General features: G+C 66.9%; 62 protein-coding genes (2 of these 62 running past the window's edge). 35 read left to right on the top strand and 27 right to left on the bottom strand.

Going from position 1 to position 53,131, the window contains the following annotated elements; translation table 11 throughout:
* Together NMQ09_RS00890 and NMQ09_RS00885 are read left to right on the top strand one after the other, a co-directional pair.
* A protein-coding gene (locus NMQ09_RS00890) for a M48 family metallopeptidase (protein ID WP_255192583.1) crosses the window boundary here: on the top strand, positions 1-99 show its 3' portion. It extends 726 nt beyond the left edge of the window; only the last 99 of its 825 coding nucleotides appear in the window; its start codon lies off the left edge, out of view; it ends in the stop codon at positions 97-99.
* 56 nt (positions 100-155) lie between these two features.
* Positions 156-653 (top strand): LabA-like NYN domain-containing protein, encoded by a 498-nt coding sequence (locus NMQ09_RS00885; protein ID WP_255192582.1) that lies wholly within the window; start codon positions 156-158, stop codon positions 651-653.
* Here NMQ09_RS00885 and NMQ09_RS00880 read toward each other — a convergent pair.
* A complete protein-coding gene (locus NMQ09_RS00880; RefSeq protein WP_255192581.1) occupies positions 650-823 on the bottom strand; it encodes a hypothetical protein in 174 nt (57 codons plus the stop codon). The genes NMQ09_RS00885 and NMQ09_RS00880 overlap by 4 nt on opposite strands.
* 106 nt (positions 824-929) lie before the next feature.
* On the opposite strand from NMQ09_RS00880, the gene NMQ09_RS00875 reads away from it, so the two are divergent.
* Entirely contained in the window at positions 930-1,418 is a 489-nt protein-coding gene (locus NMQ09_RS00875) for a PUA domain-containing protein (protein ID WP_255192580.1), read from the top strand.
* 39 nt (positions 1,419-1,457) lie between these two features.
* Here the strand turns inward: NMQ09_RS00875 and NMQ09_RS00870 are convergent, their stop codons facing one another.
* Positions 1,458-2,363 carry a glycosyltransferase family 2 protein gene (locus NMQ09_RS00870; RefSeq protein ID WP_255192579.1) on the bottom strand — a complete coding sequence of 302 codons (906 nt, stop codon included), beginning with the start codon at positions 2,361-2,363 and terminating at the stop codon, positions 1,458-1,460.
* Positions 2,364-2,429: 66 nt separating this feature from the next.
* On the bottom strand, positions 2,430-3,137 hold the full coding sequence (locus NMQ09_RS00865; protein ID WP_255192578.1) for a class I SAM-dependent methyltransferase: 708 nt from the start codon (positions 3,135-3,137) through the stop codon (positions 2,430-2,432).
* 92 nt (positions 3,138-3,229) lie between these two features.
* Between NMQ09_RS00865 and NMQ09_RS00860 the strand changes: the two genes are divergently transcribed.
* The 5 genes from NMQ09_RS00860 to NMQ09_RS00840 all read left to right on the top strand — a co-directional run bounded on the left by NMQ09_RS00860 (position 3,230) and on the right by NMQ09_RS00840 (position 6,411).
* Positions 3,230-3,367, top strand: coding sequence for a hypothetical protein (locus tag NMQ09_RS00860; protein ID WP_255192577.1), 138 nt, complete (start codon positions 3,230-3,232; stop codon positions 3,365-3,367).
* Between the two features lie 337 nt (positions 3,368-3,704).
* Positions 3,705-3,980, top strand: coding sequence for a MarR family transcriptional regulator (locus NMQ09_RS00855; protein WP_255192576.1), 276 nt, complete (start codon positions 3,705-3,707; stop codon positions 3,978-3,980).
* Positions 3,981-4,046: 66 nt separating this feature from the next.
* Positions 4,047-4,829 carry an MBL fold metallo-hydrolase gene (locus tag NMQ09_RS00850; protein ID WP_255192575.1) on the top strand — a complete coding sequence of 261 codons (783 nt, stop codon included), beginning with the start codon at positions 4,047-4,049 and terminating at the stop codon, positions 4,827-4,829.
* Positions 4,830-4,865: 36 nt separating this feature from the next.
* Positions 4,866-5,561, top strand: coding sequence for a YkgJ family cysteine cluster protein (locus NMQ09_RS00845; protein WP_255192574.1), 696 nt, complete (start codon positions 4,866-4,868; stop codon positions 5,559-5,561).
* 79 nt (positions 5,562-5,640) lie between these two features.
* Entirely contained in the window at positions 5,641-6,411 is a 771-nt protein-coding gene (locus NMQ09_RS00840; RefSeq protein WP_255192573.1) for a geranylgeranylglyceryl/heptaprenylglyceryl phosphate synthase, read from the top strand.
* A 120-nt stretch (positions 6,412-6,531) separates the two neighbouring features.
* Here NMQ09_RS00840 and NMQ09_RS00835 read toward each other — a convergent pair whose 3' ends face one another.
* Positions 6,532-6,948 (bottom strand): TRAM domain-containing protein, encoded by a 417-nt coding sequence (locus tag NMQ09_RS00835; RefSeq protein ID WP_255192572.1) that lies wholly within the window; start codon positions 6,946-6,948, stop codon positions 6,532-6,534.
* Between the two features lie 141 nt (positions 6,949-7,089).
* The gene (locus NMQ09_RS00830; protein WP_255192571.1) at positions 7,090-8,844 is read right to left on the bottom strand and encodes a radical SAM protein; all 1,755 of its coding nucleotides are present in this window, start codon (positions 8,842-8,844) and stop codon (positions 7,090-7,092) included.
* A 126-nt stretch (positions 8,845-8,970) separates the two neighbouring features.
* On the opposite strand from NMQ09_RS00830, the gene NMQ09_RS00825 reads away from it, so the two are divergent.
* A complete protein-coding gene (locus NMQ09_RS00825; RefSeq protein ID WP_255192570.1) occupies positions 8,971-9,321 on the top strand; it encodes a nuclear transport factor 2 family protein in 351 nt (116 codons plus the stop codon).
* A gap of 46 nt (positions 9,322-9,367) precedes the next feature.
* Complete coding sequence (locus tag NMQ09_RS00820) at positions 9,368-9,763, top strand: pyridoxamine 5'-phosphate oxidase family protein (RefSeq protein WP_255192569.1); 396 nt, start codon at positions 9,368-9,370, stop codon at positions 9,761-9,763.
* 2 nt (positions 9,764-9,765) lie between these two features.
* On the opposite strand, the gene NMQ09_RS00815 is transcribed toward NMQ09_RS00820, so the two are convergent.
* A complete protein-coding gene (locus NMQ09_RS00815; RefSeq protein ID WP_255194622.1) occupies positions 9,766-10,806 on the bottom strand; it encodes a deoxyhypusine synthase in 1,041 nt (346 codons plus the stop codon).
* 518 nt (positions 10,807-11,324) lie between these two features.
* On the opposite strand from NMQ09_RS00815, the gene NMQ09_RS00810 reads away from it, so the two are divergent.
* On the top strand, positions 11,325-12,347 hold the full coding sequence (locus NMQ09_RS00810) for an LLM class flavin-dependent oxidoreductase (protein ID WP_255192568.1): 1,023 nt from the start codon (positions 11,325-11,327) through the stop codon (positions 12,345-12,347).
* 43 nt (positions 12,348-12,390) lie between these two features.
* On the opposite strand, the gene NMQ09_RS00805 is transcribed toward NMQ09_RS00810, so the two are convergent.
* The 5 genes from NMQ09_RS00805 to NMQ09_RS00785 form a co-directional block, all read right to left on the bottom strand.
* The gene (locus NMQ09_RS00805; RefSeq protein ID WP_255192567.1) at positions 12,391-13,125 is read right to left on the bottom strand and encodes an MBL fold metallo-hydrolase; all 735 of its coding nucleotides are present in this window, start codon (positions 13,123-13,125) and stop codon (positions 12,391-12,393) included.
* A 22-nt stretch (positions 13,126-13,147) separates the two neighbouring features.
* Positions 13,148-13,915, bottom strand: a complete 768-nt coding sequence (locus NMQ09_RS00800) for a Nif3-like dinuclear metal center hexameric protein (RefSeq protein ID WP_255192566.1) — start codon at positions 13,913-13,915, stop codon at positions 13,148-13,150.
* 138 nt (positions 13,916-14,053) lie between these two features.
* Positions 14,054-14,548, bottom strand: a complete 495-nt coding sequence (locus NMQ09_RS00795; protein ID WP_255192565.1) for a universal stress protein — start codon at positions 14,546-14,548, stop codon at positions 14,054-14,056.
* A gap of 90 nt (positions 14,549-14,638) precedes the next feature.
* Positions 14,639-15,454 (bottom strand): agmatinase, encoded by an 816-nt coding sequence (gene speB, locus NMQ09_RS00790; RefSeq protein ID WP_255192564.1) that lies wholly within the window; start codon positions 15,452-15,454, stop codon positions 14,639-14,641.
* Positions 15,454-15,828: a translation initiation factor IF-5A gene (locus NMQ09_RS00785; protein ID WP_255192563.1), complete on the bottom strand. Its 375-nt coding sequence runs from the start codon at positions 15,826-15,828 to the stop codon at positions 15,454-15,456. The genes speB and NMQ09_RS00785 overlap by 1 nt, the downstream gene beginning before the upstream one ends.
* Before the next feature lie 110 nt (positions 15,829-15,938).
* On the opposite strand from NMQ09_RS00785, the gene NMQ09_RS00780 reads away from it, so the two are divergent.
* A complete protein-coding gene (locus NMQ09_RS00780) occupies positions 15,939-16,499 on the top strand; it encodes a hypothetical protein (protein WP_255192562.1) in 561 nt (186 codons plus the stop codon).
* Between the two features lie 231 nt (positions 16,500-16,730).
* Here the strand turns inward: NMQ09_RS00780 and NMQ09_RS00775 are convergent, their stop codons facing one another.
* Complete coding sequence (locus tag NMQ09_RS00775; RefSeq protein ID WP_255192561.1) at positions 16,731-17,525, bottom strand: DNA polymerase sliding clamp; 795 nt, start codon at positions 17,523-17,525, stop codon at positions 16,731-16,733.
* 117 nt (positions 17,526-17,642) lie between these two features.
* Between NMQ09_RS00775 and NMQ09_RS00770 the strand changes: the two genes are divergently transcribed.
* Positions 17,643-18,203, top strand: a complete 561-nt coding sequence (locus tag NMQ09_RS00770; RefSeq protein WP_255192560.1) for a DUF8102 family protein — start codon at positions 17,643-17,645, stop codon at positions 18,201-18,203.
* Here NMQ09_RS00770 and NMQ09_RS00765 read toward each other — a convergent pair whose 3' ends face one another.
* Positions 18,204-19,316: an aminotransferase class I/II-fold pyridoxal phosphate-dependent enzyme gene (locus NMQ09_RS00765; RefSeq protein WP_255192559.1), complete on the bottom strand. Its 1,113-nt coding sequence runs from the start codon at positions 19,314-19,316 to the stop codon at positions 18,204-18,206. It abuts the gene before it with no gap.
* A gap of 216 nt (positions 19,317-19,532) precedes the next feature.
* Between NMQ09_RS00765 and NMQ09_RS00760 the strand changes: the two genes are divergently transcribed.
* Both NMQ09_RS00760 and NMQ09_RS00755 read left to right on the top strand, forming a co-directional pair.
* Complete coding sequence (locus tag NMQ09_RS00760; protein ID WP_255192558.1) at positions 19,533-20,312, top strand: endonuclease/exonuclease/phosphatase family protein; 780 nt, start codon at positions 19,533-19,535, stop codon at positions 20,310-20,312.
* An 85-nt stretch (positions 20,313-20,397) separates the two neighbouring features.
* On the top strand, positions 20,398-21,051 hold the full coding sequence (locus tag NMQ09_RS00755; RefSeq protein ID WP_255192557.1) for a phospholipase D family protein: 654 nt from the start codon (positions 20,398-20,400) through the stop codon (positions 21,049-21,051).
* A 118-nt stretch (positions 21,052-21,169) separates the two neighbouring features.
* Here the strand turns inward: NMQ09_RS00755 and NMQ09_RS00750 are convergent, their stop codons facing one another.
* From NMQ09_RS00750 to NMQ09_RS00740, 3 genes are all read right to left on the bottom strand, one after another.
* Complete coding sequence (locus NMQ09_RS00750; protein ID WP_255192556.1) at positions 21,170-22,228, bottom strand: hypothetical protein; 1,059 nt, start codon at positions 22,226-22,228, stop codon at positions 21,170-21,172.
* A 420-nt stretch (positions 22,229-22,648) separates the two neighbouring features.
* On the bottom strand, positions 22,649-24,256 hold the full coding sequence (locus tag NMQ09_RS00745; RefSeq protein WP_255194621.1) for an ABC1 kinase family protein: 1,608 nt from the start codon (positions 24,254-24,256) through the stop codon (positions 22,649-22,651).
* A gap of 76 nt (positions 24,257-24,332) precedes the next feature.
* The gene (locus tag NMQ09_RS00740) at positions 24,333-24,695 is read right to left on the bottom strand and encodes an Hsp20/alpha crystallin family protein (RefSeq protein WP_255192555.1); all 363 of its coding nucleotides are present in this window, start codon (positions 24,693-24,695) and stop codon (positions 24,333-24,335) included.
* Between the two features lie 98 nt (positions 24,696-24,793).
* Between NMQ09_RS00740 and NMQ09_RS00735 the strand changes: the two genes are divergently transcribed.
* A complete protein-coding gene (locus NMQ09_RS00735) occupies positions 24,794-26,032 on the top strand; it encodes a molybdopterin molybdotransferase MoeA (RefSeq protein ID WP_255192554.1) in 1,239 nt (412 codons plus the stop codon).
* On the opposite strand, the gene NMQ09_RS00730 is transcribed toward NMQ09_RS00735, so the two are convergent.
* The 3 genes from NMQ09_RS00730 to NMQ09_RS00720 all read right to left on the bottom strand — a co-directional run bounded on the left by NMQ09_RS00730 (position 26,033) and on the right by NMQ09_RS00720 (position 27,626).
* Positions 26,033-26,251: a hypothetical protein gene (locus NMQ09_RS00730; RefSeq protein WP_255192553.1), complete on the bottom strand. Its 219-nt coding sequence runs from the start codon at positions 26,249-26,251 to the stop codon at positions 26,033-26,035.
* A 65-nt stretch (positions 26,252-26,316) separates the two neighbouring features.
* The gene (locus NMQ09_RS00725) at positions 26,317-26,988 is read right to left on the bottom strand and encodes a metal-dependent hydrolase (protein ID WP_255192552.1); all 672 of its coding nucleotides are present in this window, start codon (positions 26,986-26,988) and stop codon (positions 26,317-26,319) included.
* On the bottom strand, positions 26,988-27,626 hold the full coding sequence (locus NMQ09_RS00720; protein WP_255192551.1) for a metal-dependent hydrolase: 639 nt from the start codon (positions 27,624-27,626) through the stop codon (positions 26,988-26,990). The genes NMQ09_RS00725 and NMQ09_RS00720 overlap by 1 nt, the downstream gene beginning before the upstream one ends.
* Before the next feature lie 137 nt (positions 27,627-27,763).
* Between NMQ09_RS00720 and NMQ09_RS00715 the strand changes: the two genes are divergently transcribed.
* The 3 genes from NMQ09_RS00715 (at position 27,764) to NMQ09_RS00705 (ending at position 31,724) form a co-directional block, all read left to right on the top strand.
* Positions 27,764-29,638, top strand: a complete 1,875-nt coding sequence (locus NMQ09_RS00715; protein WP_255192550.1) for a molybdopterin biosynthesis protein — start codon at positions 27,764-27,766, stop codon at positions 29,636-29,638.
* Positions 29,639-29,732: 94 nt separating this feature from the next.
* Positions 29,733-30,386 (top strand): helix-turn-helix domain-containing protein, encoded by a 654-nt coding sequence (locus NMQ09_RS00710; protein WP_255192549.1) that lies wholly within the window; start codon positions 29,733-29,735, stop codon positions 30,384-30,386.
* Positions 30,387-30,545: 159 nt separating this feature from the next.
* Positions 30,546-31,724 carry a PQQ-dependent sugar dehydrogenase gene (locus tag NMQ09_RS00705; protein ID WP_255192548.1) on the top strand — a complete coding sequence of 393 codons (1,179 nt, stop codon included), beginning with the start codon at positions 30,546-30,548 and terminating at the stop codon, positions 31,722-31,724.
* 48 nt (positions 31,725-31,772) lie between these two features.
* Here NMQ09_RS00705 and purB read toward each other — a convergent pair whose 3' ends face one another.
* Positions 31,773-33,161, bottom strand: a complete 1,389-nt coding sequence (purB, locus tag NMQ09_RS00700) for an adenylosuccinate lyase (RefSeq protein ID WP_255192547.1) — start codon at positions 33,159-33,161, stop codon at positions 31,773-31,775.
* A 166-nt stretch (positions 33,162-33,327) separates the two neighbouring features.
* Between purB and purH the strand changes: the two genes are divergently transcribed.
* A complete protein-coding gene (gene purH, locus NMQ09_RS00695; protein ID WP_255192546.1) occupies positions 33,328-34,953 on the top strand; it encodes a bifunctional phosphoribosylaminoimidazolecarboxamide formyltransferase/IMP cyclohydrolase in 1,626 nt (541 codons plus the stop codon).
* A 127-nt stretch (positions 34,954-35,080) separates the two neighbouring features.
* On the opposite strand, the gene NMQ09_RS00690 is transcribed toward purH, so the two are convergent.
* On the bottom strand, positions 35,081-35,992 hold the full coding sequence (locus NMQ09_RS00690) for a DUF8054 domain-containing protein (RefSeq protein WP_255192545.1): 912 nt from the start codon (positions 35,990-35,992) through the stop codon (positions 35,081-35,083).
* A gap of 143 nt (positions 35,993-36,135) precedes the next feature.
* Positions 36,136-37,209, bottom strand: a complete 1,074-nt coding sequence (gene carA / locus NMQ09_RS00685) for a glutamine-hydrolyzing carbamoyl-phosphate synthase small subunit (RefSeq protein ID WP_255192544.1) — start codon at positions 37,207-37,209, stop codon at positions 36,136-36,138.
* Between the two features lie 102 nt (positions 37,210-37,311).
* Here carA and NMQ09_RS00680 point away from each other — a divergent pair, with 102 nt between their 5' ends.
* From NMQ09_RS00680 to NMQ09_RS00640, 9 genes are all read left to right on the top strand, one after another.
* Entirely contained in the window at positions 37,312-37,725 is a 414-nt protein-coding gene (locus NMQ09_RS00680; RefSeq protein WP_255192543.1) for an Lrp/AsnC family transcriptional regulator, read from the top strand.
* 172 nt (positions 37,726-37,897) lie between these two features.
* Positions 37,898-38,182, top strand: coding sequence for an AbrB/MazE/SpoVT family DNA-binding domain-containing protein (locus NMQ09_RS00675; RefSeq protein WP_255192542.1), 285 nt, complete (start codon positions 37,898-37,900; stop codon positions 38,180-38,182).
* Positions 38,175-38,642: a hypothetical protein gene (locus tag NMQ09_RS00670; protein WP_255192541.1), complete on the top strand. Its 468-nt coding sequence runs from the start codon at positions 38,175-38,177 to the stop codon at positions 38,640-38,642. Before NMQ09_RS00675 ends, NMQ09_RS00670 begins: the two co-directional genes overlap by 8 nt.
* 69 nt (positions 38,643-38,711) lie before the next feature.
* On the top strand, positions 38,712-39,206 hold the full coding sequence (locus tag NMQ09_RS00665) for an ATP-grasp domain-containing protein (protein ID WP_255192540.1): 495 nt from the start codon (positions 38,712-38,714) through the stop codon (positions 39,204-39,206).
* A gap of 237 nt (positions 39,207-39,443) precedes the next feature.
* Positions 39,444-39,626 (top strand): hypothetical protein, encoded by a 183-nt coding sequence (locus tag NMQ09_RS00660; protein ID WP_255192539.1) that lies wholly within the window; start codon positions 39,444-39,446, stop codon positions 39,624-39,626.
* A gap of 5 nt (positions 39,627-39,631) precedes the next feature.
* Positions 39,632-40,471 (top strand): aldo/keto reductase, encoded by an 840-nt coding sequence (locus NMQ09_RS00655; protein WP_255192538.1) that lies wholly within the window; start codon positions 39,632-39,634, stop codon positions 40,469-40,471.
* A gap of 56 nt (positions 40,472-40,527) precedes the next feature.
* The gene (locus NMQ09_RS00650) at positions 40,528-40,737 is read left to right on the top strand and encodes a YgaP family membrane protein (protein ID WP_255192537.1); all 210 of its coding nucleotides are present in this window, start codon (positions 40,528-40,530) and stop codon (positions 40,735-40,737) included.
* A 136-nt stretch (positions 40,738-40,873) separates the two neighbouring features.
* Positions 40,874-41,590, top strand: a complete 717-nt coding sequence (locus tag NMQ09_RS00645; protein WP_255192536.1) for a class I SAM-dependent methyltransferase — start codon at positions 40,874-40,876, stop codon at positions 41,588-41,590.
* A gap of 64 nt (positions 41,591-41,654) precedes the next feature.
* Positions 41,655-42,371 carry an alpha/beta hydrolase family protein gene (locus tag NMQ09_RS00640; RefSeq protein WP_255192535.1) on the top strand — a complete coding sequence of 239 codons (717 nt, stop codon included), beginning with the start codon at positions 41,655-41,657 and terminating at the stop codon, positions 42,369-42,371.
* Between the two features lie 32 nt (positions 42,372-42,403).
* Here NMQ09_RS00640 and NMQ09_RS00635 read toward each other — a convergent pair whose 3' ends face one another.
* Positions 42,404-44,440, bottom strand: coding sequence for a cation:proton antiporter (locus tag NMQ09_RS00635; RefSeq protein ID WP_255192534.1), 2,037 nt, complete (start codon positions 44,438-44,440; stop codon positions 42,404-42,406).
* Positions 44,441-44,641: 201 nt separating this feature from the next.
* Here NMQ09_RS00635 and NMQ09_RS00630 point away from each other — a divergent pair, with 201 nt between their 5' ends.
* The 3 genes from NMQ09_RS00630 (at position 44,642) to NMQ09_RS00620 (ending at position 46,262) form a co-directional block, all read left to right on the top strand.
* Positions 44,642-45,058 carry a universal stress protein gene (locus NMQ09_RS00630; protein ID WP_255192533.1) on the top strand — a complete coding sequence of 139 codons (417 nt, stop codon included), beginning with the start codon at positions 44,642-44,644 and terminating at the stop codon, positions 45,056-45,058.
* 208 nt (positions 45,059-45,266) lie between these two features.
* Positions 45,267-45,830, top strand: a complete 564-nt coding sequence (locus tag NMQ09_RS00625) for an NUDIX hydrolase (RefSeq protein WP_255192532.1) — start codon at positions 45,267-45,269, stop codon at positions 45,828-45,830.
* Between the two features lie 126 nt (positions 45,831-45,956).
* Complete coding sequence (locus NMQ09_RS00620; protein WP_255192531.1) at positions 45,957-46,262, top strand: DUF7853 family protein; 306 nt, start codon at positions 45,957-45,959, stop codon at positions 46,260-46,262.
* A gap of 40 nt (positions 46,263-46,302) precedes the next feature.
* On the opposite strand, the gene NMQ09_RS00615 is transcribed toward NMQ09_RS00620, so the two are convergent.
* The gene (locus NMQ09_RS00615; RefSeq protein ID WP_255192530.1) at positions 46,303-47,001 is read right to left on the bottom strand and encodes a 5-formyltetrahydrofolate cyclo-ligase; all 699 of its coding nucleotides are present in this window, start codon (positions 46,999-47,001) and stop codon (positions 46,303-46,305) included.
* 39 nt (positions 47,002-47,040) lie between these two features.
* On the bottom strand, positions 47,041-47,559 hold the full coding sequence (locus NMQ09_RS00610) for a MogA/MoaB family molybdenum cofactor biosynthesis protein (protein WP_255192529.1): 519 nt from the start codon (positions 47,557-47,559) through the stop codon (positions 47,041-47,043).
* Between the two features lie 263 nt (positions 47,560-47,822).
* Between NMQ09_RS00610 and NMQ09_RS00605 the strand changes: the two genes are divergently transcribed.
* From NMQ09_RS00605 to NMQ09_RS00595, 3 genes are all read left to right on the top strand, one after another.
* Entirely contained in the window at positions 47,823-48,848 is a 1,026-nt protein-coding gene (locus NMQ09_RS00605) for a zinc-binding dehydrogenase (RefSeq protein WP_255192528.1), read from the top strand.
* A 98-nt stretch (positions 48,849-48,946) separates the two neighbouring features.
* Positions 48,947-50,188, top strand: a complete 1,242-nt coding sequence (locus tag NMQ09_RS00600) for an MFS transporter (RefSeq protein WP_255192527.1) — start codon at positions 48,947-48,949, stop codon at positions 50,186-50,188.
* Positions 50,189-50,505: 317 nt separating this feature from the next.
* Positions 50,506-52,035, top strand: coding sequence for an outer membrane protein assembly factor BamB family protein (locus NMQ09_RS00595; protein ID WP_255192526.1), 1,530 nt, complete (start codon positions 50,506-50,508; stop codon positions 52,033-52,035).
* Between the two features lie 100 nt (positions 52,036-52,135).
* On the opposite strand, the gene NMQ09_RS00590 is transcribed toward NMQ09_RS00595, so the two are convergent.
* The gene (locus tag NMQ09_RS00590) at positions 52,136-52,777 is read right to left on the bottom strand and encodes a hypothetical protein (RefSeq protein WP_255192525.1); all 642 of its coding nucleotides are present in this window, start codon (positions 52,775-52,777) and stop codon (positions 52,136-52,138) included.
* Positions 52,778-52,944: 167 nt separating this feature from the next.
* A protein-coding gene (locus tag NMQ09_RS00585) for a PKD domain-containing protein (RefSeq protein WP_255192524.1) crosses the window boundary here: on the bottom strand, positions 52,945-53,131 show its 3' end. Its footprint extends 1,730 nt past the window's final position; only the last 187 of its 1,917 coding nucleotides appear in the window; the start codon falls outside the window, past its right edge — the gene reads right to left on this strand; it ends in the stop codon at positions 52,945-52,947.

Here is a 53,131-nt window from a genome sequence, read left to right as displayed (position 1 = left end):
AGCGCGCTCTGTATCTTCAACGCCGAACGCGGGCTGCTCGCGTCGCTCTTTGCGACCCACCCGCCGACGGAAAAGCGCATCGAGCGCCTTCGCTACTGATCGCGGTCACTGACGGCGAGGGAAGCGGTTTTGACGGTGGCTCTCCCACGGATTTTATGGAGAACGTCCACCCCGGTCAGCGCGTCGCCGTCCTCGTCGACGCTCAGAACCTGTATCACACCGCCCAGAGCATCCACAGCCGAAACATCGACTACACCGCGTTGCTCGAGGAAGCCGTGAACGACCGACAGCTCACGCGGGCCATCGCGTACGTCATCCGCGCCGACTCGCCCGACGAGGAGAGCTTCTTCGAGGCGCTCGTCGACATCGGCTTCGAGACGAAGATCAAGGACATCAAGCGATTTTCCGACGGAACGAAGAAGGCCGACTGGGACGTCGGAATGAGCTTAGACGCCGTCACGCTGGCGAACCACGTCGACACCATCGTTCTCTGCACCGGCGACGGTGACTTCTCCCGGCTCTGTTCGCACTTGCGTCACGAGGGCGTCCGCGTCGAGGTGATGGCCTTCGAGGCGTCGACCGCCGACGAACTCATCGCCGAGGCGGAGGCGTTCGTCGACCTCGGCGAGCGACACGAGACGTTCTTGCTCTAGATCGCCGTCTGTCGAACGGCGCCGACCAGCAACGCACCGCCAGCGAGAGCCACGGTCGCGAGCGCGAGCGCCGAGACGAGCAGACTCGAGTTCAACACCGACGAGCTGGCGAACGTCATCGCGCCGACCGTGAGGAGTGTGCAGCCGAGAGCGACCTGCGTGAGGTCCATGTATCGTCCGCTACCGACTTCATCGATATAGTTCTCTCCATTCAACCCGGCTCCACGACGCCTCGAGGTCGAAGCGCTTTCGACTCGTGGCCGCTAACGCCGGGCAATGAGTGAACCTGCCGACGCGACCCGGGCGCTCTCCGGGCTTCGAACCATCGCGGACTACCAGTTCGGAGCGGGCGCGGGCGACGCGCTGTTTCCACCCGGGGAGTCGCTCACGATCAAGCGGACCTCCTCGGGTCGACCCCAGCAGATCCACGCCGACGACGGCCGCCTCGTCTCGTTCGGGACCGACGGCCGGTTCACCCTCGGGCTCGAGGGTGGCCGGCGACTCCATGCGACGCTCGAGCACCCCGCCTACCGCGTGATCGTCGACGACGAGAGCGAGCCGTTCGTCCGTGACGGCAAGAACGTCTTCGCGAAGTTCGTCGTCGACGTCGGCGACGAGGTCAGACCGGGTGACGAGGTCGTGGTCGTCCACGAAGACGGCGCCGTCCTGGCGGTCGGGCGGGCGGAACTCGGGGCCGCCGCGATCCGTGACTTCGAGAGCGGGATGGCCGTGGCCGTTCGCGAGGGGGTGCCCAATTCGGCGTGACGCGATCGGGGACGGCGTGACAACCGGATACGGTCGTCTTCACCGCCGGTCGTAGACGTGGACCGCCCGGTCGTGACGCGAGGAGAGGCCGGCGGGATTGCCACGGGATGGCCGGCTAACGTATCGGACGTACAGCCCGCCTTTCAGTCCCCTGAGCGTGTTACTCGCGACCGCCACACCGTTGGTGAACCAGTCGGTCGGTTTCACGTCGCCGCCGAGGACCGCTCGAGCGTTGTAGACGCCGTCGCGGAGGGCGCTGCCGAGCGGGCGAGCGAACACGGTCGGCCGAAGGCCGTAGTTCTTCGCGAGCCGGTAGCCGAGCGCTCGGTAGCGGTCACCGCAGGGATCTGCCTCGTGCGGATCGGTCCCGCCGTCGGCTTCGACGTCGCTTCTGACGCGCATCTCTTCGTTCCAGGCGATGGGGACGTCGAGGCCAGCCAGGCGGTGTGCACAGTCGCGTGCACCGCCGACGGCGAGCGTCTCGTCGAAGCCGTCGAGTTCGTGCAGGATGGTTCGGTCGAACGCGACGTTGTCACTGTGAAAGCGAGTGACGGGCCGGTCGGTGACGGCTCGAGGCGGGTTCCGGTCGCCGGTCCCGCCGTCGTCGAGGGGGCCGGTGACGACGTCGGCGCCGCGTTCGATGGCGCGCTCGACGGCGTCGTACCACGACGGGGAAACGACGTACGCGTCACCGACGAACGCGACGACGTCGCCCGTGGCGACCTCGATCCCTGCGTTTCGTGCGACGTTCGGATTTCGTTCCGAGATCTCGACGAGGACGTCGACGTCGTCGCGGTTCCTGACGGCGCCGGTCGTCCCGTCGGAGGACGGGCCGTTGACGACGACGCGTTCGACGCGCTCGGGAAGCGCCGTCGACAGCGCGTCGAGACAGGAGAGCAACCGCTCTCGGTCGTTGAGGGTCGGGACGACCACCGAGAGCTCCATACCGGGGGTACCGACGCCGAACGGTAAAATACACTGGGATTCTTCCCAGGCGGTAGGTCGGGCCGATCACCGCACGCGCGTGTTCCAGTAGGACACCGACGCGAGGTGATCGGTCACGGGAGCGCGACCGACGGCCCGATCGATCGATCGAATCGGCTCCGCGAGGGCGTTCGGAATCGATCGATAGACGCCGTAGGGAACGAGGAAGTCGTCCTCGACGTCGACCAGCGTCAGGTCGGTCTTCGCCAGCAATACCGCGACCTCGCTCTTCGAGTAGAGTCGCGACCCCATCGGGAGCGCCCAGTTGTAGACGCTCCGCGCCGAAAAGCGGTTGAACGTGTCGAAGACGATCTGTTCTCGAGAGACGCGTCGCATCTCGTTCAAGAACGCCTCGGGGTCGTCTGCGAGGTGGAAAAACCGCATCGCGACGACCGTATCGAAGTGGTCGTCGGGAAACGGCAGCCGACCTGCGTCGCCCCGGAGGAACTCGAGTCGGTCGGAGACGCCCGCCCGCTGTGCTTTCTCCCGTCCCCGTTGCAACATCGCAGCCGAGATATCGAGTCCGACGACGTCCGCGCCACGGTCGGCGAGCATGACGGTGAACCGCCCGGTACCACAGGCGATCTCGAGGACGCTCCGATCCTCGAGGGGCGTGATCGCCTCGAGGACCGCCGTTTTCTCCCGGCGGTCGATCAGCTGGCCGCCCCGGGAGAATCGTTTGTCGTCGTACTCCTCGGCGATGTCGTCGGCCTGGTACCACTCCTGTCCTTTCACACTGGGCGCAACTACTCGGCCGCTGGGATAAAACGGTACTGGACTCGGCTGACGAGTGGGGGTTTTTGCCCATTGGTGTCATACATCATTCTATGCCCACCTGTGATCGATGTGATGCAACGCTTACGGCGGAGGAACTGGTCCGACACCAGTCAGCGGAGCTGTTGCTCGTTCACTGTCCAGAGTGCCAGGGACTGATGGGAACCTACCGCGACCCAGGCCGTCGCTGAGTCCGCTCGGTTCCATGTGGGCTCAGCTATAGTAACAACTGAAACGGGTTACACACTGCTCGCAGCGGAACGGCCAGTACTGGCCGCTGAGTCGCGAGCAGGTGTGCAATGACGTTCAGTGGCTACTATAGCGGGCGATCGTTCGTGACGGCCAGTTCGGGATCGAATCGGCCGACCGCCCAACCTCCCATTTTCTCGTCGCGGAGTCCGAACAGTATTGCGCACGGCTCTGCCCGTGGTGTATATAGACAATTATACTCACTAGACAAACTGGATTGTAGGTATCCCCATATAGGGAAAGTTTACCAGTAACCTATCCGCTGAGATACTCACGAGCATGAGTACCACTGACGACCGTGCCGCTGCTGCCGAGGAGAGGCTCTCCGAGGCCGAATACCGCAACCGTCTCCGTGATCTTCCGCCGAGCGCCAAGCTCGTCGCGAAAGTTCTCGAGTCCGACTCTCCCCTCTCCCAGGGCCAGCTCGCCGAGGAATCGCTCCTTCCGGACCGAACCGTCCGCTACGCGCTGAACCGGCTCGAGGACGTCGGCCTCATCGGCTCCCGGTACAGCTTCCGCGACGCCCGAAAACAGGTCTACTACCTGAAACGCTGAGACACCGTCGACTCCGACGACGGTCCCCGTCGACACGTATTTTTTCTTCACCCACCGACGACTGCCATGGACGTTTCCAGGTGGTCGCTCGAGACCGACACGCGCGCGCCGGACGGGCAGACCAACGCGTACGTGCTCGGGACCGACCCCGTGGCGCTCGTCGACCCTGCCGCCCGGACACCGGAACTCGACCGACTGGTTCGTGACCGGGCGGTCGACGCGATTCTCCTGACCCACACGCACGCCGACCACGTCGGGGCCGTTGCTCACTACGCAGCCGAGACGGGGGCGACGGTCTGGGCTTGCCGGGGACACGTCGGCCGGTTTCGCGACGCGACCGGCGTCGAACCCGATCGAACGTTCTCGAGCGACACGACGATCCCTCTCGGCGACGACCGCCTCCACGTCCTCGGCGCCCCCGGTCACGCGCCCGATCACGTGGCGATCCGCGCTGGATCGAACGGACCGATCTGCTGTGGCGACTGCGTCGTCGCCGAGGGCAGCGTCGTCGTCGGCGCGCCCGAGGGCGACCTGCGCGCGTACCTGACGACGCTCCGCCGGCTGTGGGCGATCGACCCGCCGCGACTGCTCCCCGGCCACGGCCCCGTCGTCGAGCAGCCGCGCGAGACGCTCGAGCGACTGCTCGAGCACCGCCTCGAGCGCGAGCGTCGGGTGCTCGCGGCCGTCGAAGAGGGTACACAAACGGTCGAGGCGGTGCTCGACGCCGCCTACGAGAAGGAGCTGACCGGGGTTCGCGACCTCGCGCGTGCGACCGTCGTCGCCCACCTCGAGAAACTCGCCGTCGAAGGCGCGCTCCGACTCGACGGCGACCGCGTCCGACCCCGGTAGCGGCGGACTTTTCCGCGTCGGCGCGTACGAACGGGTGTGAACTCCCTCGAGGACGAACTCGAGCGTGCCCGCGACCTCGACGTCGACGAGGTAGCCGACGCGATCGAGTCGATCGGCTTTTCGTGCACCCGCTGTGGGGCGTGCTGTACGCGCGAGGGCGAGGACGACCACACGGCGACGGTGTTCCCGGACGAGGTCAGGAACCTCGCCGACGCGACCGACCGCGAGTGGCGCGACGTCGCCCGGCCGATGCCCTACGGGCTCTCCAAGACCGACGATGGCGACCTCGAGGGCGAGACGTTCGAGTGGGCGCTTGCGACCGATTCGTGTGGCGACTGCGTCTTCTACGAGGAGGACGACGACGGGACCGGTGCCTGCGTCGCCCACGCCGACCGGCCGCTCATCTGTCGAACCTACCCGTTCAGTCTCGACCTCTCGGGGACGAGCCAGCCGATGGGCGAGGCCGTCGACAGCGTTGCGCTCCCGGCACACCGGGAAGGCGACGAAGGTGGGATCGTCCAGATTCACGAGTGCGAGGGACTTGGCCGCGACATCGCCCGCGCGGACGCCGAGGAACTGGCGGCGACGCTGAAAGCACGGGCGATCAGGGAACTCGAGGAAGCCATCGCCCTCCGGGACGCCTACGAACACGCCGCGCCCGGCCCCGGCGAGGTCGTCGTCCACGACTCCGAAGGGGCGAAACGGGCCGACGGGACGTCGCTCGAGGAGTGAGCTCTGGCAGTCCGTTCGGTCCCGTTCGATCGGCACCGGTACCGACAGGAAATTGAGGTGGGTCCCCGAAGGGGTCCGCATGGACGTCGACTGGGACGCGATCACGCACGTAACGAAGGTCGATCCGGCGAAGCCGCTCCCGGCCGACCTCGACGTACTCGCGGGCACCGACCTGGTACTCGTTGGCGGCTCCGACGACGTCACCGAGGAGAACACGCTCGAGGCGGTCGAGGCCGTCAGATCGGCGATCCCGAACGTCCCTGTCTTCCAGGAGCCGTACGACGCGGCCCACGTCTCCCGGGAGACGATCGACCGCGTCGACGCGGTCGCCGTCCCCGCGGTCTACAACGGCGACCGGGAGCACTTCGTCGGCAAGCACGTCGACCTCTTCACCGAACTCGGACGGCAACCCGACGCGTTCGTCGGCTCGAGCGTCCCCCTCGTCGGGGACCTGCTCGCCTCGAAGGGTACAGAACTGGTCTCGGAAATCGCGGGCAAACTGCTCGGCGAGGGCTACGTCGTCCAGCACCTCGAGTCGGCGGCGGCCGCCGTCTCGGGCGTCGAGGAGACGTACACCCCGGCGCAGGTCGCCGGCGCGGCGCTCGCGACGGAGACGTTCTACGGCTTCCCGATTTTTTACGTCGAGTACTCGGGAACCTACGGCGGCCCCGAAGACGTCGAAGCGGCGGCGCGGTACCTCGAGGAGACGACGCTGTGCTACGGCGGCGGCATCGACAGCCGAGAGCAGGCGAGTGAGATCCTCGAGGCGGGCGCGGACGCCATCGTCGTCGGCGACTGTTTCCACGACGACCCGGATGCGTACCTCGAGACGATCTCGGCCTGCGAGTGAGACGGCACCGGCTCCCGATTCCCCAGCGCGAGCGAAAGCGCGGGCGTTTTTGCTCGAGCTTTTTCGCCAGGGCCTCGCGCCGCCGGTGGCGCTCGAGGACCCGGTTAAAAGCGGTCGTCCCTAGAAGGTTTCTTCGATGATCTCGCCGACGGCGAAGTTGGACTTGACCTCGCTGACTTCGATCTTGACGCGTTCGCCGACCTCGGCGCCGGGAACGATGATGACGTAGCCCCGTTCGACGCGCGCGATGCCGTCGCCCTGCTTGCCGATGTCTTCGATCTCGACGTAGCGCGTCTCGCCGACCTCGACCGGTGGCTGTGGCTCCGACGGCGCACTGGTTCGTCGAGACGTCGTGCTCGAACTCGTGCTGACGTCGCTGTCTGCGCTCTCACGCGAGATGAGCGCGACGCGGTAGACCTCGTCCGGATCGATGTCGCCGGTTTCGACCTCTTGGCGCGGTACTTCGATGACGTACCGGTCGTCCTCGACCGAGACGTCCGTGCTGAACAGACACAGGAGTTTGTCAGATATCTCCACAGTTAGACCCTCTATGTGTTGTCTGAAGCCCATCCATATTAGAACTACCGGCAAGTACCAGATTTCGCCCGTCACAGCGGCGAAAGACGGCGGTTCGACGTGCCGGGAACCGATGCACCGACGAGCGTGGTGCCGTCGCCGTCAGTCCGCCCCCTCCGGCTGGCTCGCCGTCGCGAACCGCGAGAGGTCGACGGCTGCGTCGAGCCCCGCCTCCGCGACCGACTCGTAGGGCCGGTTCACGACGACGTCACCGGCACGGCGGTTCCCGACGCCGGGGACGGCCGTCAGTTCGTCCATCGAGGCCGCGTTCAGATCGAGCGGGTAGGGAACGCCGGTGACCGATCGATAGCCGTGGTCGACGACCGCGACGTCGATCGTCTCCCCGAGCGGCCGTTCGCCAGGAATGCCGACCAGCAGCGGATAGGTGCCGAGCTGGCGGCCGAAGGTCTTCCCGTCCTGGTGGTACTCGAGGTGGACGTCCGGCAGCACGGTCCCCGCCGGGGCGACGCGCTCGAGCATCGGATTGTCGATCTCCTCGCGGACCTGTCGTTTGTAGGATTTGAACAGCTTCTTGTGCGCTCTGGCGATCGACGCGCCGGTGTCTGACATCTCTGTGCCGGCGAACGCCATCACCTGCCGGATGTTCACCCGCCGGACCATGAGCCCCTCGTCGTAGACCCGCCGGAGAAAGTCGAGGTTGTGCTCGTAGGTCTCCTCGCGTTCGCCCTTCAACCCGTGGACGAGGTTGATCCCGGGCAGGAGTTTGGGCAGGCGGCTCGGACCGTCTGCGCCCTCGCTCGCGGCTGCGCCGCTCGAGCGTTCGGCGGGCCTCGGATCCCTCGGCCCGCCCGGCCGCCAGCCACCCTCTTCGTTGACGATTCGGACCGCCTCGAGACACTCCTCGGCGGTGACGTTCAGCGAATTCGCCTCCATCACGACCGGATCGGCCGACTCGAGGCCGAACGCCGCCGTGTCGCCGGGGGTATTGTGCTCGGCGATGATCCGGATCCCCTCCCGTGACTCCTCGGGCCAGTTCACGATCGTGATCGGGTTCATGTTGTCGAGGTGGAGCGTCTCGAGGTCGGGCGCCACCTCGCGAATCCCGCCGTACAGCTCCCGGAGAGCGTCGGGGTTGGGAGCCTCGCCGTCGCCGCCGTAGGCGAGGATGTCCGCCTGGCGGCCGAGCCGGAAGTGTTTCACGCCGTGGTTCGAGAGGGCGTTTACTTCGGCGACGACGGTCTCGGGCGGCCGGAAGTTCGGGTTGCCGTACAGGGGCTCGGTACAGAACGAACAGCGGTAGGCACAGCCCCGGGAGGTCTCGAGTTCCGCGATGAGGTACTCTGGGTGGTTCGGGTGCTGCTCGACGACGAACGCACCCTGTTCGGCCCACCGGGTGACGTCGTCGACGTCGCGCATTCGATTGGAAAATCCCTCGAGGCCGCTCTCGACCAGGTCGTAGGCGGCGGCTTCGACGTCACCCTTCGCGACGAAGTCGAAGTCCAGGTCCTGGCGTTCGGTCTCGATCGCCCCCTCGTTGGCCTCGCCGACGCCGAACTTTACGGGGCCGCCCATCAGGCTCGTCCCGTTCGCGGTCCAGGCGAGCCGTTTCACCTCGTCGGGCTCGGCGGGCGTCCCGCCGACGTACTTGCCGGGGACGGTCATCCCCCCGATGTAGATCAGCAGGTCGGCTTCGTCGACGTCCCGCCAGCGGTCCGGTTCGTCGCGCAGGCCGTCGATCGTGTGGTAGGTGATCCGCTCGGGCGGAACGCCCGCGTCCACGAGCGCGCCGGCCGTGTAGCGCGGGTAGGTCGAGACGTACGGCGGGACCCCGAAGTGTGCCGGCTCGTCGACGTAGCCGTCGACGATGGTCACGTCGAGTGTCTCGGGGTCAGTCATGGCTCGAGGTAGCCACTCGAGGCGTAAAACGGTGACTACCCGGCGGTGCGGGCACCCAAATCCCCCTCGAGTGTCATCACCCCAACATTCATCGTTCCCGGCGGTGAATTCGTGCCCTGGGATATCATGTCATCGACCGAAGCCGTGCTGGAACACCACCTGGATGCGTTCACCGAACAGGACCTCGAGGCGGTCATGGAAGACTACGTCGAGGACTCGATCGTCGTCACCAACATGGGCACCTTCCGCGGCCTCGAGGAGATCGAGGGGCTGTTCGAGAACCTCTTCGCGGAGTTCTCCCAGGAGGGCTCGTCGATCACGATGGACGAACAGCTCGTCGAGGGCGAGTTCGGCTACATCGTCTGGCACGCCGAGACGCCCGACAACGTCTACGAGTTCGCCACCGACACCTTCCACATCCCCGACGACGCGATTTCCTTCCAGACGTTCGCCGGGAAGCTCTCGTCGAAGGAGTGATCGAATCGGTGACAGCGTTTTCACGGCGGCCGTGGTAGCTGGGCCGATGCGCTCCGTTCCACCGGAAGCCGAACGGCTCCTCGAGTCCGAACCGCTCATGGCCCACCTTGCGACCAGCGTCGACGATCGGCCCCACGTCGCGCCGGTGTGGTACCGCTACGACGACGGCGTCGTCGAGGTCGCCACGACGGGACGCAAGCTCGAGAACGTCAGGGCGAATCCGCGGGTCGCGCTCTCGGTCCAGAAGGACGAGGGCGGAGACGCCCGCTGGACCGTGACGCTGCTCGGGTCGGCAGCGATCGTCGAGGACGAGGATGAGTCGCGGCGGGCGATCCGCCGGCTCAACGCGAAGTACGACGCGAGCGAGGACGCCTACGAGGGGAATACGCTCGTCAGGATTCACGTCGGCTCGACGACGTACCGAACCTACGACGAAGCGTGAGATCAGGCGTCGCCTTCGACGCGTTCTCGTGCGGCCGCCACCACGAGCGGCAGGGTGATCGTCGCGTCGCCGACGACCGACGCGCTTTCGGCGTCGGGCTCGAGTTTGCCCCACGAGCGCGCCTCCGAGAGGGTCGCCCCGGAGAGGCCGCCCGTGTTCGGCGGATCCATCGTGAGCTGGACGGCGTAGTCGTACGCCCGCGGGGTGACGAGCATCGTCTGGAGGACGTAGTTCTTGGGGACGCCGCCGCCGACGACGAACGCGCCGGCCTCGTCGGCCGCGAACGCGAGGTCCGTGATCGTCGTCAGGTCCCCGAGGGCGTCGAGGGAGAAGGCCGTCGTCTGGGAGTACATCCACGCCTGCAGGCCGAGCACCGAGTCCTGGACGGCCGGACAGTAGATCGGCACGTCGGCCTCGTAGGCCGCAGCGGCGATTCCTGGGTCCTCCGCGACGTCGTCTCGCTCGTTCACCTCGGCGTTCGCCCGGCCGAGTTCTGCGGTCAACCGCGAGATCGGAATCGATCCCTCCTCCTCACACTCGGCCTCGAGGACCGGGAAGACCTCCTCGCGGAGGTGGCCCTCGAACGTCGCGAAGTACTCCTGGGGGAGGTAGACGTTGTAGATGCGGTCGACGCCCTCCTCGCGGAGGGTCTCGTCGTGTTCGCGCTCGGTCTTGCCCTCGACGTGTGCACAGCCGTGGTGGTGTTTCCCGCCGATGGCTTCGATCGAGTCGTGGGTGAGGTTCGCGCCCGTCGTCACGAGCGCGTCGATATAGCCGTCCCGGATCAGGTCCGAGACGATCCGACGCATCCCGGTTGGGGCCATCGCGCCCGCGAGACCGAAGAAGACGGTGACGTCGTCGTCGAACATCGCTTCCGTGACCGAGACGGCCTCGTGGAGGCCCGCCGCACCGACGCCCGCCTTGCCGTACTCGTCCGCGAGGTCGCCGACGGTCATCCCGCCGTGGACCGCCGTGTGCCCGACCGGATCGTGCGTAAACGTCTCGCGTTCCGGTTCGTGGCCGTGGTCGTGATCGTCGCTCATGCCCTCGAGTGCGTGAGCCACGGCTTTGAACGCCGCGGTTCCCTCGAGGCCCGGACCCCCGATGATTCCCAGGGCGTCGAACCCTCGGCAGTCGTGGTTATAGTAACCGTTGAACGTCATTGCACACCCGGTCACGACCATTGGCGGTCAGCCTCGTCGACAAGGTCGAGGCTGACCGCTCGGCTGTGACCGGGTGTAACTCGTTTCAACGAATACTATAGTTTGCGCGGTGCTTCCTCGGAGAACCGGTCGAACCCACCATGAAAGGGGCTGGCGCTCTCGGGGAAGGCGCGCGACGTAAGCACCGCAGCCTGCGAGGAGCGTGGTTCGAAAGGCGCTTCGCGCCTTTCGTCATCACGAAAGATCTCCGATCTTTCGAACGACAGCGAGCGCACCGACCCGAGAGCGCCAGGGGCTTTCGTGGTGTTCTCCATCGCCATTGATAACTCGGAGTAGTATCGAAACACCACCCCTTCGGCTACCCGAACCGTTATCCCTCGCCTGCGCCGAACGCGAGCATGCAGCTCTCCGTCGTGGACCTCTCCCCCGTTCCGGACGACGGCACCGCCACGGACGCGTTCGCGAACACCCTCGAGGCCGCCCGGCAGGCCGAGCGACTCGGCTACGAACGGTTCTGGGTGGCCGAACACCACGGCATGGCGGACACCATCGCCGGGACGACCCCCGAGGTGTTGCTCGGCTCCCTCGCCGCCGAGACGGAGTCGATCCGGCTGGGATCGGGTGCGGTGTTGCTCAACCACTACAGCCCGTTCAAGGTCGCCGAGGCGTTCGGCGTTCTCGACGCGCTCGCGCCCGGGCGGATCGACGCGGGCCTCGGCCGGGCGAACGGCTCGCCGGCGGCCGACCAGGCGCTCGAGACGGACCGGTACGTGGAGAATCCCGACGAGGACCACGCGGCGAAGCTCGAGGCCGTCGTCAGCCACCTGTACGACGACTACCCCGACGGCCACCCCTACGCCGACCTCGAGCTCGCGCGGTCGGGTCGTGAGCCGCCCGTCCCGTGGGTGCTCGGCTCGAGCCCCTCGAGTGCGGCAATCGCCGGCGAACTCGGCTTCCCGTACTGCTTCGCCGCGTTCATCCGCCCGCAGTTCGCCACCCACTCGTTCGCGGCGTACCGATCGCACTTCCAGCCGTCGTCGCTTCCCGGCGGCGTCGACGAGCCGCGAGGGATCGTCGCGGTGAACGCCGTCTGTGCCGAGACCGACGAGGCGGCCGCCCGGCTCCGCGCCGTGGCCGAGGCGGTGTACGAACGGATGCAACGCGGCGTCGTCGGCACGCGACCGACGCTCGAGGAGGCCATCGACGAACTCGGCGGCGTGCCCGACCCGACGCCCGCGACGCTCGACGCGGATGAGTGGCCGCGCTCGATTTCGGGCAGTCCGGAGACGCTCGCCGGACTCCTCGAGCAGCTCGCAAACCGCGTCGGCGTCGACGAGGTGATGATCCAGCACAGCGTCGCCGACCACGACGACGCGCTCCGGTCGCACGAACTCATGGCCGACGGCGTCGGCCTGACGTAGCGTCGCCCGCTGGCGCTGGCTCCCGAGAGCGTCGGCGAACGAGTTACAGCGTAACCAGTTCCCCGTCGTCGGGTACGGCAACGCCCTCCGTCGCCGCCCGCAGTTCCTCGCGCGTGAGCAGACAGTGGTTGATCGCCTCCACGTGGACGACGACTACCGTGGCGTCGGTGGCGTCGCGGACGGCCCTGACGTCCGAGACGCCCATCGTGATCGGCTCGCCGTGAGTGAACCGTGCTTCACCACCGTTGAGGACGACGAGGTCGGGCTCGAACCGCTCGAGCGTCCGTTCGACCCCGTCGTACCAGACCGTGTCACCGGCGAGGTACAGCGTCGTCCCGGCGTCGAAGACGAACCCGGAGACCGGCCCCATCTCCTCGGCCAGCTGTCCGCGTCCGTGCCGGGCGGGCGTCCGGTGAATCGTCACGCCGCCGAACGACTGCTCGTCGTCGACGGGTCGCACGTCGGTGAAGCCATCCTCGAGGAAGGCGTCCGCCTCTTCGGGCTGGCAGAACAGGGGGACGTCGGCCTCGAGCGTCTCTTTCGCCGCCTCGTCGAAGTGATCGAAGTGCCGGTGGGTGACGACCACGGCGTCGTGGGACAGGTCGACGTCGGGCATCGCCACGAGCGGGTTCTCTCGGTCGTTCGGCGTCTCCGAAACCGGCGGCAGCTCGCCCGGGGAGGCAAAGAGCGGATCGACGAGGAACGTGGTCTCACCGACGGTCACGAGGACGGTGGCGTTCCGGACGAGGCGAAGGCTGACGGTGGAATCGGTCGACATACTCGAACTCGGACCCGACACGCTATAGCCCGGTCGGAACGTCGAGGGACGTCGTCTCGAGGCCCCACTCCTCGACCAGCCCCTGTAGCGCCCGGACGCCGAACGTCTCGGTGGCGTAGTGGCCGGCGAGGAACACGTGGATGCCGGCCTCCTTCGCCTCGTGGTAGGCCTTCCCCTTGCCCTCGCCCGTCACGAGGGCGTCCGCACCGGCCGCGACCGCCTCGTCCAGCCAGTCGGTGCCGCTGCCGGTGACGATCGCCACCTCCTCGATCTCCTCGGGGCCAAAGTCGAGGACCTGCACCGGCTGGCCGCCCGTGTCGAGGTCGGCCTCGAGTCGCTCGCGCAGTTCCGCGGGCGTGTACGGCTCGGTTGCCGTTCCGCGCTGGCCAATGTACTCGGGGCCGAGTTCGCCGAACGGCGTGCGATCCTCGAGGCCGAGGACGTCCGCGACGCCCGCCGCGTTGCCCAGTTCCTGGTGGCCGTCGAGCGGGAGGTGAGAGACGTACAGCGCGAGGTCGTTCGAAAAGAGCGGCTCGAGGCGGTCGTACGTCCGCCCGGTGACGCGCTCGATGCCGCCCCAGGAGAGGCCGTGGTGGACGACGAGGACGTCCGCGTCCGCGTCGGCGGCCCGCTTGAACGTCTCGCGGACGCCGTCGACGGCGAACGCGACGTGCTCGACGGTCCCCTCGTCGGGGCCGACCTGCAGCCCGTTGGCGCTCGCGTCGAGGTCGGCGTAGTCGTCCGTTCGCAACTGCGCGTCCAGTCGGTCGACGAACTCCGTGAGTCGCATACCTGTAGGTGCGGACTCGAGGGGCTTGTATTCGCCCTTCTCGGTCGCCGCCGACTTCACCCGAACTTGAGGAACTCTGGCACTCGGCCGAACTCGAGGCGACTCACCCGCACTCGAGGCTCGCCTGGACGGCTGCGTTCAGGCGGGTTCCTCGGCCGCCGCCAGTCCCTCGGTCGGCTCGGTGTCCGCGTCGACGACCAGGACGGGAATCGTCGTGGTCCGGGCGACGCGTTCCGTGACGCTTCCCAGCAACGCCCGTCGCACACCCTGTCGGCCCTGGGAAGTCATCACGACGAGGTCGACGTCCTCCTCCTCGGCGAACCGGACGATGGCCTCGTGGGGAACGCCGGCCTCGATCACTGGGTCGATCGTGACTCCTTCGGCCTCGGTGTGTTCACGAATTCGGTCGATCGCGCCCGCGGCCTCCTCGTGGAGCTCGCGCATCTCGCCGAACTGGCCGGTCTCGATGCGGTCGACCTGTTCGGACCCCAGCGTCTGACTGATCGCCTCGGTGTCGACGACGTACATGACGTGAAGCGTCGCGTCGAACGTCGACGCGAGCCGCGCGGCGTACGGGGCTGCCTTCTCCGCTGCCTCGCTGCCGTCGGTCGGGACGAGGATCTCGCCGAACATGTGCTAACATACCACTTCCTGCTAAAAATCGTTGTCCTCCCCGGTGGCCGGGTGACCCCGTCCGTCGATGGCGTCGCTTCTGTGGCGACGTTACCGTGCGTCGGCGTGCGAGAAGACGAACTCGCGAAGCAGCTTCCCGGCGAGGGAAGCGGCCTGGCCGTCGTCGCGGTCGTTCACCTCGACCACGTCGAAGCCGGTCGCGTGGGGGGCCACCTCACGAACGACGTCGCGCATCTCGCGGGGCTCGAGGCCGAACGGCTCCATCGTCCCCGTCCCCGGCGCGTAGGCCGGATCGGCGCCGTCGATGTCGACGCTCAGGTAGCCCTCGCGGTCCTCGAGTCGATCCCCGAACGAGAAGTCCGCGACCTCCTCGGGCGGGACGACGGTGACGTCGGCCTCGGCCGCACGCTCCCACTCTTCCTCGCTGCCGGTTCGGGCACCCAGGACGATCGCCTCCTCGACGCTCTCTTCCTCGAGAATCCGTCGGGTCACGCAGGCGTGGCTCTGTGGGTTGCCGTCGTAGGCGTCGCGGAGATCGAGGTGGGCGTCCAGACAGACGAACACCTCGGGCTCGACTGCGCGCACACCGGCGGCGGAGATCGTATGTTCGCCACCGATCGCGAGGGGAACGGCGTCGTCCCAGACGACGTCACGCAGGGTGCCCTCGAGGAACTCGAGGTAGGCGGTGACGTCGTCCCAGGCGTAGACGTCGCCCTCGTCGTGGACGCCCAGCTCGGTGAAGTACTGGCCGGTCCGGACGTCGTAGTCGTCGAACGTCTCCGCAAAGGTCCGAATGCGTCGGGGGCCAAAGCGGGTCCCCGGCTCGAAGGTCGTCGATGCGTCCAGGGGCGCACCGACGACCACGAAGTTCGCGTCCTCACGATCGGCGGTCGCCCCGGGGAACATCAGACGATCTTTCGCTGGCCTTCCATCTCGAGGTACTCGATGTTGTCGTCGGGTTCGACGTCGACGTCCTCGGGGATGCGCATCGTGAGGGTTTCGTAGGTTTCGAGGTCCATCACCTGCATGTCGTCGCCGCTGACGGAGACGACCTGGCCCTGTTTGCGCTCGATGATCGGGACCCAGATCTTCGCGTCGACGGGCTGGGAAAGCGAGCGTTTCTTGTCGTCGAAGACGCCACGGGCCTCGATGCGGGCTTTGGCGCTGCCGTGTTTCCCGGGCTTCGCCGTCGAGTAGGCGTTGATCTTGCAGGCCGCGTCGTCGATAACCACGTAGCCACCTTCCTGGAGGTCGCGAACTTCTTTCTGCTGTTTCGCCATAGGGCGGGGTAAACAACCGAACTTGATAAACCGTTTGGATCGGCATAGCGAGTCCGTCCGGCCCGCTTTGAGGAGGAAACGCCTTCTTGCTCTGTGCCCAACGCGGCGACATGAACGAGGTGGTGGTCGTCGCCGTCGCCGTCGTCCTCGTGACCGGCGTGGCGATCGTGATCCGTCGTCGTGGCCGTGACCGTCGCCGGGGGCACTCGAACCCGACTTTCGTCTGCCGCCTCGACGACCGCCTCGCCGAGACGCACACCGAACGCCGGACCCACCTCGAGCGACCGCCGACGGTGCGCGAACTGGCCGTCGTCGACCGGGTCGAGGGCGACCCCGTCTACGTGCCGGTCGTCCGCGTCGACCTCGGGACGGCCGACACGCCGGGGCTGGAACTGGTCTTCGAGTACGTCGCGAGCGTGCTCGAGGCGATCCACCCCGAACTCGCGGACGAGCGCGTTCGCCACTACGACCTCCAGTTCACGTTCGGCCCCGGCGGCCTGCTCGTCTCGGGCGAGTGTCGCCGGGTGTCGGTCCCGCCGGAACTGGCCGACCGGCTCGTGAGCGAGCCTCGCTATCGTCCACGCGACCTCCACCGGGACGTGAAGCGAGGCGACGACGGGGGCGAGGAGGCGCCGGTGCTGTGGGGCGACTGCCGGTCGGACGGCTCCTGAGCGGCTGACGGGCGAGAAACCGGCTCGAGTTCCGCGGTCGGCAACCCGAAGCCGATCCGGAAGTCGTCGGGGTGGCCGAAACACTCCCTGGGCGCGAGGGCAATGCTCGCTTCTTCGCTCGAGGCCGTCGAACTCGCGGCCGTTCTCGAATCCCTCCGGGACGACTGAGACGCCGGAGATGGAGGTGGTCCTCGAGGTCCGGTGGCAGCGATTCCCGACAGTTCGTTGCGGTCAGTTCGTTGCGATCCGTGGCGCGACGAGGAACTCGACGGCCCCCTCCCCGTCGACGATGTCGTACCGGATCGACAGCGGTTGCTCGACTCCCAGGCGGAGTTCGAATGCGGCGTCTCGCGGGGCCGCCCGCGCGATCGGTTCGAGGTAGTCGATCGAGAACAGCGACCGCGCCTCTCCGGGATCGAGCTCGAGGAGGTCCTCGTCGGGTAGTTCGAGCGAGACGTCGTCGGTGTCGCCCTCGGCAGAGACGGCGAAGGCGGCGGGGTCGGGCTCGACTGCGAGTTCGGCGTGATCGGCGACCATCCCGGCTGCCCGGATCGAGCGAGCGACGTCAGCGCCCTCGGCGACTGCCCGCGCCGTTCCGTCGAAGTTGCCGATCCCTTCCGGCGGCGACCGGAGCACGTCCGGGTCGAGCAGGGCGAGGTCGTAGGCGAGGCCACCGATCCGAATGTGCAGGCGACGCGTCTCGGAATCGAGCGCGAGTCGAACCGTCCCGCCCGAGTCGGCCATCCCGACGACGTCGCCGAACCGAGCCGCGTCGATCCCGACGTGAACCTCGGTCGCGTCGAACGCCTCGAACGCCGCCCGGCCGAGGTCGACCTCGACGCAGGCGACCGTCGCTGGATCGATCCCCGTCAGGCGAATCCCCGCCTCGTCGATCTGCAAGTGACACTCATCGAACAGCGCGAGCACCGGCTCGAGGGCCGACCGAAGAACGTTCGCCTCGACCGTCGCCTGAACCCCCGTCACGTCCCGGCCGGCCTCGCCGACCGTGGAAGTCGCTTCACTCATGTCTCGGTCGTCGTATCAGAGACAGGAGCTATAAGTATTGTTGAGCGTATCCGATACATAATCTGAAACAGGGTATCTATATATGAGCTAAAACCAAAGCATAACCTGATACCGAGTATGTCTGCTGGAGAACGCGAACGCGGCATCCTGAGTGAGGCGGATCGAACGTACCTGCGCGGCGAGACCGAGTACGCGAGCGTCCAGTCGGAGCGAAACGCGCGGGCCCGGATTCGAGACCGGGTGTACGAGGGGGTCAGGGACTTCGAACTGCTGGTCGAGGGGCTACCCGCGGCGGATCGGAAACTCGTCTTCGAGAAGCGCGTCGCGCAATTGGACGGCGCCGAGGCGTTCGACGCCCTGGTGTCGGCCGTGGCCTTCCTCTACCTGGCGGTCGGCGACACCGACCTCGAGTTCGAGCGGGTGCTGCACGAGGCCGTCAACGTCGCCGAGGCCCGGTCGGACCGCGCGGCGACCGTCGACCTCGATCTGACCTACCACTCGCTGTCCGTCGAGGAGTTGCGACACAAACTGAAACGCGGCGAGGAGCTCTCGCTCACCGAGATTGCCTATCTGCACCGCAGCGACGACGTCGGGACGGACGAACTGGCGCGGTACTTCGAGGACGAAGCGGCGGAACTCGACGACGGCCGCATCCAGTCGAAGGTGACGGACTTCTGATCAGCCGAGCACCCGGCCCACGCGCTCGAGTCCCTCCTCGAGTTCGTCGGTCGGCAAGCCGAAGCCGATCCGGAAGTAGTCGGGGTGGCCGAAACACTCCCCGGGGGCGAGGACGACGCTCGCCTCCTCGACGACGGTCCGACAGAACTCGCGGCCGTTCTCGAACCCCTCCGGGACGGTGACGAAGCCGTTGACGCCGACGGGGTCGTGCCACTCGAGGTCGTGTTCTTCGAGGAACGTCTCGACTCGGTCGTGGTGGTCTGCGGCGAGCGCGCGATTGGCCGCCAGGATGTCTGCCTCCTGCTCGCCGAGGGCCTGTTTCGCGACGTGCTGGTCGATCAGTCCGGGCGAGATCGTCGTGTAATCCTTCCAGTTCCAGGCCGCGTCGACCACCTCGCGGTCGCCGACGAGCCAGCCAAAGCGGAGGCCGGCGAGCCCGTAGGCCTTCGTGAGGCTCGTCGTCGACAGCCCGTAGGGGCCCATGCTCGCGACCGGCGGGAGCGGCTCCTCGGCGAGCAGCCGGTACACCTCGTCACAGAGCAGGTAGGCGTCGTTGTCGGCGGCGAGGTCGTACAGCGCCTCGACCCGGTCCAGGGGATGGTAGCGTCCCGTCGGGTTGTTCGGGTTGTTGAGGACGACCAGCCGCGTCTCGGGGCGGATCGCGTCGGCGACGGCGTCGACGTCGAGGCTCCACGTACCCGGCTCGAGTGGAACGCGCGTCACCTCGCCGATCGCCTCCGGAACCGAGTACAGCGCCTGGTAGGTGGGAGTGACGACGACTGCGTGCGCGTTCGACGACGCGGAACGGGGCGGCGAGGCGGCGTCGCAGTCGGGCGAGTCCGGGTCGGAGAGCAGCGCGAGGAACGCGAGGAAGTTCGCCTCCTGGGTCCCGCAGGTGAACAGCACCTCGTCGGCGTCGCGACCGTAGCGTTCGGCGACGTCGGCGCGAAACGCCGGGTCGCCGTTGGTCGGGATCACGTACCCCAGGTCGCCGGGGTCCGTGTCGAATCGGCTCGCGGGCAGGCTCCGAATGCCGCTCTCGGCGAGCATAATGTCCGCCTCGTGTTCGTACTCGGCGAACCACCGCTCGAGCTCGAAGGGGTCGATCTGCATACGCGGCCGGACGGTTCGGGGGGAGGAGAAGCCATCGGCTCGAGCGGGCGCTCGTCGTGCACGGCCCAGAATCATCGTCCGACCCGTCGGCGACTGGCACGCTATCACCGAACACACCGTCGCGGACGCCTGACTGCCTGTGGCGGAGAAATGTTTATCCCCGCCGACTACCGAGTTCGGGCGAACGCGCGTCGGTTGGTCGACGCTCGAGGTCCCATGAAGATCCTCTCCTGTAACGCCGGCTACCTGCTCGGCTACCAGAACGTCCTCGGGGGGTACGTCCCGCCGCCGGTCAGCTCGGTGCTCGGCAACGCCGAGGTCGAACGGCAGGCGCTCGAGCGACTCGTCTCGGTCATCGAGCGCGAGCGCCCCGACGTGGTGTCGCTGCTCGAGGTCGACCTCGGCTCTCACCGCACGGCCACCGACGGACAGTTCCGGACGCTTCTCGAGACGCTTCAGGAGCGGGGGCTGTCCTACGGGGGTGACGTCGCCAACAAGTACGGCGACGGCGGGATCGTTTCGTCGCTGCCGTTTTTCGGCCACCTCGGAAACGCCGTGCTCTCGCGGTCGGATCGGCCGACGACCAGACACTACTTATCGGCCGGCCGGAAACGGCTCGTCCTCGAGGTCGAACTCGCGGCCGACGTGGTCCTGTTCATGGTCCACCTCTCGCTCGGTTCCCGGAGCCGGGCGCGTCAGCTCCGCGAACTGGCCGACCTGGTCATCGACCGTGCCCGTGGCCGGGACGTGGTCGTGACCGGCGATTTCAACACGTTCGACGAGACCGGTGCGCTTGGTGCGTTCGCCGACCGGGCGGCCCTCGAACTGCGGGTCCCCGGCGAGACGATTCCGGCCCGGCCGCTCGACGACCTGTTCGTCAGCTCGCGCAGTATCGACCTCTTTCTCTGTTCGCCGTCGATTTCCGTCGAGCGCTGTGACGTCCTCGACGTCCAGCTCTCAGATCACCGTCCGATCGTGCTCGAGGCGGGCCGCTGATCGGCTCGCGAACTCGAGTGGCCGAACCGAAATCGTGTGAACGAAACAGAGAATTGAGTAGCCAGGAGTGTGTGTACCCAACCGAATGAAGACCGAGCTCGAGCCGACCGTCGAGTTGCTGGGCACGGACGACTCCGACCGCCGGTTTCAGGAGGCCCTGTCCGACCTGTTCGCCAGGGACGGAACGGTCTACCTCGTCAGCGGCTACTTCACGTACCTTGGCTACCGCGCGATCCGCAACGACATCGTCTCCTTTCTCGAGCGTTCGCGGGACAACGAGCTGGTGGCGATCGTCGGTCCCGCCTCCGACCAGTTCTCCGCCAGAATCGCCTACGACCTCTGGAAGCTCGACGATCACGATCAGGTGCGGCTGTACAAGCAACCGCGCGGGCTCCACGCGAAGCTCTACCTGCGCGACGGGCCAGAACCCAGGTGTATCATCGGCTCCGGCAACATCACGCAGGTCGCCTTCGAGTACAACGTGGAGCTGAACGTCGACATGCGGCGAGAGTGCAGCGACCACCCGGACATCCGGCAGTTCCTCGAGTGGGTCGACGAGCTCGTCGCAACGTCGACGCCGCTCCGGCGCCGGGACATCTTCGGCCCCGTCCAGGTCGGGAGCTCCTTCGTCAACTGGTCGAACAAGGCGCGATTGCTCCCGGTTCGCAACGTGGCGCTCAGGGTTATCCCGGTCCTGTTGCTCCTCATGTTGCTCGCGGCCATGTTCAGGCTCGTTTGAGTCTCCGTCCCGGCCAGAACGTCGAACCGACTCGAGCGGCCGGACGAGCGCCAGACGGACCTTGACGAGGTCGGCGCCGGAGGCGACGACCGGGCGGCATCGACCGACGGCTGACGCCTCATCCCCACCGGAAGCCGACCGGCTCCGCCGCCGGCTCGAGCGGGCTCTCCGGCAGCGCTTCCCCCGGGTCGGGGTCGTTGTACTGTCGCGGCGCGACGTCGTTCGGTCCGTCCGGGTAGTACAGCGACGCCAGCAGCTGGAGCTGTCCCCGGCCGACGTCGAGTTCGAACTGGCCGCCGCCGTACAGTCGGATGCCGTGCTCCTCGCAGTACCGAAGCGTCTCGAGCAGCGACGCCAGCGAGCCAAAACGCGAGGGTTTGATATTGAGCCACGAGGGCTCCCACGGCAGAGCCTCGACGTCGCCGAGCCCGTGGATCGGCGCGTCCCAGGCGACCCGCTCGCGGACGTCGGGGTCGTCGAACAGCGGTCGTGTCTCGTCGGTCAGCGCGGGATCCTCGATCACCGCCCCGGGGAACGCCTCGAGCACGCGTTCGTAGAGCTCGGGATCGGCGGGGACGTCGACCTCGGTGCCCTCGTACTGCCCCTTCAGGTCGAGGATTCGGACCGCGCCGGTCGCCGCGAGGTCGTCGATCAGCGCCGCACTCCACTCCGGCGTCGGGTCGAGTTTGAACTCGAGGCCCGGGACGCGCTCACACAGCGCCTCGACGCGGTCGGCCGTCGGCGGGTCGCCGAGGCGGGTGCTGGCGACGAAGCGGACCGGCTCGGGTGACCGGCCGAGCGCCGTCGCGAGATCGGTCCCCGCCTGCCGGAGCGCGAGGTCGAGTGCCGCGCTCTCGAGCGCCCACCGGCGATAGTTCCGGGAGGCGTGCTGGTCGGGGTCGCCGGCCGGAAAGAGCTCGAGGTCGCCGACCCGTTCGGAGAACGAGGCGAGGGTGTGTTCGCCCTCGAGTTCCCCTTCGGGCAGCCCGGTTTCGGCGAGGGCGTCGTGTTCGTCGGCGTCGTAGGTGACGTCTTCACCCAGTCCGGTCTCGCCGTCGCCGGCGAGCGAGACGAGCGTCGTCACTCGAGTGAAGTCGCTCGAGGTTTCGCGTTCGCGTCGCTCGAGGCTCACTGCATCGACGGTGACGGGCAGCTCGAGCAGTTGATCGATTGCCATGCAGGCCGTTCGACGGGCTGCGGTAAAACGGTTCACCGGCGAGCTCGGGTCCGTGTCATCGGGTGGTTGTCCGAGAAGCGACGCTATTCGCCGGTCTCCAGTCGAGAGTGTGGCTATTCGACCGATTGCCGGTCGAGAACGACGCGATTCGACGGGTGGCGGTCGAGAACGACGCTGCTCGCACGAAACACGAATGCATCCGCCCATCCTCGCGCGAGCCTCGCCTCGACGGCGAGGCCACGCGCTCGAGGATGGGGCCGCCACGCCTCCCCGGCGGCGCTGGGATGTGTGTCGCGCCTCGGTACCCCTCGGCGCGACGCACGGGTGCGCCGCCGCGACCACGTGGTGTGGTGAGTCGGTCGGAGTGGCGTGGTCGGTCGTCGACTCGAGGGACGGTCGTGAGTCACCCGGCGGGCGGCGTCACTCTTCGCGCCGGCGCTGGCGGAGGTTCTGGCGGGTGAACTGTGGTTTCGCCTGGAGCGATCGCGGTTTGCGGAACGATCGGTAGAGCAAGAGCGTGATGGCCGCGGAGAATATCGCGGCGACGATCGACGCTTCGGGAGCCTCGAGCGCGTAGAGGACGCCCATCGAGAACAGCCCCATCGTGAGCAACAGGCCGTAGACGAGCCGTTTGGCGAGTTTGTCGAAGTTGCCCCGGGAGTCCTCGACGTCGACGCGAACGTAGAGGTCGTCGCGGTCGGCCCGGTCGAGGAGGCGTTCGGCTTTCGGCGGGACGCGGACGATCGACGACGCCGAGTGGCGAAGCTGGTCGCCGGAGGCCTCGAGGTAGCGGCGGATCGACTCCTCGCGGTAGCCTTCCTCGGTGAGGTAGCTGGTGGCCGTCGAGATGAAGTCGAAGTCGGGATCGAGGGTGACACAGACGCCTTCGACGACCGTCGCCACGCGGAGGACGAGCGCGAGGTTTTTGGGCAGCCGGAGGGGGAACTCGTAGATGGAGTCTTCGACCTGGCCGACGATCTGCTGGACGCGGTACTGTTCGATGTCCTCGCCGCGGGCGTCCTGGATCGCGAGCTCCATCACCTCGGCCATCATGCCCCGGTCGGCGTCCGGACTGAGGGTTCCGATCGCGATCAGCGCGTCGAGGATCGCGTCGATGTCCTGGTTCGCGACGGCGATGTAGAACTCGACGATCTTCTCCTGGACGTACTCGTCGACCCGGCCGCTCATCCCGAAGTCGTAGAAGACGATCCGGCCGTCGTCGGTCACCGCGAGGTTACCGGGGTGGGGGTCGGCGTGGAACACCCCGTCGTCGACGATCATCTGCATGTACGACCGCTGGAGGTTCTCGGCCAGGCGTCCGCGGTCGATCCCCTTCGCCTCGAGCGTCTCGACGTCGGTGATCTTCGTCCCGCCGACGTACTCCATCGTGAGCACGCGTGCGCTCGAGTGGGAGTCGATCACCGACGGGATGCGGTACCGGTCGTCGTCGGTGAAGTTCGCCCGGATCTCCTCGAGCATCGTCGCCTCGCGCTCGTAGTCCATCTCCTCGCGGATCGTCTTCGCGAACTCGTCGGCGAGGTTCTCGAGGGAGAACGCCCGCGCGTCGTCGACGAAGTAGAGCAAGAGCGGCATCGACCACCGGATCACCCGGAGGTCGGCCTCGACCAGCTCCTCGACGCTCGGTCGGCGGACCTTGACGGCGACCTCGGTCCCGTCGTCGAGCCGGCCCCGGTAGACCTGGCCGAGGCTCGCGCCGCTGATCGCCTCGGTGTCGAACTCGGCGAACCGCTCCTCGACGGGACCCAGTTCACCCTCGAGGACGACCTTCGCGTCGGCCCACGCCGCCGGAGGCACCCGGTCTTGCAGCGCCGAGAGCACGTCGATGTACGCCGGCGGGAGGACGTCCGGCCGGGTCGAGAGCAGCTGGCCGAGTTTGATGAACGTCGGCCCGAGGGTCAACAGCGACTCGAGCAACACCTCGGCACGCTGGCGGTGGGTCTCGGCGGTAACCCGTCGGGGACGACCGAACAGGAAGAACCGTCGCCTGTCACGGGCGTAGGCGAGCAGGATCGGCAGGAAGTGCCACGCGACGACGACGAACCGTCGGTACGCGCGGAGTGACGCCAGGATCGGTCACCTCGCGCTAGGACTCCTCGCCGACGACGTCGATAGTCATCTCCGCCGACGCCTCGCGTTTGGGCAGACGCAACTCGAGGACCCCCCGGCTGACCGACGCCTCCGCGCCCCGTTCGGTCGCGTCGCTCGGCAGCGGCAGGTCGGCGTCGACGAACATCGAGCGGTTCTCCTCGAGGTAGCGGTAGTCGCCGGGGACGTCTTTCTCCCGCTGGGCCTCGATGGTGATGCGGCCGCCGTCGACCGTGACGTCGAGCGTCTTCGCCGAGACGCCCGGTACGTCGAGCACGAGCAGGTACGCCTCGTCGCTCTCGAGTAAGTCGAAGAACACCGCGTCCGAAAGGTCCCGCAGGGCGTCGCGGAGCGCTGACATGGCTCGAAGTTAGTACGCCGATACGAAAAAGCCCGCGGTCGCGGTGGCCTCGACGACCGTCCCGCACGCTTTTCCCGTCCGCCCACGCCAGCTACCGTATGGAAGGAGCCGACCGCAACCGAACGGAGGCGGGGTTCAGGGAACGAACGCGCGTCGCCGACGCCCACGAGATCCTTCGCGAGGCGGTGGCCGGACTCGAGGGGCCGGCGACCGAGCGCGTGGCGCTCACCGACGCCGACGGCCGGGTACTCGCCGAAACGGTGACGGCGGCGCGAAACGTCCCCCACTACGATCGGGCGGCGATGGACGGCTACGCCGTCCGGGCGGCCGACACCTTCGGCGCGAGCGCTCGCTCGCCGGCCGTCGTTCGGATCGGAGCCGGACGCGTCGATCCCGAGACAGCCGTCCGCGTCCACACCGGCAGCGAGGTCCCCGAGGGAGCCGACGCGGTCGTGATGATCGAACACGTCGAGGAGCTCGAGGCGATGGGCGAACTCGAGGTCGAAGACGCCGTCGCCGAGGGCGAGAACGTCGCCCCCGCGGGCGAGGACGTCGAGGAAGGCCAGCCCCTCTACGAGCCGGGTCACCGGCTTCGCCCCTCGGACCTCGGGTTGCTCCGCTCGACCGGCCGCGAACGGGTCGTCGTCGCCGAGCGGCCGACCGTCGGGGTGATCCCCACTGGCGAGGAGCTCGTCACCCACGACCCCGACCCGGGGCAGGTGATCGAGACCAACGGGCTCACGATCTCGCGACTGGTCGAGCGCTGGGGCGCTCGAGCGACCTACCGCGACATCGTGACCGACGACGCCGAGGCGTTGCGAGCCGCGATCCAGCGCGACCTGACGAAGGACGTCGTCGTCACCACCGGGGGCTCGTCGGTCGGCGAGCGGGACCTCATTCCGGAGGTGATCGACGACCTCGGCGAGGTGCTCGTCCACGGCGTCGCGCTCAAACCCGGCCACCCCGTCTGTCTGGGGATCGTCGAGGACACCCCCGTCCTCGCGCTGCCGGGCTACCCCGTCGCCTGCATTGTCAACGCCGTCCAGTTCCTCCGCCCCACGCTGCGGTGGCTCGAGGGAGCCGAGCCCGACCCGCACCCGACGACGCAGGCCCGCCTCGAGCGCAAGATTCCGAGCGAACCAGGTACTAAAACGTTCGCCAGGGTGGCTCTCGAGGAACGCGACGGCGAGCGAGTGGCGATCCCCACGCGAGCCAGCGGCTCGGGCGTGCTCTCGAGCGTGGCGCTCGCGGACGGCTGGGTGGTCGTCGAGGAAGCCCGCGAGGGGATCCCCGAGGGCGAGACAGTCACGGTCGAAAACTGGGAAGTCAATCCCTGACTACCGACGCTGCCCGAGCCGCTTCGCGTGGCGGTAGACCGTCGTAAACGCGAGCGTGTTCGTCGCGAGACTCGCACACAGCAAGCACAGGTTTCGTCGCTCCGTCCACTCGATGCGCTCGGTCTCGTCGGTGGTCGAGACGACCACGAGGTGCGCGAGCGCCGTCGCCGTCCAGGCGGCGACCGCGAGGATCGCCAGGACGCGTCTGCGTCGGTCCATGTATCTGAATTCATCGGCGATCTATAAAGTCACGACCTTCGATCGACATGGCTCGTCGGCCGGGATCATGGCTCGTCCGCGTCGCGATCCTGGAACCGGCGAGCGACGAGGACGAACAGCCCCGAGAGGATCATGTACAGCTCCCAGCCGTTCGCGGCGATGGGGAACCGTCGATCGGTCGGCTCGTCGGGCACGGGGTCGGCCGTCGGCTCGACGGGGTTGGCGACGTGGACGTCCGCCGTCGTCCCCGTCTCGCCGGCGTCGGTCGCGACCGCCCCCGTCTCCGGATCACGCTGAATCTCGACGAACGTCTGGACGACGCCGTCGGCCGTCGAGTAGAACAGCTCGCCCTCGAGTCGGAAGAACCGGTCTACCACGGGGAAGAAGACGTTGATCCCCTCGAGGTGGGCGTAGTCGAGCAGCATGTGGGCGAAGACGTGGACGAACAGCGCGACCCAGGCGACGCGGACGCCCCACGGGCCCCACCGGGCTCGAATCCACGACTCCTCGCGGTAACGGGTGTCCCAGTAGAGGGCGATCCCGACGACGATCGGAATCGTCAGGTTGTGCAACAGCGCCCGGTGGGCGCCGGGCATCCAGAGCCCGGCGATCGTGTCGGCCTCGGGGGCGACGACGATCACGAGCAAGACCGCGAGCGCCCGGCGGTCGTAGGCGCCCTTCAGCAGGCCCGCCGCGAGCAACAGGGCGAGTCCGGCGTGGACGACCGTCGACGGCATCAGCGATCCTCCCACAGGCGGATCGCGACGGCGACGAGCGCCGCCGCGACGACGACCAGTTGCCAGCCCGTCTCCACCAGGTGTAGTTCGCGGTCGACGCCTCGCTCGAGGCCGGTCCCCGGCGTCGGGTTCACCCACGTTTCGACGTGGTAGTCGGCGGTCGTCCCCGGCGAGGAGAGCCAGAGCAGGCCCTCGCCGACCTCGACGAACGACTGGACGAGTCCGTCCTGGGTCGAGAACAGCAGGATGCCGACGACCGCGTAGAACCGATCGTGGACGGGGTAGAGGAGGTTGACTCCCGAGGGGGAAAAGAGGTCGACGCCGATCCCGGCGACGACGAAGGAAGCGAGGGAAACCCAGGCGACGCGGACGCCGTACCAGCCGTGCCGGTCGGCGAGCCAGGACTCCTCACGATAGCGCGTGTCCCAGTAGAGGGCGACGGCGACGACCCCGGGGAGCCAGAGGTTGTGCAGGAGGGCGTTCGTCGCCCCGTGGACGACCAGGCTCGCGACCGCGTCCAGATCCGGCAGCGCGGCGGCGAGGGCGACGAACAGGATCGATCGTCGGTCGAACGCCGCCCCCAGCAGGGCGAGGCCGAGCGCCACGCCGAAAGCCACGTTGACGAGCGTCGGCGCCATACCCCGGGCTAGACGTTCGCGAGGTTAAACGTATCGTCGGCGGTGACTGTCGGGGTCGGCCCCGGCCCCGCATCGGCGACCGGCCCGCTCCAGCCGCGGCTGGAGGACTTTTGTCCCCGCGGAACCGAATCGTTCCCATGGACCGAAAGGAGTTTCGCGACCTCGCCTCGCCGGCGGCGGCACGGGAGGCGATTCGCTCGCTCGCCCTCGAGGGCGGTATCGATCGCGTCTCCCTCGAGAACGCTCGCGGGCGCGTACTGGTGACCCGAATCGACGCCGAGATCGACGTACCGGGGTTCGATCGCTCGAGCATGGACGGTTACGCCCTTCGCGCGCGGGACACCTTCGGCGCGGACGAGGCCGACCCGGCCCGGCTCGAGCTCGTCGGCGAGGTGCACGCTGGCGCAGAACCCGACGTCGAACTCGAGGAGGGCCAGGCGGTCGAGATCTCGACTGGGGCGGTAATGCCGTCGGGGGCCGACGCGATGGTGCCCGTGGAGCGAACGGACCGGGCGAGCGGCGAAGCCACGAGCAGCGACGGCGATGACGTGCTCGTCCGGACGAGCGTCGCGCCGGGGGACAACGTGATGTTCGCCGGGGCGGACGTCGCGGCGGGCGAACGCGCGCTGGGCCCCGGGACGCAGATCACGCCACGAGAGATCGGCCTGCTGTCGGCGCTGGGTATCGACGAGGTGCCCGTTCGCTCGAAGCCGCGCGTCGGCATCGTCTCGACCGGCGACGAACTCGTTCGTCCGGGGGAAGAACTCCAGAGCGCCCGCGGGGAGATCTACGACGTCAACAGCTACACGATCGCCGCGGGCGTCGAGGACGCGGGCGGCGAGGCCGTGGTCTACCCCCACGCGGGCGACGACATGGACGAAATGGAACGGCTGCTCCGGCGGGCGGCCGAGGAGTGTGACCTCGTGTGCTCGTCCGGCTCGACCAGCGCGAGCGCGGTCGACGTGATCTACCGCGTGATCGACGAACAGGGCGAGCTGTTGCTCCACGGCGTGAGCGTCAAACCCGGCAAGCCGATGCTCGTCGGCCGGCTCGAGGGGTCGGCGTACGTCGGCCTCCCCGGCTACCCTGTCTCGGCGATGATGGTCTTCCGGACGTTCGTCGCCCCGGCCATCCGCGAGGCCGCGGGGCTGGCCGAACCCGAGACGGCGACCGTCGCCGGGACGATGGCAATCCGGGAACGATCCGAACAGGGACGGCTCCGGCTTGCGCCGGTCGGCCTGGTCGAAGACGGCGACGGAGGGACGCTCGTCTACCCCGTCGACAAGGGCAGCGGCGCGACGACGAGCCTCGCCGAAGCCGACGGCGTCGTCGAGATCCACCCCGACATCGACTATCTCGAGGAAGGCGAGGCGGTGACGGTGTCACTCTTTTCCCCAGACGTCCGGCCGCCCACCCTGTTCGGCGTCGGCGAGGACGACCCCGCGTTCAGCCGCGTGCTCGACTCGCTGTCGAACCCCCGCTACCTCTCGATCGGCTCTCGGCCCGCCCTGCGACGGCTGCGCGAGGGCGTCCCGGACGTCGCCGTCGTCGCCGGCCCGCTCGAGCGCGCGGTCGACGCCGAGCCCCTCGGCACCTGGAGCCGCGAGTGGGGGCTGCTCGTCCGCCCGGGCAACCCCGACGGGATCGAGGGGCTCGCCGACCTCGTCGACCGCGACCTCCGATTCATCAACCGGACGACCGACTCCGGGCTGCGGGCGAGTCTGGGTGCCGACGTCGCGGCCCTCGCCGACCGCCGTGGCCTCGAGCGCCACGACGTCGTCGGATCGATCGACGGCTTCGACCTCGGTCTGCGCGCCCACGAGAGTCCGGCCCGGAAGGTGATCGCGGGCGAGGCCGACGCCGGCCTCGGGCTGCGGTCGACCGCCGAACGACTCGACCTCGAGTTCGTTCGCCTGGGTGACCAGGAGGTGCGACTGCTCGCCACTCCCGACCGACTCGAGAAGCCGGGCGTCCGGGAACTCGAGGACGCCCTCGACCGAGCGAATCTGTGAGCACTCGGTAGTGTTCGTCGTCGATAGCTAATAGTGCCTGACTGTCAAGTCACTCGAAGTAGAGGTTATACGCTCGAGTGGTGTATATCCCCCGATGTCGACGATCGCCGAATTTCGTCTGCCGGCCGAAGACACGGTACTCGCGGCCACGTTCGACCGCGCCCCGGAGGCGACGATCCGGTTCGAGTCGTCCGTCTCGAGATCGATCCCCGGGCTGTGGATCGACGGCGTCGACCGTGAAACGATTGAGGCGGGGTTGGACGCCGATCCAACCGTCGACGCGGCCGAACTGCTCGTCGCCTCCGACGAGGGCCTCCTCTACGACGTCACGTTCCCCGACGACGCGCGAGCCATCTTCGAACTCCTGCTCGCCGACGGCGGCGCGCTGCTCGAGGCGCGTGCCACCAACGGCTGGTGGGCGGTTAGAATGCGGTTTCGAGACCGCGACGACCTCTGTGAGACGCACGAACGGCTCCTCGAGCACGGCGTCAACGCCGACGTTCGCCGCGTCACCGACCTCACCGAGACCACGGCGGCGCACTCGCGGTTGACGCCCGAACAGCAGGAAGCACTCTCGGCTGCGTTCGAGCAGGGCTACTTCGAGATCCCCCGCGGCATCTCGATGGAGGAGCTGGCCGGCGAACTCGGCATCTCCCACCAGGCACTCTCCGAGCGGCTCCGCCGGGCGTACGAGACGCTCGTCGACGAGGAACTCCAGCCGTCGAACGACCAGGTAAACTCGCGGTGAGCGGACGCCGATCCAGCGACCGTGTCCGACGGGGGATGCGTGCATGTACGAGACGACTGCGACGGGCGACCCACGGTACCCGATCACTGACGGTCACGACGACGTACACGTGCCGGTGCGTTGATGTATCGTCGACCCGATTCGGTAGGTACGACCAGCATGAGCCGCGAGATCGATCGGCGAACGGTCCTGCACGCCACCGCCGCGGTCGGTTCGCTCTCGGTCGCCGGCTGTGCCGCGGTGTTCGAGGACGATGGCGAGTTCGACGACGGCGACCTCGAGACGGTCGTCGACGGCCTCAGTCACCCCTGGGCGATCGCCTTTCTCCCGGACGACGCTCGGCTCCTCGTCACCGAGCGCAACGGGACCCTGTCCCTGCTCGACCGGGACGAGGGCGACCTCGAGTCGGTCGACGGGACGCCGGCAGTGTACACCGAAGGCCAGGGCGGGCTGCTCGACGTGACACTCCACCCCGACTACCCGGACGAGCCGTGGGTGTACCTGACCTACGCGGCGACGAACGACGCCGGCGAGTCGACCACCCACCTCGGCCGGGGCCGACTCGAGCCCGACGAGGGTGACCTCGAGGCGTTCGAGGAGCTGTTCGTCGCCGAGCCGTTCGTCGACTCGGACGGTCACTTCGGCTCCCGTGTTGTCTTCGGCGAGGACGACAGGCTGTACGTGACCACCGGCGACCGCCAGTTCAAAGACTTCGGTCCGGACCACGTCTCCCAGGACACGGCGAACGAACTCGGGGCGACGCTTCGACTCGAGCCCGACGGCTCGATCCCCGAGGACAACCCGTTCGTCGACGATGACGAGGTCGAGGACGCGATCTACAGCTACGGCCACCGGAACGCCCAGGGGATGACCGTCCACCCCGAGACGGGCGAACTCTGGCAGAGCGAACACGGCGAGGAGGACGGCGACGCACTCTTCATCGTCGACGCGGGGGAGAACTACGGCTGGCCGATCGCCCACACCGGCTGTGAGTACAACACCGACGAGCCGGTCGGTGACGACCCCTTCGAGCGCGACGACGTCGTGGATCCGGTCTACTACTGGGAGTGTGGCAGCGGCGGCTTCCCGCCGTCGGGGATGACCTTCTACGACGGTGACGCGTTCCCCGACTGGGAGGGCGATCTCTTCGTCGGCAACCTGGCGGGGCAGTACCTCGGCCGGTTCGCCGTCGACGGCACGGACGTCGAGGAACTCGAGCCGCTGCTCGACGGCCGCGGCTGGCGGATTCGAGACGTCGCGGTCGCCCCCGACACGGGCTCCCTCTACGTGGCGGTCGACGACGCCGACGCGCCGATCGTTCGGCTCGTGCCCGAGTGAGCACGAGTCGACGGCCGAACTCGAGACCGGTAACCGAACTCGAGCCGATCAGTCCTCGAGGTCGTCGACCAGCGCGTCAGCGACGCCGGTGTACGACTCGGGAGTCAGCGCGCGGAGCTCCTCGCGAACGTCCTCGCTCACCTCGAGGTCGTCGAACAGCTCGCGGAAGTCTGTGAGCGTAACGTCCCGGCCGCGGGTGAGCGCCTTGACCTGCTCGTAGGCGTCTTCCTGGCCTTCGCGGCGGAGGATCGTCTGGACGGCCTCGCCGATGATCTCGGGCGTCGACTCGAGCTCCTCGGCCATGACGTGCTCGTTGGGGACGACCTTTCCGAGGCCCGCGGTCGTTTTCGTGTAGCCGATCAGGCAGTGGGCGAAGGCGGCGCCGATGTTGCGCTTGACGGTCGAATCGGAGAGGTCCCGCTGGAGCCGGGAGGTGGTGACGTAGTCGGCGAGGAAGGTGAGATCCGAGTTCGCCTTCGAGAGGTTCCCCTCGCTGTTCTCGAAGTCGATCGGGTTCACCTTGTGGGGCATCGTCGAGGAGCCCGTCTCCCCTTCCACCGCTTCCTGACCGAGGTACCGATCGGAGACGTAGAGCCAGATATCGAGGTCGAGGTCGAGCAGGACGTCGTTGGCCCCCCGGAGCGCGTCGAACAGCGCCGCGAGGTCGTCACAGGGGTTGACCTGCGTCGTGAGGGGCTCGAACTCGAGGCCTAGGTCCGTGACGAACGCTCGCGCGAACGCCGGCCAGTCGACGTCGGGGTAGGCCGCGACGTGGGCGGCGTAGGTGCCCGAGGCGCCGCCGAGTTTCCCGCGCAGGTTCTCGGTGGCCGCGTCGATCCGACCCGTCGCCTGCCCCAGCCGGGCGGCGTAGACGGCCATCTCCTTGCCGAACGTGGTGGGTGTCGCTGGCTGGCCGTGGGTCCGTGCGAGCATCGGCACGTCACGGTGCTCGCGAGCCATCTCCTCGAGTGCGTCGCGGACCTCGTAGAGGGCCGGCAACAGCACCGCCTCGACGGCGTCGCGGACGAGCAGCCGGTGAGCGAGGTTGTTCACGTCCTCGCTCGTCAGCCCGAAGTGGATCCACGGCGAGGCGTCGCTGCCCTCGGGCAGGTGGTGGCGAATGAAGTACTCGACGGCTTTGACGTCGTGGTTGGTCGCCTCGAACTCGGCGTGGCCCTCGACCTCGAGTTTCTTGATCAGCCTGGCGTCCTCCTCGGCGAAGCCCTGATAGAGGCTGCGAAGCTGCTCACGCTCGTCGTCGGCGAGGGAAAGCGGCGTCTCCTCGAGCTCGGCGAGCGCGATGAGGTACTCGACCTCGACGCGGACGCGAGCGCGCATGAGCGCCGCCTCGCTGGCGTAGGGCGACAGCGGCGCGGTTCGACCGCCGTACCGGCCGTCGACGGGCGAGACGGCGTACAGCGCGTGGGTGTCGGTCATGGTCGTGGCTGGCCCGCGGCGGCGCAAAAGCGTGTCGAAACGAGCCGCGAGAATGTGCACGCTCGAGCCTGTTTCCAACCGTCTGTCGGTGTGGTTGAACACGGACGTGTACAAACCCGCGCTCGAGACCGCAACCGCTTTCCCGCTTGCGGGCGCCCGCTCGAGTATGACGCGCATCGCCGGCATGGCCGGAAACCGGGGGCGTAACCTGCTGAACATCGAGACACTCTCGCCGGGCGGGGCCGAACTGGCCGTCGCCCTCACGAACAACGACGACGCGCCGGTGCTCGAGGCCGCCGCCGACCGGGGGATTCCGACGGAGGTCGTCCCCCTCGAGGATGGGATGAGCCGCCACGAGCACGAGGAGGCCGTCCTCGAGGCCCTCTCCGGCTACGACTTCGATCTCGTCTGCCTGGACGGCTACATGCGCATCCTCTCCGATACGTTCCTCGAGGCCGCGCCGACGACGCTGAACGTCCACCCCTCGCTGCTCCCTGCGTTCCCCGGGATGGATGCCTGGGGCGACGCGCTCGAGGCGGGTGTCTCCGTCACCGGCTGTACGGTCCACGTCGTGACCGACGCGACCGACGACGACGGCGCGGTGCTCGAAGACGAAGTCGACATGGGCCCGATCGTCACCCAGGAGCCGATCCCCGTCTACGAGGGCGACGACGCGGCGTCGCTCAAAGAGCGCGTCCTCTACGAGGGCGAGTTCCGCGCCTACCCGCGGGCCGTCAAGTGGGTCGCCGAGGGCGCCCTCGCGGTCGACCTCGAGGCGGGCGAGGTCACGGTCGACGCCGACGTCGCCGACGAAGCGGGCGGCCTGCCGGCGCGGCGAGTGGTCTCGAGCGATCGCCTCGACACGCTTCGCTACGGCGAGAACCCCCACCAGGACGCGGCCGTCTACGCCGACTACACCTGCGACGAGGCGAGTGTCGTCCACGCCGACCAGCTCAACGAGGGTGCCAAAGCGCTCAGCTACAACAACTACAACGACGCCGACGGCGCGCTCAACCTGATCAAGGAGTTCGACGAACCCGCCGCGGCGGTGATCAAACACACCAATCCCGCCGGCTGTGCGACCGCGGACACCCTCGCAGAGGCCTACGAGAAGGCCCTCTCGACGGACCCGATGAGCGCCTTCGGCGGCATCGTCTCGCTGAACCGCGAGTGCGACGCCGAGACGGCCGACCTGATCGTCGACTCGTTCAAGGAAGTGGTCGTCGCGCCCGGCTACAGCGAGGGGGCGCTCGAGGTCCTCTGCGAGAAAGAGAACCTGCGCGTGCTGGACGTGGGCGAACTCGGCGATGCCACGGAGCGGTTCACCGAGAAACCCATCGTCGGCGGCCGGCTCGTCCAGGAACGCGACGACCAGTCGATTTCGGTCGACGACCTCGAGGTCGTCACCGAGCGCGAGCCGACCGAGGCGGAACTCGAGTCGATGGTCTTCGCCTGGCAGACGCTCAAACACGTCAAGTCCAACGGCATCCTCTTCACGAAGGGGACCGAGACCGTGGGAATCGGCATGGGCCAGGTCAGCCGCGTCGACGCCGTCCGGCTGGCGGCGATGAAAGCCGACGAACACGCCGAGGGCAAGGACGCCGAGGGGGCAGTGATGGCTTCGGACGCCTTCTTCCCGTTCCCGGATGGCATCGAGGAAGCCGCGAAGGCGGGCATCGGGGCTGTGGTCCAGCCCGGCGGCTCGGTCAACGACGAGGACGTGATCGCGGCCGCTGACGAGCACGGCATGGCGATGGCGTTTACGGGACAGCGAAGTTTCCGACACGACTGAACGTCGGGGAGGTGGAGCCCACTCGAGAAGCGGACGACACGACTTGCTGTTCACGCGATTCTACGACGATCGGTTCTCGCTGACGACGTGCCGGGCTGGCGCCTCCACTACTCATTCGACGCTCCCACTACACTGTCGACTCTGGGACGGGGTGTTCGAACAGCCGTTCGTCGGTTTCCTCACAGATCGCCGCGACGACGTCGTGGGACTGACAGCAGGACTCGACCGTCTCCTCGCGGAGGACGACGTCCCCGCCGCTCGTCGGACACGTCTCGAGGAACAGTCGCAGGCCGTTGAGCAGTTCGCCGCGTTCCTGTGGCTCGTAGCCGTCCCAGTCGCCGTCCCACGACTCGAGGATGCTGGCGGCGGCCACGTCGGCGACCAGCGCAGGCTGTGACGGCCACTGGCCGACGAGGCGGCCGTCGCGGCGAAGCGTCTGCGCCTCGTCGTGCGATTCGATCTCGAATTCGTGTTCGTCGGCGTCGAGGCCGAAGGCGGCGGCCGCGTCGGTCGCGTCGATCGCGTCAGGTTCGATCTGCTCGATCTCGTCGAACCAGGCCGACTCGAACTCGTCGGTCAGACAGAGGTCGTCGACCGCCGCACAGGGCTCGAGGACGTCCAGCTCGAGGAAGTACGCTTCGGGCGTCTGCGGTCGATCGCTCGGCTCCTCGCCGTCGTCGACACCGTCTTCGGGCGTGGTGGCGACGGCCTCCTCGGGTTCGTCCGAATCGGTCGACGGGGCCTCGACTGGACCGAACCCGCCGCGAATCGTCGGCTCCGGTTGCTTTCCGAACAGCCGGAGGACCGACGGCGGGAGATATCGCTTCGTCAACGCGGGCGTCCCGGGTACGAGGTAGCCACGAAGGTAGATTAGTGCCGCCGAAATTCCCGCGGTGAGGACTCCGGCGCGCCTGGATCGCCTGGCGACGGCGACGCTGAGGACGCCTGCGATGACCAGGTTGACGACCGTACACGGAACGCAGCGATTTTCGCCAGTGTACTCCGGCTGGCGAATCGGTTCGAGGATCGATTTTTTCATCACTGCTGAGAGATGATCGCACCCCTCATTTCATTTTCGGTGTCCTGGACTGGTTGGAACGAAAACAATCGGCCGAGCGCACCGCTCGAGGCTGTCGTCGGAAACGGAGACCACCAGTCCGAACGATGTGCGGAGACCGACGATCAGTCGTCGGCGGGAACGGCTCGAGTGGTCGACGCGGCCATCTCGAGCACGTCGTCGAAGAAGTCGAGGGTGTCCTGGGGGCCGGGGTTGGCCTCGGGGTGGTACTGGCGGGTGAGGACCTCACAGCCGACGCCGTCGAGGCCTTCGATGGTGTCGTCGTTGACGTTAAGCTGGGAGACCTCGAGGTTGTCGCCGGGCTCGTCGACGGTGTAGCCGTGGTTCTGGGTGGTCATGACGACCCGGCCGGACTCGAGGTCGAGGACAGGCTGGTTGACGCCGCGGTGGCCGAAAGCCATCTTCTCGGTGGTGCCGCCGAGTGCGCGGGCGACGATCTGCTGGCCGAGGCAGATGCCGGCGACGGGGAGTTCGTCGACGAACGTCTCGACGAGCGAGACGGCTTGCTCGTAGTTTTTCGGGTCGCCGGGGCCGTTCGAGACGAACAGGATCTCGGGGTCGACGCCGTCGACGTCTGCGGCGGTCGCGTCGTAGGGGAAGACGTGGACGACCGCGTCGCGGTCGACCAGTGAGTCGACGATCGAGCCCTTGACGCCGCAGTCGATCAGCGCGACGGTCGGGCCGTCGCCCTCGGCGTTGTGGACCTCGGATTCGGCGACGCTGACCTGCGCGCCGATCTCGGTGTGGTCGCTCATCGCCGTGCAGGCCTCGAGTTCCGCGAGCGCGTCCTCCTCGGCGACGTCCTCGCCGACGGCGATCCCGCACTTCATTGCGCCCTCTTCCCGGACGTCGGTGACGACGTCACGGGTGTCGAGGTGGTCGACGGCCGGGACGCCCTCCTCGGTGAGCCACTCGGTGACGTCGTCGGTCAGTTCCTTGGCCAGCACGGCTCGGGGGTGGATCCGGTCGGACTCGAAGCGTTCCTCACGAACGCCGTAGTTGCCGATCAGCGGGTACGAAAAGGTCAGGACCTGCTCCTCGTAGGAGGGGTCGGTCAGACTCTCCTCGTATCCCGTGTACGCTGTCGTGAAAACCAGTTCCCCACGAGCTGTCCCCGGAGCACGACCACGCCCCTCGAGTACGTGGCCGCCTTCCAGTGCTACGTAGGCCGGTGTCATTACGAGATGCGTACTTGTGCCGGCGGTATAAGTGTTGTCTTCGAAGCTGAGTTACGAATTTCGTAATTGTCAAGTGAACCCCGCGCGAACTCACGTTCCTCTATGGACGACCTGGACCGACAGATCCTCGATATCCTGCGGCGAGACGCCCGGACGCCGTACACCGAGATCGCAGACGAGGTCGGGACGAGCGAGGGGACGGTTCGCAACCGCGTCGAGCGGATGACCGAAGAGGACGTCATCGAGCGCTTTACCATCTCGACGCGGACGGGAAACGTCAAGGCGATGATCGAGGTCGGCGTCGCCGTCGACGTCGATACGGCCCGGATCTCCCAGCGGATGGCCGAGTGGGAGGAAGTCGACTTCGTCTGGCAGGTCTCGGGCGAACAGGACGTCGTCCTCGTCGTCGACGCGGCCGACACCCGCGGGGTGAACGAGCTGATCACGCAGGCCAGAGAGCAAGACGAGGTCGTGAGCACGAAGACGCGGCTGATCCTCGACGAACAGCTCGGCTAATCGCCGGCCGCTGACTCGGTTGTGAGGCCGTGAGAACGTGATCGCCACGTCACAGTAACTCGTTTCAGCGAACGCTCCCCAGTAGTTGGAGACACTTTATTTACCAATACATGGTGGTGGCATTAGATATCTGACCAGAGCTCTTATCACTGTTCCCACTAGATGTGGGAATATGGTCACGGTGGACTCAAAGGGACGAGTCGTCCTCCCACAGGAGGTTCGAGAGCGGCTCGGAATTACGCCTGGGACGGAAGTAGAGATCCACGAAGAGGGTGGAAAAGCGATCGTTGAACCTGAAGACGATCCCGAACAGATTATCGAACGCATGGAGAACCTCGTTGCACAAGCGGCTTCAGACCGAGGGGAGACGATCCCAATCGACGAAGAAGTCGATCCAATTACCCAGAGACACCGGACTGCTGTTCGAAGAGGCGCAGAGAAAGGCAGCGATGAGTGAGACGAGTGGCCCGTATCTTTTCGGTGTAGGGGTGATCGCGCTCGCCCATACGGAGACGCCGGTTCGTGATGCTGCGCTCTCATACGTCCGAGATGCCATTGCTGGTGAGATAGAGGCCGTCGTGCCATATCCTGCGTTATTCGGCGCGCATACCGTCCTGACGACGTACTACGGACAGTCAAACACGGATGCGTCTCGGCTGCTGCAAAACTTCATGGACGCGAAACGCATCCACTGGTATGACAGGATGCCCGATGACGTCGTTCGAGGTGGGTTTTCTCGGTCGAGTGATGCCAATGTTAACGGATGGGATGGATACTACGCTCACGTCGCGATTGACGAAGGGGTAAACACGGTGTTGACGATCGACGACGACTTCGAACGGTTTGACGAGTTCGATACCGAGATTATTCTCTCACCCGCCGAATTTAGCGAACTGAACCAGTTTCTCGAAAACTGACGCTGCTTCACTCTACCTGAAGAAACCGTTACCAACTACTATTGCAGTCGATCCCGTAAAGGTCGTCGTGTGCCCCGAACGGACCACCCGCCAGTTCGCCTCGGGATCGTCACCGGCGAGGAGCGACCGCGGCTGAGCGACGACGGCCGGGCGCTGGCGGCGGCACTGAACGGCCGCGGCCTCTCCGCGGAACCGGTCGTCTGGACGACCAGAGACGACTGGTCGACGTTCGACGCCGTGCTCGTCCGGTCGTGCTGGCGGTACTACGAGCGCCCGGACGCCTTTCGCAACTGGATCGCCACCGTCGAGCGGGCGGCCTCAGCCGTGTTCAACCCCCCTGACGCGCTCCGGTGGAACCTCCACAAATTCTACCTTCGAGAACTGATCGACCGCGACGTCGACGTCCTCCCGACGGCGTTCGTCGAGCGCTCGAGCGACCGCTCCCTCGAGTCGATCCTCCGCACGCGCGGCTGGGAGGAGGCGGTGGTCAAACCCGCCGTCGCCACGAGTTCGGCGGGAGCGTTCCGAACTTCGCTCGAGTCGGCAGTGGCGGACCACCAGTAGTTCGAGGCGCTTCGCACCGATGGCGACGTCCTCGTTCAGCAATTTGCCCCGGAGATCCACGAGGGGGAGCGCTCGCTCGTCTTCTTCGGCGGCGAGTTCAGCCACGCGACCGTCAGCCGTCCTACCGGGGACGACTTCCGCGCCCACCCCGACTTCGGCGTCACGATCGAGCCGTACGAGCCGTCCCCGGACGTCCTCGAGGCGGCGGGCGACGCCCTCCGGGCGGCGTGTGACGCGATGGGCCTCGAGCCCGAACGACCGTGCTACGCCCGCGTCGACGGCCTCGAGCGAGGGGGCGCGTTCGAACTGATGGAACTGGAACTGATCGAACCGTACCTCGGGCTGGTTCGGAGTGGCGCTGTCGAGCGGTTCGCCGACGAGATCGAGGCGGCGCTCGCCCCCGAGCAGACGACCCGGTGATCCCCATGATGAACGACGATCTCCCCGAGACCGACGCCGCATCGACGACCGAATCGCTCCCCCGAATCGGAATCGGGACGTACGACGTTCCCCCGGACGCGTGCGAGCGAGCAGTGACGACGGCACTGAACCTCGGCTACCGCCACGTCGACACGGCAGAAATGTACGAGAACGAGGCTGCCGTCGGCCGCGCGCTCGAGGCCGCCGACGTCGAGCGCGAGAACGTCTGGGTCGCGACCAAGGTCCACTCGCGCAACCTGGCCTACGAGGACGTCCTCGAGGCCGCTCGAGCGAGTCGCGAGCGCCTCGGCGTCGACGCCATCGACCTGCTGTACGTCCACTGGCCGATCCGGGCGTACGACCCCGAGGAGACCCTCGCCGCGTTCGACGAACTGTACGGCCGGGGCGAGATCCGCCACGTCGGTCTCTCGAACTTCACCCCGTCGCTACTCGAGGAGGCGCTCGAGTACCTCGACGCCCCGCTGTTCGCCCATCAGGTCGAGTGTCACCCGTTGTGTCCCCAGAACGAACTCCGCCGGTACGCCCGCGAGTACGATCACCACCTCGTCGCCTACTCGCCGCTGGCGAAGGGGGCGGTGACCGACGTCCCCGAACTGATCGAGATCGCCGACGCCTATGACGCCACGCCGGCACAGGTCGCCCTCGCGTGGCTGCTGTCGAAGGAGTCGGTCGTCGCGATTCCGAAGTCGACCACCGAGGCACACATCGGGGAGAACCTCGAGGCCCGCCGGCTCGAGCTCGACGACCGGGCGCTCGAGCGAATCGACGGCCTCGAGCGCCGAGAACGGCAGGTGGACTTCCCCGACGCACCCTGGAACCGGTGAGCGGCGGATGAGGATGACCGCTACAGTAAACCCGACTCCGTTCCAATGGACGCGTGATGCTCGAGAAGAACGTCGGCGGCGCAGATCGCACGCTCAGATTCGTCTTCGGGGGACTGTTGCTCGCCGTCGCGGCTCGAATTGGACGGAAGCGCCCCATCGGCCTCGCCGCTCTGATCGTGGGCGTCGGGCTGCTCGTGAGCGTCCTCACCCGACGCTGTACGATTAACGCGTTGCTCGGGATCAACACCTGTCCGAACCGCGATTGATTCGTCGCGTTCGAACTCGAGACGGGGCTGATGGCTGGGCTGTCGACCACCGTCGTCCCCGTGAGCGCGGCCCCTATATAAAGACACGATAGTTTTCGCCAGCAGCTACTCGCGAGTCGTCACCGACCTAGCGAGTATGGAATCCGACTCGCCTAACGCACAATCCCCGCTGGACGCGGATACCGCTACCTCGAGCGATCGCCACTACGCGGCCCACCTCGAGCGCAGCCGACGGGTGTGGGATCGCTGGAGTGACTGGTACGGCATGAGCGAGCGAGACTTCGAACCGATCCGGGAGGCGGCGATCGATCGGCTCGACCTCGAGGCGGGCGACCGCGTCCTCGACGTCGGCTGCGGACCGGGGGTGAACTTCGCGTACATTCGGGAGCAAATCGGCGCGGATGGGCTGCTCGTCGCCGTCGATTACAGCCCGGGAATGGTCGAGAACGCCAGAGCGCGCGTCGACGAGCACGGCTGGGAGAACGTCGAGGTCCATCGCGGCGACGCGACGACGGTCGACTTCGACGAGCGGTTCGACGCCGCCACTGCGACGCTCTCGCTTGGTGTGATGCCGGACGCCCGCCGGACGCTCGAGAACGTCCATCGGCTGCTCCGTCCCGACAGCCCTCTCGCCGTGGTGGACGTCAGGCCCGCGCCGAGCGGGCCCGTCCGGCTCCTCAACCCGCTCATCTGGCGCTTCTTCCGCTGGTACGCCAACTGGAACCCCGACAACGACGTCGTCGAGTCGCTCCGGGCCGTCTTCGAGGAGTGCGAACTCGTCGAGACCTCCCTCGCCGGCACGTCGTACACGGCGATCTGTCGGACGGCCGGTCCCCGGGACGACGACCGGTGACCGCCGACCGACCGCCGCTCCCCGACGGGAACGACTACGTGCACTCGAGCGCGTAGTCGGGTCCATGCCCACCACGACGCACACGATCCCGGTTACCGACGACGAGTCGGTCGTCGCGGTCCACCACGAGGCCTCGTCCGATCGCTGGCTCGTGTTCTGTCACGGCTTTCTGAGCGACAAATCGGGCAGCTACGAGCGACGGTGTGAGCGAGCCGTTTCGAAGGGGTACAATGCGGTCCGGTTCGACTTCCGGGGCTGTGGCGACTCCGACGGCGCGTTCGCCGAGCAGGGGCTGAGCGAGAAGCTCGCGGACTGCTCGAGCGTCGTCGACCACTTCGCCCTCGACGCCTACGCCCTCTTCGGCTCGAGCTTCGGCGGCAAGGTGGCCTTCCACGCCGCCGCCCGCGACGACCGGGTCGAGGCGGTCGTTACGCGGGCGCCCGTCACGTTCAACCGGTCGTTCGACGAGTACCGGTCGGTCGTCGACCGCGAGAGGGAGTGCCGGTTCGACGACGGCCGGCGGATCGATCGGGGCTTCTTCGACGACCTCGAGCGCTACTCCTTCCCAGCGGCCGCGACCGAGATCGACGTCCCCGTCGCGATCTTCCACGGCGCGTGCGACGAGTCGGTCGACGTGGCCGACAGCGTAGAGGCGGCCAGGCTGCTCGGCCGTGAGACCGACGTGTTACTCGAGACGGTTGCCGAGGAAGGACACCTGTTCTCCGCCGCCGCCGAGGAGCGGCTGCGCCGGCGGACGTTCCACTGGCTCGAGAGCTGGTGATGTCACGACCGGGCCGGTAGGCTTGCCACGCCTCACCGGAACTGCAGGAACCGCCGGTCGTCGGCCCGCTCGCCGGTCGCGGGGTAGACGACGATGAAGTTCCCCTCGGTCAGCGTCGAGACGCGCTTGGGAAGCGTCTGTAGCGCTGTGTCCCACCCCATCGTCCCCCGGCGGGCGCTCATCGCGACGACGAGGTCGGTATCGCGAACCTCGTCGCGGAGGAACTCGAGCAGGTCGCTCCAGTCGTCGACGGGTTCGAAGCTGACGGAGACGTCGGAGCCGATCCGCTCGAACAGCTCCGCGGACCGTTCCGCGTCACCGTCGACGCCGATTCCGCGAACGGGTGCGCCGACGTGGTCGGCGATCCGCTTGACGTGGTGGACGGCCTCGGCAAACCCCTCGTTGTGTTCGATCCCCGGTGGCAGGAGGAAGAGGACGTCCGTGGTGATGTTGATCGGCTGGCGGACGTGCGAGACCAGCACGAGCTGGTCGGTCCGCACGAGCACCCGGTCGATGACGGCGCCGAACACCCGCTGGCGGCGCGAAGCCGCGCCGTCCCAGCCGATGACCAGCGCCGTGATCCGGTTCTCGAGGGCCGCCCGGACGATGCCCGAGGCGACGTTGTAGTCGACGCGGGTTCGGCGCTCGACGGGGACGTCGGCGGCGGCACCGTACGCCGCGGTGTCCTCGAGTGTCGCCTCGATCGCGGCGACGTCGGCCGCCGCCCGGGAGCCGGGTCTCGTGACGGTGAGCGTGTACAGGGGCTCGGCGTCGTCCTCACGGACGATCAACGCGAGGTCGAGCAAGTGCTCCCGGTAGCGGGAGTCACGCGAGAACGGGACCATGACGCGCTGTGGTTCGTCGCCGGGATCGTACGCCCGCTCGGCCTCGGCTCGAGCGATGCCCCGTCCGTAGCGGTCGACGACGGCGGGGCTGAGGACGCTCACGACGAGGATCATCAGGATCGTCGCGTTGAGCACGTGCTCGTCGAACAGCCCCACGTCGAAGCCGATGAGGACGATCGCCAGCGCTGCGGCAGCCTGGCCCACCGAGAGCCCGAACATCGTCATCGCCTCGTCGCTCGAGTAGCCGGAGACGCGCGCGGTGAGCCAGGCGGCGGCGTACTTGGTGACGACGACGAGGGCGACGAGCGTGAGCGCGATCGAGATCGTCTCGAGCCCCGCAGCCAGCACGCGGACGTCGACGAGCATTCCGACCGAGAGGAGGAAAAACGGGATGAAGAAGGCGTTGCCGACGAACTCGATGCGGTTCATCAGCGGCCCCGACTGGGGGACGAGCCGGTTGAGCACGAGCCCGGCGAGGAACGCGCCGACGATGGGCTCGACGCCCGCGACCTCCGCGAGGTAGGCACAGCCGAACAGTACGACCATCACGAACAGGAACTCGAAGTAACTCTCCTGGTCGACGGTCCGGAAGAACCACCGGCCGAGTCGAGGAACGACGAGCCAGACGCCGAGGAAAAAGAGCGCCAATCCGACCGTGAGCTCGAGCCAGAAGTCGAGACCGACGTCACCTCGGTCGGCAGCGACGACGACCGCGAGCACGAGCAGCGCGAGGGTGTCGGTGAGGATCGTCCCACCGATCGTCACCGTCACGCTTTCGTTGGTCGCGATTCCGAGGCGGCTGACGACCGGATAGGCGAGCAGCGTGTGGGAGGCGAAGATCGAGGCGAACAGCGCGGCGGCAGGGAGCGAGAGGTCGAGGACGGCGTACCCCACGACCGTGCCGACGACCTGTGGAACGACGAACGAGAGGAGCCCGAACGTGACGCTCCGCGCTCTCGACTCGACGAATCGGGCGAGGTTGATCTCGAGACCCGCGACGAACATGAGGTAGACGATCCCGACCTCGCCGAGCAGGACGATGGTGTCGTCGCGCTCGAGAATCCCGAGCGCGTTCGGGCCGATCACCGCCCCGACGACGATGATCCCGACGATGCCCGGGAGGCGATACCGCTGGAGGACCAGTGGGGCGGTGAGGAAGACGAGCATCGCCAGTCCGAAGATCAGGACCGGGTCGTCGACGGGGAACGTGGCTGTCAGAATCATCGATCGGGATCGACGTCACCGGCGTGGTCGGTCGGGCGGCATCGGTCTCGAGTCGTGTACGGCATCCACCACGAGCGTGATAACCCTGTGCGTTGGAGACGTCGGGCACCGGCCGGTGTGTTGCCCTCGAGTCGCGACGAGGGGGTTCAGCCCCGCCAGTGATCCGAGAGCTTAGTATCATGGCTGCCGTCAAACGGGACGATGGACCACGTTCTCGTCCCGATGGACGACTCCGACCCCGCACGGACGGCGCTCGAGTACGCCTGCGAGCGCTACCCGGGTGCCGAACTCACCGTCTTGTACGTGGCCGAACCGACCGAGTCGGGTGTCTACACGTCGATGACCGGCGGGCGATCGGACCACGGGGAGCGCCGGGCTCGCGCCGAGGCGGTGTTCGAAACGGCTCGCGAGCTCGCAGCCGAGTACGACCGGACGGTGTCGACCGAACTGTTCGCCGGCGACGCCGCCCGGGCGATCGTTCAGTTCGCCGAGGAGGCTGCTGTCGACCACGTCGTGATCGGCAGCCACGGCCGAACCGGAGCGAGCCGCGTCCTCCTGGGGAGCGTCGCCGAGACGGTCGCCAGACGGTCGCCGACTCCCGTCACGATCGTCCGCTGACCGTCGCCGTCGGCGAGCGGTACGATCCGGATCCGGACTCGATCGACGAGTGATACGGTCTGTTGTAATTCGTTACCGGTGATCGCTCGGACGGGGCGGCGATCACCGGTAACACGTTATACCGATCCGTATGAGGCCGACGACTGAACTGCCGCCCGTGACGGTGGTTGGCGATACTGGTTTTACGAACCGCTCCGTTGCTGTGGGTATGCACGACGCGACACGGGACGAAGTGACACACGAGAACGCCACCCAGAAGGTAGTCGCCGTCGACGCCGAGGATAACGAACTCGAGGTCGTCAACCGACTCGAGGCTCACACCGACGACGGGATCTGCCACCGGGCGTTCACCGCGCTGGTCTTCGACCGTGACGACAACGTCTTACTCGCCCAGCGTGCCCCCGAGAAGCGCCTCTGGGGGACCTACTGGGACGGCACGGTCGCCTCCCACCCCGATCCCGGCCAGTCCCAGGAGGAGGCGACTCGCCAGCGCCTCGAGGAGGAACTCGGGATCACGCCCGACCAGTATACGGATCTGCGGGTAACCGACCGGTTCGAGTACAAACGCTACTTCGAGAACGAGGGCGTCGAACACGAGGTCTGTTCCGTCTTGCAACTCACGCTGACCGATCGCTCGCTCGAGCCGAACGAGGCGGAGGTCGCGGGCCTGCTGTGGGCACCTTACGACCGGCTGCACCGTCACCCCGAGTGGTACCGACAGCTCCGACTCTGTCCGTGGTTCGAGATCGCGATGCGCCGGGACGTCGAGTGATCGCCCCGCCAGCAGGGATCGGTGTCCTGTACCGTCGTCAGACTCGTGTATGACAATCACTGGCAAGGCTTATTACGCCCCACTCCGTAGCGTCGGCCGAGGACCAACGAAATCGGTCCGTTTCACATGACGTCTCCGCAGGAAACCGAAACCCACGACGTTACCCTCTCCAGAACAGAACGGTGGGTCGTCCACCACGTCCTGACCGCACGTGCCGACGACCTGCTCGACGACGGTGAGTCCCCGCCCGAGTGGATCGTCGAGTCGTTCGAAATACTCGAGTCGGGCAGCGAAACGTTCACCCGCTCCCAGACGCGACAGCTCTCCGACGCCCTGCAAGCGTACGCGAACGAAGACGACACCCCGGGCGAGGACGCCACGCTCGCGTCGTCGATCGCCGATCAGTTCGAGGCGGAACTCGAGGCGTCCTGATCGCTCCTCGGCTGTCCAGTGCGTTCCGATCGATTTGCCGTCATCGTAGTCGCGCCAGCACCGGAATCGCCTCGAGTCGCTCCGCCTCAAGCAGCGACCAGTCGATTCCGGCCGGCTTCTCGCCCCCGTCTGGACGCACGACCCGCTCGGGCGTGACGAGCAGGTCCATCGGCACGTCGTGGTCGTCGACGGGAACCGCCTCCTCGACCACCTGTCGTTCGTGGACCGTCGTCGCCACCGGCGTCGCCGAATCGACGAGGTCGAACTCGGCCAGCACCGCGTACTCGAGGTCGCTGTACCCCTCCCCTTTCCCGACGCGAGCGCCGGCTTCGGTGACCGCCACGCTCCCCGAAACGATCAGGTCGATCTCGGGCACCTCGTCGGGCCCCACGGGAACGCCGTGTGTCGAGGAGCCTGAGACGGTCGTCGCCGCGTCGTAGTCCTCGAGTTCGGCCGGATCGAGCCGCAGGAAGCACTTCTCGTCACGGAGTCGAGGGACGGCCATGTACACCGTCTTCCCCGCCCGGAGCGCCCGTCGCCGGACCGGGAGCTGTGGCGCGTCGGGATTGGCCTTGATCGTCTCCGCCGCCTGCCACTCGGGCTGGTCGGCGAGCCGGTCGGACGCCTCATTCGCGCCGGCGACGTTCGGAATGCGCCCGTGTGGCGGAAACGGAAACCGAGCCTCGCCCGATGCCTCGAGGTCGTCCCACACCCGTTCGCGGAGGGTCTGTTTGTCCATCGTGGCCTCGAGGTTCGTCGGCTCGGAAGTAAGGCGTTGTCACTCCTCGGTGTCGTCCTCGCCGCCGTTCGCCAGTGCCGCCAGTCGCGTCGCCTCGGGGACGATGATCGCCTCGCTCGCGAGGGTCGTGGCGTCGGCGTTGTTCGGCAGACAGAACACCGGGACGCCGTCGGCGACGCCGGCGAGCGCCCGGCTACTGACCATCCGGGTACCGATCTCCATGTAGGAGAGTTCGTGAAACAGGTCGAGAAACGCCGGGAGCTCCTTGTCGATCAGGGGTCGTACCGCCTCGAGCGTCGCGTCCTCGGGTTCGACGCCCGTTCCGCCCGTGGTGACGACGAGGTCGACGTCGCTCCGGTCGACGAGCCGGGAGACCTTCGATTGAACGTTGTCGTAGTTTCGGGCGATGAGCTCCCGCGTCACGACGTCGTGCCCTGCCGCGTCGAACACGTCCGCGATCGCGTCGCCCGCGGGATCCGCCTCGAGTGACCGCTCGGAGCTGATCGTGACGACGGCTGCACTGACCGTCCCGGAATCGTCCGTCGGCTGGTCTGCCATGCCGGCCGTTCGTCCTTCTCCGGCAAAAGCAGTCACCACTCGAGTGTGGGCCACCCTCGTCCGGGCGACGGAGTACCGTACTCGTGGAAACGAGTTACACCCGGTCACAGCCGAGCGGTCGTGACCGGGTGTGCGATGACGTTCAACGGTTACTACAGCAACCAGCGGCGGTTCGAACCACGGGAGTTCGACGATCGACGTATTAGGATTCGACCATTGCCACCTCCACCACCATTTTGTACCGTCTCACCGTCTCCCCGGACATGCAGGCCGTCAAAATCACCGAGCACGGCGACACGGACGTCATCGAATACGGCGAACTCCCCGACCCCGAGGTCGGCCGCGACGAGGTACTCGTCGACGTGAAAGCCGCCGCGCTCAACCACCTCGACGTGTGGACCCGCCGCGGGTTGCCGGGAATCGACCTCGAGATGCCCCACATTCCGGGCAGCGACGGCGCGGGCGTCGTCACGGAAATCGGCGCGGACGTCACCCGATTCGAGGAGGGTGACCGAGTGGCGCTGTCGGCCGGCGTCGGCGACCTCCGGATGGACGACCCGACCCTCGATCCGAACTACCACATCATCGGCGAGCACGTCCCCGGCATCCACGCCGAGTACGCCGCCATCCCCGAAGACAACCTGATTCCGGTTCCCGACGGGGTCGACTGGGAGGTCGCGGGCTCGAGTTCGCTCGTCTTCCAGACGGCCTGGCGAATGCTGATCGAGCGGGCGGAGCTCAAGCCCGGCGAGAAGGTTCTCGTGCTGGGCGCGAGCGGCGGCGTCGGCCACGCCGCCTTACAGATCGCCGACTACGCGGGCGCAGAGGTGTACGCTACCGGCAGCTCGGAGGAAAAACTCCAGTACGCCGAAGACCACGGCGCAGACCACGTCTGTAACTACGAGGAAGAGAACTTCGCGAAGTGGATCCGTGCCGAAACCGACGGTCGGGGTGTCGACGTCGTCGTCGAACACGTCGGCGCGCCCACCTGGCGCGACTCGATCAAGAGCCTCACGAAGGGCGGCCGGCTGGTCACCTGCGGCGGTACCGGCGGCGGCGCGCCCGAGACGGACATCCCGCGGATCTTCTGGAATCAGCTGTCGATCCTCGGCTCGACGATGGCCACGCCCGGCCAGGTCGACGACGTGATGGAGCTCGTCTGGGACGGGACGTTCGAACCCGCCATCCGCGACGTGCTGCCGATGAGCGAGACCGCCCGCGCCCACGAGATGCTCGAGAACCGGGAGGGCTTCGGCAAGGTCGTCGTCCGCCCCGACAGCGAACTCTAAGCGCGTCCCAGCAACCCGGTCCGGTATCGGCCACCACGAACGTGTTTTTCAGCTGAATGTAAAAGCCTATAATCTGCCGTACGTGACGGTGGCGAGTAATGAGTTCTGGAGAGGCCGGGGCCGACGAGTATGGCCGGAACTCGCACGTACACACGTCGGTCCTGTTGATCGTCGCCGTCCTCTCGGCGACGTGGTTCGTCCTCAGCGTCTACCGGATCTCCTTTTCGGTGGCGCTTCCGGACGTCCTCGAGGTAACGAGCGTCACGTACACGGGCGTTAGCTTCCTCTTCGGCGCGCTGTTCGTCGGCTACGCGCTGAGCCAGTTTCCCGCCGGCGTCGTCGCCGATCGGGTTGGGGTAAAAACGGTCCTCGCAGCGAGTGCACTCGTCGCCAGCGTCGCCCTCGCCTCGGTTTCCGTCGCCGTGAACTACGCTCACGTCTTCGTCGCGCTGTTCCTGATCGGGGCTGGCATCGGGAGCTTTCGATCTGTGAGTCAGATCGCGGTCTCGACGTACGTTCCAGCGCGGTTCGAAGGTCGCGCACTGGGGGTGCTCACGGCTGCGGAGCCGTTCAGCTACGTCGTCGGCCCTGTCACCGTCGCGCTCTTGATCGAAACCTACAGCGTCTACACGGCACCGCTGGTGCTCGCGCTCGCCCCGGTTCCGTTCGTCGCGCTCATCTACTCGAGACGCCCGCTCTCGGTCTCGGCGAACACTTCGGGGATCGACGCCCCGTCGTTTCGACAGGCGAGCACGACGCTCAGGACGTCGCTTTCCCGGACGGATACGCTCTTGCTCCTCGGCCTCGGCACGTCGTTTTCGGCGACGACGAACGCACTCGTCGCGATCCTGCCGTGGTATCTCGTCGAAACTACGTCGCTCTCACTGACATACGGCAACCTGTACGCCGGTGGGATATTCGCGGTCGGGGCGATCGCTGCCCTGCTGGGCGGTGCGTTCCGGGATCGCGTCGGAGCGTTCCCGGTCCTCCTCGTCGGCTTCGGGACCGCCGCTTTTACCCTCGCGTTGCTCGTTTCGGTCTCCGCCGTTTCCCACCTCCTCGCTGCACTCGCGCTGTTCAGCCTCGGGCTCAACACTATCCTTCCCGCTCGTGACCGGGTGATCAACGCCCACGCGAGAGCGTGTTCGGGGACACACACCGGGGCGATGATCGGGGGGCTGCGCTCGCTGTGTTATCTCGGTGGTGGTCTGGGTGCCGTCGTCGCCGGTCTCACCTTCGCGAGCTTCGGACTGACCGCTGGCTTTGGCCTCCTGATCGCCTACCTGCTCTCGGGCGGACTCTGTTCGGCGGCCCTCTGGAAGACCGGCGGCGGAGGCTGACCGGCCGACCCGCACTCGAGGGCACCTTCGACGGTCCGAACGACATTCGCGCCCTCGAGATCAGCGAGGGGATCGAACTCGAGTCACACACTGCTCGCAGTAGAACGGCCAGTACTGGTCGTTCGATCGTGATCGGGTGTAAACCGTTTCAACGCCCATCTCGATAACAACACTCGCCAAAGAATTATTCGAAAATATTAAAAGATGCTAACTGATTAGTATCACGTGCCAATGATGACAGAGACGATACACTGTCGGACAGTCAGGTGGGGGAACAGCGGTCTGCCACGAACGTCGACGGGGTGGAGGTGGGGCCGATGAGTCAACAGCGTCTAGGACGGCGGGACGTCTTAAAGTTGACCGCCGCTGGTACTGTCGGTGCTCTCGCTTTCTCGAGCACTACCGGGGCGCGAGAGTCCCCTGAAACGCAAGCGAGTGACGCCGGTGAGAAACTGTGGTCGTTCGAGACGGACTTCGGTGTGATGAAGTCGGGACCGACAATCGTCGATGGGACGGTCTACGTCGGAACGCGGGACGGTGTGCTCTACGTGTTCGATGCAACGACGGGCGAGAAGCAGTGGGAGTTCCTGACTGAAGGAATTATCAATCCCTCGCCGACGGTCATCGACGACACCGTTTACATCGCGAGTAACGACAACTCGGTGTACGCACTCCCAGTCGACCCCGAGTGGGAGGACGGAAGCGCCGAGGAGGGCGATTATCTCTGGCGCTTCGAGACCGACGAGCGGGACATTCACTACGAGGACCTCAATCACATCTGGGGCTCGCCGACGGTCCTCGATGGCACCGTTTACGTCGGAAACAACAGCGGTTTCGTCTACGCAATCGACGCCGAGACCGGCGAGCAAGAGTGGCGTTTCGACGAACCGAAAGACTGGATCACCACCTCTCCAACTGTCGTCGACGGAACCGTGTATATCGGTGCAGGGTGGGATGAAACCGACAAACACCTGTATGCAATCGACGCCGAAACCGGTGAAGAGGAGTGGCGGTTCCAGGCCGAAGGCGACATCGCGTCGTCGGCCACAGTCGCGGACGGGACTGTCTACGTCGGAAGTCACCTGACAGAGCAAGTTGACGGCGAGGCAGCGGCGACGTCAGCGTCTCCGAATATCGATCCTGAAACGGGCGACCTAACCGAGGGTGTGACCACCCAGCAGGAGTGGGAGTACTACGGTTGGCTTCACGCTGTCGACGCCGAAGATGGCACCGAAGAGTGGACAGTCGAGGCGGATGGCTGGATCCGTGGCTCCCCGACGGTTGCTGACGGCACCGTGTATGTCGGTAGCAACGATGGACTCCTGCACGCCCTCGAGGCCGAGACGGGAGAGAGCGAATGGACGTTTGCGACCGAGGGTTGGATCGACGAGTCGTCCCCGACGGTCGTCAATGACACGGTATTCGTTGCTGACATCGGTTCCGAGATCGGTGGATCGGTCTATGGAATCGACACAGCAACTGGTGAAAAAGAGTGGCAGTTCGAGACGGAAGCTGCCGGTTTCCGCTCGTCTCCGACAGTAGTCGATGGAGTGTTGTACATCGGTTCCGACGCCGGCCACGGTGGCGAAGACTCGAACATGTACGCGATCGACACCCACGTCGACTGCTCGAGTAATGGCTCCCGCGTTGAACTTGGCACGCACGGTCACCACAACGTCTGGGCGGAATACGCCGCTGAAGATAGCGATGGTGACGTCAGCGACTATGCCGACGACGACGGCAACGTCCAGACCGACGGCCTCCGCGAGGCGATCGACGACTGGCGCGGCGGAGACATCAGTACGGACCTGCTGCGGGACGTGATCGACGTCTGGGAAAGCAGCTAAGAACTGACTGTCTTTTCGGACACGTTTCTGTACGCAGAATCACTGCCGCGCGTCGACGCCGGGGTGCGATCGGCGGTACCTGACTCGTAACCGGATTCGATCAGCTAATCGGCTCCCCACTTCGCCAGGCGTCGATCACGTCTCGGAGAAGCTCGGTCTCGGTATCTCCCTCACGCCAGTCGTCGATCGCTCCACGAAGCCCCTCGGTTTCGACGACTCCGTTCTCGGTAGCGTACTCCTCGAGCGGCGACTGTGCAACGAGTTCGAGCGTAATCTGGCCGTTTGCGTGATCGGCGACGAGATACTCGTCCAGGAATTCACAGTCGTCGTCGTCGACGTCGTCCCGTTCGACTTCGGTTCCCTCGACGACGTTTGCAGTACCGTCGGCCAGATAGAAGACGAACGGTCCATCGCGCCAGTGGCCGTCCGCGTCGAACGTCACGTATCCCTGCTCTCCGTCGTAGGTGACCTCCCAGATCACGTGCGTGTCGTCGACCGTCGGCGCATCGGCTTTGGTTTCAGCGGCCGACAGTGGCGTCCGGTCGTCGAACTTGGCGTGACTACACGCGTGAGCGTGGCCAACCGACCCCTCTGCGAGTAACTCGAGGCTCTGTCCTTTCGTCTCCGACGCCTCATCGTCGTCATCCGACGTTGCCGACACAGCTGTCGGATAGCCACCCATGATAGCCACTGCCAGTGCTCCAGTTCCGGCCTTGAACACCTTTCGTCGTGTGAGTTTCATCTCTGGTCTATTACTACTCGGGTGCTAGTTAGTTAAGGTTGTTATTGAGTGGTGCGCGGATAATAATACGCGGCCAAAGCCGACAGTGAGCAAGCCGAACGAAGCCCGTTGGTCAAGTCCCGAGAATTCTCCGATACTGCACGCCCGTACTGTCTCTGCGGGAGATCCTACGACTCGTGAGCTGGTTCCGCTACGTCGCCAAAGCGTGTCCCGAGAAGGATGACGAATACGAGAACCGCTCCAAATGCGGTTACTACACTAAACCCAGCTATAGAGTCATCCGACTCTTCGTCTTCTTCTGCTTCGTGCTCCTGTCCTGCTTCGTGTTCTGTTCCGTGCGCTTGCTCTGACTCG

Origin of the sequence: Natronobeatus ordinarius (assembly GCF_024362485.1) — an archaeon.
GTDB lineage: Archaea > Halobacteriota > Halobacteria > Halobacteriales > Natrialbaceae > Natronobeatus > Natronobeatus ordinarius.
This window is presented reverse-complemented; position numbering and strand designations above follow the sequence as displayed.

What these genes read in the sequence shown, in the direction of transcription:
- NMQ09_RS00885 (WP_255192582.1), top strand. Translation starts at nt 156, where the DNA reads ATGGAGAACGTCCACCCCGGTCAGCGCGTCGCCGTCCTCGTCGACGCT.
- NMQ09_RS00880 (WP_255192581.1), bottom strand. Translation starts at nt 823, where the DNA reads ATGGACCTCACGCAGGTCGCTCTCGGCTGCACACTCCTCACGGTCGGC.
- NMQ09_RS00875 (WP_255192580.1), top strand. Translation starts at nt 930, where the DNA reads ATGAGTGAACCTGCCGACGCGACCCGGGCGCTCTCCGGGCTTCGAACC.
- NMQ09_RS00870 (WP_255192579.1), bottom strand. Translation starts at nt 2,363, where the DNA reads ATGGAGCTCTCGGTGGTCGTCCCGACCCTCAACGACCGAGAGCGGTTG.
- NMQ09_RS00860 (WP_255192577.1), top strand. Translation starts at nt 3,230, where the DNA reads ATGCCCACCTGTGATCGATGTGATGCAACGCTTACGGCGGAGGAACTG.
- NMQ09_RS00855 (WP_255192576.1), top strand. Translation starts at nt 3,705, where the DNA reads ATGAGTACCACTGACGACCGTGCCGCTGCTGCCGAGGAGAGGCTCTCC.
- NMQ09_RS00850 (WP_255192575.1), top strand. Translation starts at nt 4,047, where the DNA reads ATGGACGTTTCCAGGTGGTCGCTCGAGACCGACACGCGCGCGCCGGAC.
- NMQ09_RS00840 (WP_255192573.1), top strand. Translation starts at nt 5,641, where the DNA reads ATGGACGTCGACTGGGACGCGATCACGCACGTAACGAAGGTCGATCCG.
- NMQ09_RS00830 (WP_255192571.1), bottom strand. Translation starts at nt 8,844, where the DNA reads ATGACTGACCCCGAGACACTCGACGTGACCATCGTCGACGGCTACGTC.
- NMQ09_RS00825 (WP_255192570.1), top strand. Translation starts at nt 8,971, where the DNA reads ATGTCATCGACCGAAGCCGTGCTGGAACACCACCTGGATGCGTTCACC.
- NMQ09_RS00820 (WP_255192569.1), top strand. Translation starts at nt 9,368, where the DNA reads ATGCGCTCCGTTCCACCGGAAGCCGAACGGCTCCTCGAGTCCGAACCG.
- NMQ09_RS00815 (WP_255194622.1), bottom strand. Translation starts at nt 10,806, where the DNA reads ATGAGCGACGATCACGACCACGGCCACGAACCGGAACGCGAGACGTTT.
- NMQ09_RS00810 (WP_255192568.1), top strand. Translation starts at nt 11,325, where the DNA reads ATGCAGCTCTCCGTCGTGGACCTCTCCCCCGTTCCGGACGACGGCACC.
- NMQ09_RS00805 (WP_255192567.1), bottom strand. Translation starts at nt 13,125, where the DNA reads ATGTCGACCGATTCCACCGTCAGCCTTCGCCTCGTCCGGAACGCCACC.
- NMQ09_RS00800 (WP_255192566.1), bottom strand. Translation starts at nt 13,915, where the DNA reads ATGCGACTCACGGAGTTCGTCGACCGACTGGACGCGCAGTTGCGAACG.
- NMQ09_RS00795 (WP_255192565.1), bottom strand. Translation starts at nt 14,548, where the DNA reads ATGTTCGGCGAGATCCTCGTCCCGACCGACGGCAGCGAGGCAGCGGAG.
- speB (WP_255192564.1), bottom strand. Translation starts at nt 15,454, where the DNA reads ATGTTCCCCGGGGCGACCGCCGATCGTGAGGACGCGAACTTCGTGGTC.
- NMQ09_RS00785 (WP_255192563.1), bottom strand. Translation starts at nt 15,828, where the DNA reads ATGGCGAAACAGCAGAAAGAAGTTCGCGACCTCCAGGAAGGTGGCTAC.
- NMQ09_RS00780 (WP_255192562.1), top strand. Translation starts at nt 15,939, where the DNA reads ATGAACGAGGTGGTGGTCGTCGCCGTCGCCGTCGTCCTCGTGACCGGC.
- NMQ09_RS00775 (WP_255192561.1), bottom strand. Translation starts at nt 17,525, where the DNA reads ATGAGTGAAGCGACTTCCACGGTCGGCGAGGCCGGCCGGGACGTGACG.
- NMQ09_RS00770 (WP_255192560.1), top strand. Translation starts at nt 17,643, where the DNA reads ATGTCTGCTGGAGAACGCGAACGCGGCATCCTGAGTGAGGCGGATCGA.
- NMQ09_RS00765 (WP_255192559.1), bottom strand. Translation starts at nt 19,316, where the DNA reads ATGCAGATCGACCCCTTCGAGCTCGAGCGGTGGTTCGCCGAGTACGAA.
- NMQ09_RS00760 (WP_255192558.1), top strand. Translation starts at nt 19,533, where the DNA reads ATGAAGATCCTCTCCTGTAACGCCGGCTACCTGCTCGGCTACCAGAAC.
- NMQ09_RS00755 (WP_255192557.1), top strand. Translation starts at nt 20,398, where the DNA reads ATGAAGACCGAGCTCGAGCCGACCGTCGAGTTGCTGGGCACGGACGAC.
- NMQ09_RS00750 (WP_255192556.1), bottom strand. Translation starts at nt 22,228, where the DNA reads ATGGCAATCGATCAACTGCTCGAGCTGCCCGTCACCGTCGATGCAGTG.
- NMQ09_RS00740 (WP_255192555.1), bottom strand. Translation starts at nt 24,695, where the DNA reads ATGTCAGCGCTCCGCGACGCCCTGCGGGACCTTTCGGACGCGGTGTTC.
- NMQ09_RS00735 (WP_255192554.1), top strand. Translation starts at nt 24,794, where the DNA reads ATGGAAGGAGCCGACCGCAACCGAACGGAGGCGGGGTTCAGGGAACGA.
- NMQ09_RS00730 (WP_255192553.1), bottom strand. Translation starts at nt 26,251, where the DNA reads ATGGACCGACGCAGACGCGTCCTGGCGATCCTCGCGGTCGCCGCCTGG.
- NMQ09_RS00725 (WP_255192552.1), bottom strand. Translation starts at nt 26,988, where the DNA reads ATGCCGTCGACGGTCGTCCACGCCGGACTCGCCCTGTTGCTCGCGGCG.
- NMQ09_RS00720 (WP_255192551.1), bottom strand. Translation starts at nt 27,626, where the DNA reads ATGGCGCCGACGCTCGTCAACGTGGCTTTCGGCGTGGCGCTCGGCCTC.
- NMQ09_RS00715 (WP_255192550.1), top strand. Translation starts at nt 27,764, where the DNA reads ATGGACCGAAAGGAGTTTCGCGACCTCGCCTCGCCGGCGGCGGCACGG.
- NMQ09_RS00710 (WP_255192549.1), top strand. Translation starts at nt 29,733, where the DNA reads ATGTCGACGATCGCCGAATTTCGTCTGCCGGCCGAAGACACGGTACTC.
- NMQ09_RS00705 (WP_255192548.1), top strand. Translation starts at nt 30,546, where the DNA reads ATGAGCCGCGAGATCGATCGGCGAACGGTCCTGCACGCCACCGCCGCG.
- purB (WP_255192547.1), bottom strand. Translation starts at nt 33,161, where the DNA reads ATGACCGACACCCACGCGCTGTACGCCGTCTCGCCCGTCGACGGCCGG.
- purH (WP_255192546.1), top strand. Translation starts at nt 33,328, where the DNA reads ATGACGCGCATCGCCGGCATGGCCGGAAACCGGGGGCGTAACCTGCTG.
- NMQ09_RS00690 (WP_255192545.1), bottom strand. Translation starts at nt 35,992, where the DNA reads ATGAAAAAATCGATCCTCGAACCGATTCGCCAGCCGGAGTACACTGGC.
- carA (WP_255192544.1), bottom strand. Translation starts at nt 37,209, where the DNA reads ATGACACCGGCCTACGTAGCACTGGAAGGCGGCCACGTACTCGAGGGG.
- NMQ09_RS00680 (WP_255192543.1), top strand. Translation starts at nt 37,312, where the DNA reads ATGGACGACCTGGACCGACAGATCCTCGATATCCTGCGGCGAGACGCC.
- NMQ09_RS00675 (WP_255192542.1), top strand. Translation starts at nt 37,898, where the DNA reads ATGGTCACGGTGGACTCAAAGGGACGAGTCGTCCTCCCACAGGAGGTT.
- NMQ09_RS00670 (WP_255192541.1), top strand. Translation starts at nt 38,175, where the DNA reads ATGAGTGAGACGAGTGGCCCGTATCTTTTCGGTGTAGGGGTGATCGCG.
- NMQ09_RS00660 (WP_255192539.1), top strand. Translation starts at nt 39,444, where the DNA reads ATGGGCCTCGAGCCCGAACGACCGTGCTACGCCCGCGTCGACGGCCTC.
- NMQ09_RS00655 (WP_255192538.1), top strand. Translation starts at nt 39,632, where the DNA reads ATGATGAACGACGATCTCCCCGAGACCGACGCCGCATCGACGACCGAA.
- NMQ09_RS00650 (WP_255192537.1), top strand. Translation starts at nt 40,528, where the DNA reads ATGCTCGAGAAGAACGTCGGCGGCGCAGATCGCACGCTCAGATTCGTC.
- NMQ09_RS00645 (WP_255192536.1), top strand. Translation starts at nt 40,874, where the DNA reads ATGGAATCCGACTCGCCTAACGCACAATCCCCGCTGGACGCGGATACC.
- NMQ09_RS00640 (WP_255192535.1), top strand. Translation starts at nt 41,655, where the DNA reads ATGCCCACCACGACGCACACGATCCCGGTTACCGACGACGAGTCGGTC.
- NMQ09_RS00635 (WP_255192534.1), bottom strand. Translation starts at nt 44,440, where the DNA reads ATGATTCTGACAGCCACGTTCCCCGTCGACGACCCGGTCCTGATCTTC.
- NMQ09_RS00630 (WP_255192533.1), top strand. Translation starts at nt 44,642, where the DNA reads ATGGACCACGTTCTCGTCCCGATGGACGACTCCGACCCCGCACGGACG.
- NMQ09_RS00625 (WP_255192532.1), top strand. Translation starts at nt 45,267, where the DNA reads ATGCACGACGCGACACGGGACGAAGTGACACACGAGAACGCCACCCAG.
- NMQ09_RS00620 (WP_255192531.1), top strand. Translation starts at nt 45,957, where the DNA reads ATGACGTCTCCGCAGGAAACCGAAACCCACGACGTTACCCTCTCCAGA.
- NMQ09_RS00615 (WP_255192530.1), bottom strand. Translation starts at nt 47,001, where the DNA reads ATGGACAAACAGACCCTCCGCGAACGGGTGTGGGACGACCTCGAGGCA.
- NMQ09_RS00610 (WP_255192529.1), bottom strand. Translation starts at nt 47,559, where the DNA reads ATGGCAGACCAGCCGACGGACGATTCCGGGACGGTCAGTGCAGCCGTC.
- NMQ09_RS00605 (WP_255192528.1), top strand. Translation starts at nt 47,823, where the DNA reads ATGCAGGCCGTCAAAATCACCGAGCACGGCGACACGGACGTCATCGAA.
- NMQ09_RS00600 (WP_255192527.1), top strand. Translation starts at nt 48,947, where the DNA reads ATGAGTTCTGGAGAGGCCGGGGCCGACGAGTATGGCCGGAACTCGCAC.
- NMQ09_RS00595 (WP_255192526.1), top strand. Translation starts at nt 50,506, where the DNA reads ATGAGTCAACAGCGTCTAGGACGGCGGGACGTCTTAAAGTTGACCGCC.
- NMQ09_RS00590 (WP_255192525.1), bottom strand. Translation starts at nt 52,777, where the DNA reads ATGAAACTCACACGACGAAAGGTGTTCAAGGCCGGAACTGGAGCACTG.